The following is a 57,671-nucleotide window of genomic DNA, read 5'->3' on the forward strand; positions in this document are numbered from 1 at the left end:
TTTCAACACTGAAAATGGAACGAATGAGCAGACATATAGCCAGCCACAGCAGACATATAGCCAGCCACAGCAGACATATAGTCAGCCACAGCAGACATATAGCCAGCCACAGCAGGCATATGAACAGCCACAGCAGAATTATGACCAGCAGGCTTATAACCAGAATCAGCAGTATGCACAGCAGAACTATGGTTATGACCAGTCCCAGCAGGGATATGGAACTTATCAGCAGCCACAGCAGCAGGCATATGGAAGCTTCGACCAGACACAGTATGGTTACAACCAGCCGGCTTCATCCGGAAAAGGAATGGCAATTGCATCCATGGTACTGGGAATTGTATCCATCCCGGCAATCTGTTTCTGGATTGTAGGACTTCCTTGTGCAATTGTAGGATTAATCCTTGGCATTCTTTATAATAAGAAAAACGAGCATTCCCCAATGGCAACAGCAGGTATTGTCTGCAGTATTATTACCATTGCACTTCTGGTGCTGGTACTTATCCTGTACATCGTTGGTGCAGTATCATTAAGTTCTTTGGGATATAGCTATTATTATTAAAAAGGAATTGGTGAAGCAGAATGTATCCAGATAACAGGAATCCATATCCGTTGAATCAAAATCAGAATCCGCAGTATGGGAATCCATACCCGCCGAATCAGAACCAGAATCCGCAGTATGGGAATCCATACCCGCCGAATCAGAACCAGAATCCGCAGTATGGGAATCCGTACCCGCCAAATTACAATCAGCGTCCGGCAGATAACCGGAAAGGGGAGCCGGGAAAAGGTTTCGCAGTTGCATCCATGGTGTTGGGGCTGATTTCACTGGTATTATTTTGCACCGGAATCAATATTATAACTGCAATTCTGGCAATTGTTTTTGGAATTATACATCTGGTGAAACAAAAACAGAACCCTGGAATGGCAGTTGCAGGTATTGTAACAGCTGTAGTTGGTATACTTGCATTTGTAACGTACTGGCTTTTGATTATTCATGCAGCAGGCAGAACCAGTGGACCGGATGAATTCCTAAGACGTTATGAATATCAGTTTGATGGTGAAATGAATGCACCGGATGACTATCAGGATTTAGAGGATTATCTGCAGCATAATTTTGAGAATTTTTAAGAAGAACATAAGAAGCATTGAATGGAGAATCAAATCTGTTCAGTGCTTTTTACTTCATTTACCTGGAAATACCGGAAAGTAAAAGGAAAGCACTAACCGTTGAAAAAAATAGTGCTTGACGCACAGACACACAAGTGTAATAATACAATAGTACAATCAAGACGATAACTGAAAGGAGAAGTTATGGAGGAGATTATGAAGGTAAAGGGTCTCAATAAGACCTTTACATTATCCCAGAAACAACAAAAGATTGAGAAAACCAATGAGAAGAAGCGAATTGCAGTGCATGATTTATCATTTACTTCTTATCGGGGAGAGGTGTTTGGACTGCTTGGACCAAACGGAGCCGGAAAGACAACCACACTTCGTATGCTGGCAACACTGATTAAACCGGATTCCGGAGATGCTGTTTTAGATGGCAGCAGTATTGTTAATGCACCGGAAGAAGTACGTGGCAAGATCGGCTTTCTGACCAGTGAACTGAAATTAGAGGGCTTTTTTACACCAAATTATTTATATAATTTCTTTTCGGATTTATATGGAGTAGAGCCGGCTGTCCGGGATGAAAGAAAGAAGAGACTTTTTGACCGCTTCGGCATCACACAGTTTGCAGAAGTGAAAGTAAAGGATATGTCTACCGGTATGAAACAGAAGGTTTCTTTGGTTATTTCCTTAGTCCATGACCCGGAAATCATTATCTTTGATGAACCGACCAACGGCCTTGATGTTCTGACAGCCAAAGTAGTAACGGATTTCCTGTTAGAGCTTAAGAAAGAAGGAAAGAGCATCATCGTTTCTACCCACATTTTCAGCCTGATTGAGAAAATCTGTGACAGAGTCGGAATTATCATCAAGGGAGAAATGATTATCTGCGATACATTAGAGGCAGTGAAAAATGGCAAATCATTAGAAGACAGATTTTTTGAAATCTATGAAGAAACGGTAGGTGAAGCAGAATGAGAAACAATCTTATGACAATTATAAAGAAAGAACTTGCCCGCTTCTTCGGGGATAAGAGAATGGTATTTACGACTATTTTAATGCCAGGCTTACTGATTTATATCATGTACAGCTTCATGGGCAGCGGACTGACCTCTAGATTTGAAGCAGAAGAGGATTATACTTACCGTATTTATGCAGAAAATATGCCATCCTCGGTTTCAGCCATGATAAAAGGCAGTGACATCAATGTGGAATATTTAGACCGGGATGGTGTCAGCGAAGAGGATATGAAGCAGGCGGTAACCGATAAAGATGCGGAAATGCTGATGGTATTTCCGGAAAATTTTGAAGCAGATGTACTGGCATATGACAGCATGACTGCTACCACACCGGCTCCGCAGGTAGCCTTATATTATAATTCCGCAGATACCGAATCCACGGCATGTTATCAGATTATGGCTTCTGTATTAGATGGATATGAAGCTTCTATGGCAAATAAGTTCGATGTCAACAGCGGTGACGAAGAATATGACCTTGCCAGCAAGGAAGACAGCACCGGACAGATTTTCTCCATGATGCTTCCAATGCTGCTTATGATATTCCTTTTCTCAGGATGTATGGCAATTGCCCCGGAATCCATAGCAGGGGAAAAGGAGAGAGGAACTATTGCTACCTTATTGGTAACACCGATGAAACGTGGACAGCTTGCCATGGGTAAAATCATCAGCCTTGGTATTATCGGACTTTTAAGTGGAATTTCCAGTTTTGTGGGTACCATGTTATCCCTTCCAAAATTAATGGGAACAGAATCCAATGCAATGGATGCCAGCGTATACAGCGTCACCGATTATATCCTTTTATTGCTGGTGATTCTTACCACGGTACTGGTACTGGTTGGAGCATTAGCTGTAATTTCAGCATTTGCAAAGACAGTAAAGGAAGCCGGTTCTATGATTATGCCGCTGATGGTTGTGGTAATGGTAATTTCCATTACATCCATGCTTGGAAGCGGGGCACCGAAGGAATTTTACTGGTATCTGATTCCTTTCTATAACAGCGTGCAGGGCATGACCGGAATTTTTGATTTCTCCTACAGCGGAATCAATATTGTGGCATGTCTTGTCAGCAACCTTATTTATACCGGTATTTTATCAACGGTACTGGCGAAAATGTTTGGCAGTGAGAAAATTATGTATTCCTAGAAAAAAATACTAGACAAATAGCTTTTATAGGACTAAAATAATGAAAAAACATAGAACAATAGAAAGCTATAACATCAGGTTATAACATCTATTTGCGACAAATGAATGGAGGATGTTATTATGGAAAAGAAGGACTTAGACTGGTCTAATCTTGGATTCGGTTATGTAAAGACCGATAAGAGATATGTATCAAATTTCAAAAACGGAGCATGGGATGAGGGAGCTTTAACCGATGATGCAGATATTGTATTGAATGAATGCGCAGGTGTATTCCAGTATGCACAGACCGTATTTGAAGGATTGAAAGCATATACAACAGAGGATGGACATATCGTTACTTTCCGACCTGACTTAAATGCAAGCCGTCTTGCTGATTCAGCACGCAGACTGGAAATGCCGGTATTCCCGGAAGAGCGTTTTGTAGATGCAGTACAGAAGGTAGTAGAAGCAAATGCAGCATATGTTCCACCATATGGTTCCGGTGCAACACTTTACATCAGACCATACATGATGGGAACAAATCCTGTAATCGGTGTAAAACCAGCGGATGAATATCAGTTCCGTATGTTCTGTACACCGGTAGGACCATATTTCAAGGGCGGCGCAAAGCCAATTACCATCCGTGTCAGTGATTATGACCGTGCAGCACCTTGCGGAACCGGTAATATCAAAGCTGGTCTGAACTACGCAATGAGTCTTCACGCAATCGTAACTGCACATGCAGACGGATTTGATGAGAATATGTACTTAGATCCTAAGACAAGAACCAAGGTAGAAGAGACAGGTGGAGCAAACTTCATTTTTGTTACCAAGGATAATAAACTGGTTACACCGAAGTCAGATTCAATTCTGCCATCTATTACACGCCGTTCACTGGTATATGTTGCAGAACATTATCTTGGAATGGAAGTAGAACACAGAGAAGTATACTTCGATGAAGTAAAAGACTTTGCAGAGGCAGGACTTTGCGGAACAGCAGCAGTTATTTCCCCAATCGGAAAGATTGTTGACCATGGTAAAGAAATCTTAATCCCAAGTGGAATGGAAGAAATGGGACCTGTAACCAAGAAACTTTATGATACTCTGACCGGAATCCAGATGGGACGTATCGAAGCTCCAGAAGGATGGATTAAGAGAATCCTGTAAGAGACATATTGTAAATGAAACATAAGAAACACGCATTGCGGGTTTCCTACATAAACGAGAGGCGGTATCCGGAAGGATGCCGCCTCGTTTTGTGTTGCTCAGTATTTGTAAGAAGCTGCCAGAAATCTGTAAGAAGCTCCCGGTGGCAGCATCTGTAGATATAGAAAATTTGAAAATAGGAATTGACATTTAAAAATACAGGTTCTATACTTATTAAGAATATGAAAAGACGATGACGAAGAGAGTAGTTTTCCATGGAAAGTCAAAGAGAGCCGGGGCAGGTGGAAATCGGCATGAGTAAATGGAAAATGAAAATCACTTCCAAGTTGCAGTTCGAACAGGCAAAGCTGCGTTAGTAGAAACTGACGGATTTCCCCCGTTACGGGAACGTATATGCGAAGCAGTAAGCTTCAAGTATGTTGTAACAAGGTGGTTAGAAACGGCAGGCGCGCGTCCTTATTACAGGACGGCGTCTTTTTTACTTTACAGGAAATTGTTTCCCCGTAAAGTAAAAAACGCTCCGCAAGGATGCACACTGCGGCGTATAAGGTAGATGTCGCAAGCGACCGCCGCAGGCGCGAGAATGTGCCAAGGAACATTCTTTTTTACGCGGGTAGCGAGAAACTGAAATTTTAAGGAGGACTAACATGTACGAAAAAGTTTCCCCAAATCTGAATTTTGTGGACAGAGAAAAGCAGACTGTAGAATTCTGGAAAGAAAATGACATTTTTAAGAAAAGTATGGAGAACCGGAAAGAAGGCGAGACCTATACTTTCTATGATGGACCGCCAACTGCAAATGGTAAGCCACATATCGGTCACGTATTAACCCGTGTTATCAAGGATATGATTCCAAGATACCAGACCATGAAGGGCAAATATGTCCCACGTAAAGCCGGATGGGATACCCATGGACTTCCGGTAGAGCTGGAAGTAGAAAAGCTTTTAGGATTAAACGGAAAAGAGCAGATTGAAGAATATGGTATGGAGCCATTCATCAAGAAATGTAAAGAATCCGTATGGAAATACAAAGGAATGTGGGAAGATTTTTCAGGAACCGTCGGATTCTGGGCTGATATGGAAAACCCATATGTAACCTATGATGATAATTTCATTGAATCTGAGTGGTGGGCTCTTAAGAAAATCTGGGATAAGAAGCTGTTATACAAAGGTTTCAAGATTGTTCCTTACTGCCCGAGATGTGGAACTCCGCTTTCTTCCCAGGAAGTAGCACAGGGATATAAGACGGTAAAAGAACGTTCCGCAATCGTAAGATTCAAAGTAATCGGAGAAGATGCATATTTCCTGGCATGGACCACAACTCCATGGACACTTCCATCTAACGTTGCACTTTGTGTAAACCCGGACGAGACTTACTGTAAAGTAAAAGCGGCTGACGGATATACTTATTATATGGCAGAAGCACTGTTAGATAAGGTACTTGGCAAATTTGCGGATGAAGAAAATGGCGTAAAAGCATATGAAGTATTGGATACTTTCCCAGGAAAGTCATTAGAGTACAAGGAATATGAGCCATTATTTGACTGTGCAAAGGAAATCTGTGAGAAACAGCATAAGAAAGGCTACTATGTAACCTGTGATACTTATGTAACCATGACAGATGGTACCGGTATCGTTCACATCGCACCTGCATTTGGTGAAGACGATGCCCAGGTTGGACGTAGATACGAACTTCCATTTGTCCAGCTGGTAGACGGAAAAGGAGAACTTACCAAAGAGACTCCATATGCCGGTGTATTTGTAAAGAAAGCAGACCCAATGGTATTAAAAGACCTGGAAGAAAAAGGACTACTCTTTGATGCACCAAAATTTGAACATGAATATCCACACTGCTGGCGTTGTGATACTCCTCTGATTTACTATGCAAGAGAATCCTGGTTCATTAAGATGACCGCAGTAAAAGAGGATTTGATCCGCAATAACAATACCGTAAACTGGATTCCGGAATCTATCGGAAAAGGACGTTTCGGTGACTGGCTTGAAAATATTCAGGACTGGGGTATTTCCCGTAACCGTTACTGGGGAACTCCGCTTCCTGTATGGGAGTGTTCCTGTGGACATCAGGAGTGTATCGGAAGCCGTGCAGAATTAGCAGAGCGCAGTGGTAACCCGGATGATGCCAAAGTAGAATTACATCGTCCATACATTGATGCAGTAACCTTCAAGTGCCCGGATTGTGGCGGCGAAATGCATCGTGTACCGGAAGTAATTGACTGCTGGTTTGACTCAGGAGCAATGCCATTTGCACAGCATCATTATCCATTTGAAAATGAAGACCTCTTTAAACAGCAGTTCCCTGCACAGTTTATTTCCGAGGCAGTAGACCAGACCCGTGGATGGTTCTATTCCCTGATGGCAGAGTCTACCTTATTATTTAATAAAGCACCATATGAAAATGTTATCGTATTGGGACATGTACAGGATGAAAATGGACAGAAGATGAGTAAGTCCAAAGGAAATGCCGTTGACCCGTTTGATGCATTAGAGACTTACGGAGCAGATGCAATCCGCTGGTATTTCTACATCAATTCTGCACCATGGCTGCCAAACCGTTTCCATGGAAAGGCAGTACAGGAAGGACAGCGTAAATTCCTTGGAACACTTTGGAATACTTATGCATTCTTCGTGTTGTATGCAAATATTGATGAATTTGATGCAACCAAATATACACTGGATTATGAGAAACTTTCCGTTATGGATAAATGGCTTCTCTCCAAACTCAATACACTGATTAAGACTGTAGATAATAATCTGGGTAATTATCGTATTCCGGAAGCTGCAAGAGCACTGGATGAATTTGTAGATGAGATGAGTAACTGGTATGTAAGACGTTGTCGTGAGCGTTTCTGGGCAAAGGGCATGGAGCAGGATAAAATCAATGCATATATGACTCTTTATACTGCACTGGTAACTGTATGCAAGGTAGCAGCGCCGATGATTCCTTTCATGACAGAAGAAATTTACCAGAACCTGGTATGCAGCATCGACAAGAGTGCGCCGGAAAGCATCCATCTTTGCGACTATCCGGTGGCAAACGAGAGCTGGATAGACAGTGAATTAGAGAAAAATATGGACGAAGTATTGAAAATCGTTGTTATGGGCCGTGCCTGCAGAAATACTGCAAACATCAAGACCCGTCAGCCGATTGGAAATATGTTTGTAAAAGCACCATTTGAATTATCCGAATACTTTACAGAGATTATCGAAGATGAGCTGAATGTAAAGAAAGTGACATTTACAGAGGATGTCAGTGCATATACTAGCTATACCTTCAAACCACAGCTTCGTACCGTTGGACCGAAATTCGGTAAATATTTAGGTCAGATTCAGAAAGCGCTTGCAGAATTAGACGGCAACAAGGCAATGGCTGAGCTTAAGAGCACAGGTGCACTGAAACTTGACAGTATAAGCGACGAAGTTGTATTATATGAAGAGGATTTACTTATCACCATGACACAGCAGGAAGGTTATATGACAGAGGGTGATAATGAAGTGACCGTAGTTCTTGATACGAACCTTACTCCGGAACTTTTAGAGGAAGGAATGGTAAGAGAATTAATCAGCAAAATCCAGACAATGCGTAAGGAAGCAGGATTTGAAGTAATGGATAAAATTACTGTTTCATATAAGGCAGAACAGAAGGTAAAAGACATCTTCGCAAAATATGGAGATGAAATTGCAAAAGAAGTTTTAGCTGAGAGCGTTGTGGCTGATACGGTGAACGGATATCAGAAAGAATGGAACATTAATGGTGAAACAGTTGTGCTTGGCGTGGAAAAAAAATAAGCAGAATAAAGATAGGGGAGCGGAGCCGACAGGGGTCTGCTCCCTTTTTGCACAAAAAACACCGGAATCGAAACAAAAGGAGAACATTATGAAAAGCAAAATGTTTGAAAAGGAAACCTTCAAAAAAGAGGTAGTTGAGAACGTAAAACACCTCTATCGTAAGACAATGGATGAAGCAAGCGAGCAGGAAATTTTTCAGGCAGTATCCTACGTTGTAAAGGATGTAATTATTGACCAGTGGCTTGCAACCCAGCAGGAATTTGATAAAGCAGATCCAAAGATTGTATACTATATGTCCATGGAGTTCTTAATGGGTCGTGCATTAGGCAATAACCTGATTAACTTAACGGTATACAATGAAGTGAAAGAAGCTTTAGAGGAAATGGGAATCAACTTAAATGCAGTAGAAGACCAGGAGCCGGATCCGGCACTTGGAAATGGTGGACTGGGAAGACTTGCGGCATGCTTTATGGAATCTTTAGCAACTCTGGGCTATCCGGCATACGGTTGTGGAATCCGTTACCATTATGGAATGTTCCGTCAGAAAATAGAGAATGGTTATCAGGTAGAAGAGCCGGATAACTGGTTACAGAATGGATATCCATTTGAATTAAAACGTCCGGAATACAATTTCGAAGTAAAATTTGGTGGATATGTACGTGCAGAGGCACAGTCAGATGGAAGAACCAGATTCGTACAGGAAGGCTATCAGTCTGTAAAAGCAATTCCATACGATATGCCAATCGTAGGATATAACAATAATGTGGTAAACACTTTGATGATCTGGGATGCAGAGCCAATGGAATGTTTCGAACTGGATTCCTTTGATAAAGGTGATTATCATCGTGCAATCGAACAGCAGAACTTAGCAAAGAACTTAGTAGAGGTTCTTTATCCGAATGATAACCATATCGCAGGAAAAGAGCTTCGTTTAAAACAGCAGTACTTCTTTGTATCTGCCAGCTTGCAGCGTGCTATTGCAAGATTTAAGAAGAATCATCCAGACATCCATATGCTTCCTGAAAAAGCAGTATTCCAGATGAATGATACCCATCCAACCGTAGCAGTTGCAGAGTTAATGCGTATCTTACTGGATGAAGAAGGCTTAGAGTGGGAGGATGCATGGAATATTACAACAAAATGCTGTGCATATACCAACCATACCATCATGGCAGAAGCATTAGAGAAATGGCCAATCGAGATTTTCTCAAGACTGCTTCCTAGAATTTACCAGATTGTAGAAGAAATTAACCGTCGTTTTGTACTGGAAATCCAGCAGAAATATCCTGGAGACAACCATAAGATTGAGAAGATGGCAATTGTATATGATGGTCAGGTTAAAATGGCTCATCTGGCAATCTGTGCAGGATATTCTGTAAATGGTGTAGCGGCACTTCATACAGAAATCCTTAAGAAACAGGAATTAAAAGATTTCTACGAGATGTTCCCGGAGAAATTTAATAATAAGACCAATGGTATTACACAGCGTCGTTTCTTAATGCATGGTGATCCATTGCTTGCAGACTGGGTAACCAAATATGTTGGAAAAGACTGGATTACAGACCTTTCCCGCATCAAGAGATTAGAATTCTATGCAGATGATGAAAAGGTTCAGCAGGAATTTTTAAATATCAAATATAAGAACAAGCTGCGCCTTGCTTCTTATATTGAAGAGCACAATGGTATTGAAGTAAATCCACGTTCTATCTTTGATGTACAGGTAAAACGTCTGCATGAGTACAAACGCCAGCTCTTAAATATTCTTCATGTAATGTATCTTTACAATGAATTAAAAGAGCATCCGGATATGGAATTTATTCCAAGAACTTTCATTTTCGGAGCAAAAGCAGCAGCAGGCTACCGCAATGCAAAACTTACCATCAAATTAATCAACTCTGTTGCAGATGTCATCAACAATGATAAGTCTATCAACGGAAAGATTAAGGTTGTATTTATCGAAGACTACAAGGTATCCAATGCAGAGATTATTTTTGCAGCAGCAGATGTCAGCGAGCAGATTTCTACCGCAAGTAAGGAAGCTTCCGGAACCGGTAATATGAAGTTCATGCTGAATGGAGCGCTTACTATCGGAACCATGGATGGTGCAAACGTTGAGATGGCAGAAGAAGTCGGCAAAGAAAACATGTTTATCTTCGGTATGAGCTCTGACGAAGTGATTGCTCATGAGCAGAAACGCGATTATGACCCAATGCAGATTTTCAACAATGATCAGGATGTCCGTAAAGTTCTGATGCAGTTAATCAACGGATTTTATTCACCAAATGATCCGGAATTGTTCCGTGACCTTTACAACTCACTGCTGAATACACAGTGCACACAGTACGCAGATACTTACTTTATTCTGGCAGACTTCCGTTCTTATGTGGAAGCACAGAAGAAGATTAATGCTGCATATGCAGATGAAAAAGAATGGGCTAGAAAAGCAATCTTAAATATTGCAGCTTCCGGCAAATTCTCATCTGACCGTACGATTCAGGAATATGTGGATGATATCTGGCACCTGAACAAAATCACTGTTACAGTAGATGACAAAGCAGAATAAAATTAAGAAATAAGAGCATAAGCATAAAAACAGAAAGAGGCAGCAGCCCGGCAGGGCGGCTGTCTTTTTCTGTTCAAGCAAATCAATTCTGCTCTTCCACAAGACTGCTGTAGATTATGTTTTTGGGTTATGTCTGCCGGAAAAAATTTACTTGTATTCAAAGAACTTATTTGTTACAATCAACACAAAGCATATATTCTGATTTTCGAATGGCGAAAGCCAGTCTAAATTTCTAGTATCAATTCAATGAATTCTATGCTTTTAAATTCTAATTACAATTAATAAACGCATAGTGCATTGAAGAGGCGGAAGTTTAGGAAAATATGAGATATATGCAATCCTGCTTTTCACTGCATTATGGGAAAAGGAGGAAAAAATGAGAACTTTAGAAGAACTGAATCTGGTGGATGACTTTCTGGTAAACAGCCTGACCAGCCACAAAATTTATGGGGAACAGTCAGCGAGGTATATTTTGGAATGCATTCTGCACCGACAGATAGGAAAGCTTACGGTAGTGCCGCAGCGTTTCTTCTGTGGAGAATGCTTCCACCGAGAAACTGAAAAAGTTACATCGGATGGTAACTGCAGTCAAGCGGGATGGAGAGGTAGGTCTTGCATATATGAAGAGCTTTGAGAGAGAAGAAAGAATTCGGAAACAGGGCGAAGAGGAAGGTAGAAAAGAAGGTCTGGAAGAGGGCGAAATAGTAGGAAAAGCGAAAGAAGTTATAAAGCTTGGACGCAGATTCGGAAAGTCAGAGAAAGAAATTATTCTATTGCTGCAGGAGGAACTGCATATAGATAAAGATAAGACAACGGATTTTCTGGAAAAGTATGATAAGTAAGACGATTAGAAAGAATGTGAGAATTACAGCATGAGCAACAAATTGGCGAAGCATCAGAAACAAAAAGAACGATTAACCGGAAAGCAGAAGAAAGTTCTGTTCTGGAGTTGTTTTGCTGCTTTAAGCATAGCTTTTCTGGCGGTCTGGTTAAACGTATTTTTGACGTCGAAGGCACTTCACAGGCAAATGGAAGAGATGGTATTAGGAGAAGATTATGATAGAGAAGATGTTGTGATAACGGATAAAAAGAGTGAAGATGCTACGGCAGATAATGCCATTTCTCAAAATTATTTCTTCTATTATCATGATGGCAAAACGAATGAATATAATAAGCGGATGCAGGTGCCGGAAAGTGTATATGCAGAATATAAAGTGGGAGATACCATAACTGCATATACCACAGATCATATAAAATATTCTTATAATAAAGCGGGCATTCTTCCAGATAAAAAATTTAGGAACAATGAATTAATGAAAGTAGCCGGAGTGGTGCTTGGGGCTGCAATAGGTTTCCTGAGTTTGTGGGGCTTATTAAACAGAAAGATAAGTTAAAAACTATGATTTTAGGAGAAATTCAAGATGTTATATATTATGCGGCATGGAAAAACGGAATGGAATGCATTACATAAAATACAGGGAAGAACGGATATCCCATTAAATGAAGAAGGACGCCTGATGGCGGAAAAAGCATGGGAAGAGTATAAGGATTTGCACATAGATGTGTGTTATTGTTCTCCGTTGATAAGGGCTGTTGAGACAGCACAAATTGTGTTAAAAAACCGGGAAATTCCAATAATAAAAGATGAACGGCTGATGGAAATGAGTTTTGGTGATTATGAGGGAATCGAAAACAGCTTTGCTATTCCGGATTGCCCGATTAATATTTTGTTTCAAAAGCCGGGAGAATATCACGAATCGATAGGTGGAGCAGAAACCTGGGAGGAACTCTTTGCAAGAACCGGAGCATTTTTGAAGGAAGTGATAGACCCGCAGCTACAGGAAGGTAAGGATATCCTGATTGTGGGACATGGTGCGATGAATGCAAGCATTATCTGTCAGGTGAAAGGTATGCCGATTGAGGAGTTTTGGAGTGCGGGACTTGAACAGTGTAAAATTTTGGAAGTGTAAATTGGATAGATGTTGGAATATGATAAGTGAATGGAATGGAAAAACGGAATGACATGAGTAAATTGGAGTGGACAATAAAATTAATTATTATAGTGGCTGGTTCAGTCGTTGCGGCATATGGCATTACGCTGGCGCTGTATGCGGGATTTGGTGGTGCCACCCTTGCGGTATTATGGCAGGGAATTTCAAAAACATTTCATGTAAGCATCGGTATGGCATCCATGATAGTAGCCATAGTTATGATTGTATTTGCGTTTTTCTATGACAGGTCACAGATACATATCGGCACGATACTTTATCAGATTGTATATAGCCTTTGTGTAGATTTGTTTGCAAATGCACATGTGTACAGTATGCATATATGGGTAAATGCACTTATCATGTTATTAGGAATTGTGATTTTTGCCATAGGAACCGGATTTTATGCGGCAGCCTCCCTGGGGCGGGGTTCTTATGAGGCACTGACTTTTTCTCTTGCAGAGAAGAACAACTGGCAGGTAAAAATTGTACGAACGGTACTGGATGTCGTGATGGTTGTGACAGGTGTTATGCTGGGCGGAAAATTTGGCATATGCACCATAGTAACAATCCTCATTTCCGGACCGGTCATCCAGTTTACTGCGGCAAAAACGAAAAAGTTAATTTGTGTTGCTTGTGGCAACGACCGTTCTGATATCTAATAGAGGTATCAAAACAAAGGAGGCACATAGGACTGTCCCACTGTGCATCTTATAATTCAAGAATAACTCCTTTGCCGGCATATGGAGAATGCGAAGAATAAGAAACAGACAGAGTCGGAGAGGGCAGAAGCAGAGAGAGTGGAAGCAGAGGCTGAATTGGAGGAATAGACATGGCAGCTACAATTATTTATTTGGTAATTTCATTATTGGTTTCACTTATTTTTATCATACTTGGAATTATGCAGTATAGGTCTGAAAAACCAGTATCAATAAATACAGGAGAGAAACCACTTCGTAAAGATGAACTGACAAATGTTACGGAATGGAACCATAGACATGGCAGAAATTTTATTATTTTGGGTTGTGTGCTATTTATTACACAAGCTGTTTTTGGATATTTTATTAAAAAGCTGGATGGCGTTGTGGTTCAGGTGGTTATTTATATGATAGTTCTATTTTCTGAAATCGCATGGGTTGAGTTTGAACATAATATGATGAAAAAGAAAATGATAAAAAAGCATTGAAATAACAACTTATAATTTGCAAAAAAAATGAAGGTTCCTGAGGGGCTTTACCACGATAACCGGGAATTGACCGAGCTCTTTGAGTGAGGGATACTTCTTGTCCGAAGGGTAAGAAAGTGGAACTGAGAAGAATTAAAACAATCGGAAGTTATAAAGGAGAAACACTATGGGATTATTTGGTAAAAGCAAAAAAGAGCGAGAAAAAGAGTATATGAACAGATTAGATGTTCCATTATGTTTAAAAGAAGACTTTGAATTGATTATTGATGATGTATTTACAATTATGGGGGTTGGAACAGTTGCCACAGGAAACATATCAGCAGGAATGTGTAGAGAAGGAGAAAATGCGTGTGTTTATAAAACAAATGGAGGTGTATTAGAGACTATAATTACTACCATCGATATACATACAAAAGAACGAAAATCAAATGGTTGTGGATATAAAACAGAGCATGTTGGACTTGGGTTAAGAGGAGTTTCTAAGGAACAATTAGAAAAAGGAGATAGAGTGATTGTAAAGAATGCCAATATGTATGGAATGTAATTACAAATTCCAGTTTGATGGAGAAAAAATCATTCATGCCCTATGTTATATAGTTTTTGTATGTTTTCAGGAAGACTCCTTTATATAGTTCGTTTTGCCTTCCTGATAATGTTCTTACACATAGACGTGTAAGGAATGTTATTCCTTGATTTTTTTCATACGCCAAATTCATGAAGTCGATGAAGATAATCTTGATGTCAGGAGTGCCATTCAGTTCAATGATTCTATCGATATATTTTGCTCTCGTGATTGTTTTTATATAGGCACCCACTTTCAAAAACACAAATTTTTTTATTTTTTGAAAGTGGAAACTATGTAAAGGCAACCCGAAGGCTGCCCGGACATCAAAGCCTATAGAAACGCTCAGAGGCTGTTTTACAGTGGGGAAAAAGAAAAAATATCAAAAAATTGATGATTAATGGTGAGCTTGTGATAGAATGAAAAAAGAGAAAAGCAGAAAGGATGTAGTTGTGGAGAATATTTGTTATGATTAGAAAGTTGCTGAACGGAGATATCGATAGAGTTGCTGACATATGGTTAAAGACAAATCTGAAAACGCATTATTTTATTTCCAATCAATACTGGAAAAGTAATTATGAATTAGTGAAAGAAATGATGTCACAATCCGAAGTCTATGTGTTTGAAGTGGATAAGATGATACAAGGATTTGTAGGACTAAATAATGAATATATTGAAGGTATTTTTGTTTCTGAAGAAATGCAGTCATGTGGCATAGGTAAGCTTTTATTGAATTATATTAAGGATAAAAAAGATAGATTACAATTAAATGTATACCAGAAGAATGCCAGAGCAATTTCTTTTTACCAAAGAGAAGGGTTCATTATTCAATGTAAAGGTTTGGATGAAGCTACTGGTGAAAAAGAATACACTATGCTATGGAAACAAAAATAGAAATCAAAATTTGACGGAGTGACAATATATGAAGTATTTATATTTGCATGGACTCGGGCAAAAACCAGACAGTTGGAATAGAGTAATAAAAGAAACGAAAGTATCGAAAAGCAGTTGCAGTTTGAGTTTATCAGAGCTGTTAGAAAGGAAATCTGCTACATATAAGGAATTATATTCAGCATTCTCATCAGAATGCGACAAGGAGAACGAAGAAATTGTCTTATGTGGGCTTTCTCTAGGAGCTGTTTTGGCACTTAATTATGCGATAGACCACCCAGATAAAGTAAAGGCACTCGTATTAATTGCAGCACAATATAAAATGCCCCGAAAATTATTGAAAGTTCAGAATATATTGTTTCATCTTATGCCGAATTCGGCATTCAATAAAATGGGCTTCAAAAAAGCAGATGTTATTAAACTATGTGGTACGATGGCTGAATTAGATTTCAGTGACTCACTGCATAAGGTGTCTTGTCCGGTATTAATCGTTTGTGGAGAGAAGGACAATGCAAACAAAAAAACTTCAAAAGAACTTTGCCATTATCTGAACAATTCCTACTTCCATGAACTTATGAAAACAGGTCATGAAGCAAACATAGAAGCCCCGGAAGAGTTGTCGATTGTGTTGCAAAGATTTTATGATAGTATCAGTTAACTTCCTGTTTGTAAGGATTGCACCATTTGTTCTTATTGTATCTGTAAATGGAGTTGTATTCATATATAAAGAAGTTAAAATGGAAGCAGAACAGGAAAAGAAAATTAATAAAAAGATAGGAAAAACAAACTATGAAAATCGAACATATTGCATTATATGTAAATAATCTGGAAGAAGCAAGAAATTTTTTTGTGAAATATTTTGATGCAAAATCAAACGATGGATATCATAATTTTCAGACGGATTTCCGCTCTTATTTTCTTTCATTTGATGATGATACACGCATAGAGATTATGAATAAACCAGAAATGTCGGATTGTCCAAAAGAGCTTACTCGTACCGGATATGCGCACATTGCTTTTAGCGTAGGCAGCAAAGAAAAGGTTGATACTTTGACGGCAGAGTTAAAGGCAGATGGTTATGAAGTTGTCAGCGGTCCAAGAAAGACTGGAGATGGTTATTATGAAAGTTGTATTGTTGCATTCGAAGATAACCAAATTGAAATTACAGTCTGAAAAATAGGAGGCACAAATCGGAAATGGACGAGGTTTGGAGAGATAATCAAAAAGCAGGCAATGCAGGAAGAGAGGGAAAACCTTGAATCCTGCATTTTTTATACGCACTAAACCAGGAGTAGAGTGCAAAAATATCGAAATTCATATAGAATAAAGGTATCAAAATATCAGGGAGGAGAAGAAGTCCGGCAAACGGACGAGGATGAGTATGGATAAAGAAAAAACAGGCGAATATATCAGAAACCTTCGGAAAAAGAAAGGCTGGACACAAATGCAGCTTGCAGAACAGCTTCATATTTCAGACAAAGCAGTTTCGAAATGGGAGCGCGGAATCTCATTTCCAGATATTGAATTGATGGAGGAGCTGGCACAGGTATTTCAGGTGGATGTTGCTGATATTATCCGGGGAGAAGAGGCTGGCAGGGCAGAGCATACGGTAAATGAGCTGGTAAAAGATACTATAGATATTGCAAAGAGGGAGAAAAAAAGACAGATACGAAAGTATCGGTGGGTGTTGTGTATTCTGTTTGTGCTATTTGGAGTTTTAATCGGATACAGTGTAGAGAACATTCAGAAAAATTATATTTTAGAATATCATTTATGCATGAATGCAGTGGTTGAATCGAAGGGTGAGGTGATTTATGTAAGAGAGACAGATGCAAATGGAAAAAATTCCGGAAAGGTATATCGTCTGGCACAGGATGATGCAATCCCGGTAACATTACCGGATGGAAGTGCCGGAAGTTTTAAAGATATTAAAGAAGGACAACATATTCAAATCTGGTATTTGGGACACCGGGTATTATGGAAAAATGCATGGATACCGGGCGTAGAAGAAGTAGAGATTACAAAGGAGGTTAAAAAAGATGTATAGAATAAAAAAAGTAATTTGTTGTGTGATAGTATTGGCAATATTGGGGAGTATGCCAGTAAATGCAAAAGAAGTATTACAGAATGAAAATGAGGCATGGAGTCCTTTGCAGAGCTTGCAGAGAACACCATGGAGAAAGCCAACTCCCAGGCAGAGTCCTTGGAGCAGATTGGCCAGGGAATTGAACAGCTGTCCGGCGTAGTACAGGGCAATGCTGCATCCTCCGAAGAGAATACTGCGATCAGTATTAATCTGGCAGAGGGAGCAGCCAAGATGCAGGATGCTTGCAAAGCATCTTGCGGATATATGCGAAGGAAGAGAAAATGTACATAATCTTCATTACAGGTGGCTTGATAAAGACGGTATGCCGGTCTGGATTAACTGCCGTGGTATCGTGATCGTTGATCAGCAGGGAAAGGCAGAGTATCTGGTTGGGTGTCTGAATGAGACCGGCAACAGGAGAAGAGCCGATAATGTCACAGGACTGCTTGGCGGGCCGGAATTCCTTGCTTACCTGCGTGCACAAAAGGAACCCATTTCCAAGGGTTTTTTTATGCATATAGGAATTGATGATTTCGGAGCAATCAATAGTTCCAGAGGAGCGGATTATGGTATCTATATTTTAAAAAGTGTTGCCGACTGCATGGAGAGCTGTCTTTCTGATAATCAAAGGCTTTACCATCTGGTTGCGGATCAGTATGTGATCGTGGATCTGGAAGCTTCTTCCTCCGAAGACGCTGTGGTACTGAAAGAAAAGATCACAGATAAACTTTATAATTTCATAGTAGCCGGAAATTATGAAGCTATATTTTCTATTTCTATTGGTGTTATAGATGCAGCAACATTTTGTGAGGGAACCGAAGAATGCCGCAAAAAGTTTGAATTTGCCTTGAAACAGGCAAAAAGCATGGGTAAAAATGGATTCTATATTTTTGACCAGGATGACTATGAGGTCTTTTTACGAAAAGGAAGAATCATAGCAACACTTCGTAATGCTATTGTGAACCATTATGATGGCTTTGAAGTATACTACCAGCCGATCGAGGACTGTCAGTCCGAACAGATCATTGGAGCAGAGGCACTGATGCGTTTTTCCATGATAACGGAAGAAGGGCGGGAGTTTGTTTCACCAATGGAGTTTATCCCATTATTGGAAGAGACCGGATTGCTTATGTGTTGAAATGACAGAAAGCGGATTTATGGATATGACACCTTCGTTCTGTAAATTTCGTAAAACTCTGGACAAGAACGGGATTCCCTTTGTGATCGATGATTTTGGAACAGGATATTCGAATCTTCATTGTATCCGTGATATGAATCCAAGTTACGTGAAAATGGATAGGGATTTTACTGCCAAGGCGATGAACAGTGCGAGGGATTATGAATTATATAAAAATATCATCCCAATGGTACATAGTATTAACGTCAGGATATGCGCAGAAGGCATCGAGGAAAAAGAATGGCTCCTAAAAATGAAAGAAATGAAGGTTGATTATCTGCAGGGATATTATTTTGGAAGACCATGTGGAAAGAAACAGTTTCTGCAGCAATATGTCAGTGGCATCAATGTTAAATAAAGAGAGTAAGGCAGACTCAGATATGTGGGGCTGCCTTATTTTATGGCCTTATCAGAAGGATGAGTTCCTAACGGCTTGTCTGAGTCTCTCCAGGTCATCTGCATCAGGGTGAGACAATGCACAGTCAAAATTCTGGATCAATACATCAAGATTTGCCGGATGATCGGGAGCATCCTTCATTTTCAAGTAGCGTTCCCGGACAGACTGTGGCATTCTGCCCTGACACATATACTCTCCGACGATAACATTACTTGCATCAACGAACTGCTTAACCTGATTCAGGATTTTCCGGAAATAGATATCACTGCCACCAAAGCCAGCAGTTCCAAACAGAAAAATCTGTTTATTCTTTAGCTGTGATAATAGCTGTAATGTCTTGGTATCGGCATTCCCCTTGTCTGTCCAAAATCCGATATAGAGCAGTTCGGAAGAAGGAATCACTGTGTCGGACACACCGAAATACTCACATTCATCCTGAGGTAATGCCTCGTGGATCGCATCAGCCAGCACCTTGGTATTACCTGTTAAGCTGCTATAAACGATGGAATATTTTTTATTTTTCATATCATGTTGTCTCCTTTCATAGGATCATGAAATTATCATATCGCATTCCTATTTTAGTTCGGAAAGCATGATTTGTCGAATGAATTTTCCATAAACATTTTACAGAGCGAAAGGGATAGTTGCTTTTCCTGCCGCTTGTGATAAACTTGTTCATAAGTGAGGGAAAAATCATGGACAGAACTCCGATAAGGGAATAAAAGCCGGGCTGTCCCGGTATCATTTAATGAGGTAGAAAAGTTGACAGAAGAGAAATATACAATCCGAAAGTATAAAAGAATTTTATTTTATGTGGTGATATGTGTGCTGCTTGCGGCATTCCTTTTGGGACAATATATTTACCCAAGTGAAAGGGAAACGGTCACGGAGGAAAGCATTACTTATACCGGAACCTTTTACCGGGTGCTGGCAGACGGAACCAAAGAGGAAATCCCGGTTCCGGGCAAATGTGATGTGCCTGCCGGAGAGCCTCTGGTCATCCGGTCAGTGCTCCCACAGGATTATCATGAAAATACGATCGCCATCAGGTCCTCTCTGGAGAATGTGCGCATTTACATCGGTGGGGAACTGAGGGCGTTGTATGATACGGAGAATACCAGACCTTTTGGGAAAAATTCTGCCAGTGGGTATGTGTTCTGCGAGACATCCGGCGAGGATGCGGGGCAGGAAGTGCGGATTGAACTGCAGTCCTTTACCGACAAGTATTCCGGTGTCGTCAACACGGTATATTGTGGGGACAAATCAGATATCTGGGCATATATACTCCACTGCTATTTTATGGTAACTCTGATCGCCTGCACCATGCTGTTTGCCGGACTGGTCGTGCTGATCATCAGTCTGGTGCTTGATATTATATATAAGACGAGATTTGATCTGGAGTACCTGGGATGGTGCATGATTCTGGGAGCAGTGTGGATGCTGGGAGAATCGAAGCTGCGCCAGCTGTTCGTTTCCAATGCTTCTATTCTGTCGAATATGTGCTTCTTAGTTGTGATGCTCTGCCCGGTTCCGCTCATGTTCTATATTGACAGTGTGCAGCAGGGAAGGTACCGGAAGGCCTATCATGTGGCAGAGTGTATCACCTGTGTGAACTTTGTACTATGCACGTCCTTACAGCTACTGAATATCGCAGATTTTATCTCGACAATGTTCTTGTCCCACCTAGTGATTGCAGGAACGTTCCTGACAATATTTATCACCATTTGCCGGGATCTCATCAAGGGAACGGCGAAACATTACAAGCTTCCGCTGATCGGACTGGTAGTTGCCATGATTGCAGTCATGCTGGAGGTGACAGAGGTGTATCGAGTGGTGTCAATGTCAGGAATTTTTATCGCAACCGGACTGGTGGTCCTGCTGGTCGTTACGCTGATCCAGACAATGGACCGCATCCGCGAGCTGGAGCTGGCCAGGCAGAGAGAGGCCAGGGAAAGCCTGGATTATCTGACGGGTCTTCCTATGCGTCATAAGGGTGAAAAGCTGATCCTTGAGAAAATGCAGGAGCATGATGGCTGTCTGGGATTTGTCGATATGGATAATCTTAAGAAGATCAACGATGTCTATGGACATAAGGCGGGGGATTGTGCTCTCAGGCTGGTAGGAGCAATGCTCACAGAGTGCATGGAGAACGCAGTGGTCTGCCGGCTGGGAGGAGATGAATTCCTGTTCTATCTGCCGGAGGCATCAGAAGAAGAGATGAACATGCGGATGAGAAAGCTGTTTGAAAGCTTTGGTGCGGCAAAAAATCTCACGGCAGAGACTTCACCGGCATCCCTGTCCTGCGGTCTGTGCATGTGCAGACAGGGAGGAAACTTTGAAGAATATTATATAAGAGCGGACAAGACATTGTATTATGTCAAACAGAATGGTAAGAACAGTTACCGGTTTTATGAGGAGCTTGAGGAACAGCAGACGGATGCATAGGCCAGAAAAAATGACCTGGAGGTAATCGCCGGAGCATCATCCTTGCGTGAAGCCATCAAACGATTCTGGACCTTCCGTGTTCCATGGGGATGGACATACATGTGGTGAACATGGATGTGGAAACCATAGCTGTCATTAAGAAGAATAAAAAATACAACACGAAAGGATGTGTCAAGGTATTGCAAGAATTATCGTGATACATTCTTTTGTATTTGGATTGATTATTTTTCTTTCCCTGCTTGTCGGAAGTAATGGATGGAATGTATAATATTGTTAATGATCCAGAGATATTTATTTTGGAAACAGCTTAATCAATTTGGAGGTATAAAATATGTTAGAAGTAGGAAAAAAAGCACCGGACTTTGAATTGCCGGATCAGAATGGAGAAATGCATAAATTAAGTGATTATGCAGGAAAAAAAGTAATCCTATATTTTTATCCAAAAGATAATACACCAGGATGTACGAAGCAGGCATGTGGCTTTTCTGAGCGTTATCCACAGTTTACTGAGAAGGGAGCTGTTATTCTCGGAGTAAGCAAGGACTCTGTAGCGTCTCACAAGAGATTTGAAGAAAAATACGGACTGGCATTTACGCTATTAGCAGATCCGGAGCGTAAAGTTATTGAAGCATATGATGTCTGGAAAGAAAAGAAAAATTATGGAAAAGTATCTATGGGTGTAGTAAGAACTACATATCTTATTGATGAGCAGGGAATCATTATAAAGGCAAATGATAAAGTCAAGGCGGCAGATGATCCTGAAAATATGCTTAAGGAATTGGCATAATGAAGATTATTTTATCACCTGCAAAAAAGATGATTGTAGATACCGATAACTTAGCACCGGTTGAACTGCCTGTCTATATTGATAAGACAGCAGAAGTATTAAACTGGATGAAAAGCAAATCAAAAGAAGAACTGAAAGCTATCTGGAAATGTAATGACAAGATTGCAGAGCAGAACTTTAACAGATTGGAAAATATGGATCTTTATAACAGGCTTACTCCGGCTGTTTTAGCATATGAAGGGATTGCATTTCAATATATGGCACCATCTGTGTTTGAAAACCAGCAGTTTGAGTATTTGCAAAATCATTTAAGAATCTTGTCTGCGTTTTATGGCATTTTAAAACCAATGGATGGTGTGACTCCTTATCGTCTTGAAATGCAGGCAAAGGTTGGAATTGGAGATGCAAAAAATCTGTATGAGTACTGGGGAGAATTGTTATACCGCTTAGTAATCGATGACAGTAGGATTATCATTAATCTTGCATCAAAAGAATACTCAAAATGTATAGAAAAGTATCTGACACCACAGGACAGATATATTACGATTGTATTTTGTGAGTTATCCGGAGATAAATTGGTAACAAAAGGTACCTATGCCAAGATGGCTCGTGGTGAAATGGTCAGATTCATAGCGGAAAATAATATTGAAAATCCGGTGGAGATTCAGAAATTTGACAGACTCGGATATTCGTTTAGGTCTGATTTATCTTCAGATTCAGAATATGTATTTGAACGCAAAATAAAATAGTTATTCAGGTAAAAGATGCTCAGTTTGGCATCTTTTGTAATAATGAGAATTATTACTATTTTCTTATTGACAACAGGATGATAGTGATATATAATCCTTATTAAGAACTAATCCTAATAAGGAGGACAAATGACAAGTAGGAGAAATACCATTCAAAAAGATCTTGTAAGAAATACCGTATACGAAATGAGAAGACACGTTACGGCAAATGAAGTGTATGAATTTATAAAAGAAGCATATCCAACAATTGGAAAAGGAACTGTATATAGAAATCTTGATATATTGGTAGAGGAAGGTGCATTAAGAAAGGTTGAAGTTCCGGATGGACCGAACCGGTTTGATTTTACATTGAAAAATCATTACCATGTAAGATGTATAAAGTGCGGTGAAATTTTTGATGTGGATATGGATCAAATACCGGATTTGCTGGAAAGAATTCATAACACTCATGGAATTGAATTTGTGGATTATGATATTTCATTTAAAGGCATTTGCCCGAAATGCAGGGAGAAAAAGTAGTAAAGAAAATGGAGGTAAAATAGATGGCAGCAAACAAATATGCAGGAACACAGACAGAGAAGAATTTGCAGGAGGCATTTGCAGGGGAATCACAGGCAAGAAATAAGTATACCTATTTTGCTTCTGTAGCGAAAAAGGAAGGTTACGAGCAGATGTCAGCATTGTTTTTAAAGACTGCAGATAATGAGAAAGAACATGCAAAGATGTGGTTCAAGGAATTAGCAGGAATTGGTGATACAAAGGAAAACCTGGCGGCAGCGGCAGAAGGCGAAAATTATGAGTGGACAGATATGTATGAAGGCTTTGCTAAAACAGCTGAGGAAGAAGGATTCCCTGAGCTTGCAGCAAAATTCAGGGCAGTAGGTGAGATTGAGAAGCACCATGAGGAAAGATATCGTGCACTTCTTAAGAATATTGAAACTGCACAGGTATTTGAAAAGAGCGAAGTTAAGGTATGGGAATGCCGTAACTGCGGACATATTGTGGTAGGAACTAAGGCGCCTGAAGTATGTCCGGTATGTAATCATCCACAGAGCTATTTTGAAGTACATGAAGAGAATTATTAAGGAGATGAGATTATTACGAAGAAGAAAGTGATTAATTCAAAAAAAGCAGTAATGATAGGCTGTGGCTTTGTTGGTTCTGCATCGGTATTTGCTCTGATGCAGAGTGGCTTGTTTACAGAGATTGTCCTTATCGATGCAGATAAGAACAAGGCAGAAGGAGAAGCAATGGATATCAGTCATGGCATTCCATTTGCGAGTCCGATGAAAATATATGCCGGAGATTATGATGATGTGGCTGATGCTGCAATTGTTGTCATATCTGCCGGAGCGGGACAGAAACCGGGAGAGACAAGGCTTGATCTCGTAAATAAAAATGTAGCAATATTTAAGTCAATCATTCCTGAAATAGCAAAGAGAAATTTTGCAGGTATCATGCTTGTAGTTGCGAATCCGGTAGATATCCTGACTCAGGTAGCCATAAAGTTATCAGGACTTCCAGAAAACAGGGTTATTGGATCGGGTACTGTGTTAGATAGTGCCAGATTAAGATATAAGCTTGGTGAGCATTTATCTGTGGACAGCAGGAGTGTTCATGCATTTATAGTAGGTGAGCATGGAGACAGCGAAGTTGTAGCATGGTCATCAGCCAATGTATCTGGTGTTCCATTAAGTGAAATGTGTGAAATGCGTGGACATTACAAGCACAAGGAAAACACGGCAGAAATAGCTACAGCAGTCAAGAACAGTGCTTATGAGATTATAAACAAAAAGCACGCTACATATTATGGAATTGCAATGTCTGTAAAAAGAATCTGCGAAGTGATTATGAGAGATGAAAAATCAATACTTCCTGTATCACACATGATGCATGGAGTATATGATATTGACGGAGTATCGTTAAGTATGCCAGCTATTGTAGGTGCAGATGGTATTGAGTCTGATATACCTATTAATTTAAGTGGCGAGGAAGCGTTAAAGCTTAAGGAATCTGCAGATTCATTGAAAAAGATTATGGAGACAATTGAATTATAAATTTTACACATGGAAGGAGAAAAAGGCATGGAAGTAAGGTATTATATTTGTAAGCATTGTGGAAACATTGTTGAAAAGGTAAAGGATAAGGGTGTACCTGTAATTTGTTGCGGAGAACCTATGCAGGAATTAAAAGCCGGAGTGACAGATGCTGCTGTCGAGAAGCATGTACCTGTATATACGATAGAAGGCAGTCATGTTCATGTCGTGGTCGGAGAGACAAAACATCCAATGCTTGAAGAGCATTTTATTGAGTGGATTACATTAAATACAAACCAGGGAATATACAGAAAACAGTTAAATCCAGGGCAGGAGCCGGTAGCAGATTTTTGTCTTTGCGATGGTGAACAGGTAGAAGAAGTATATGCATATTGTAACCTGCATGGATTATGGAAATGCTAGAAGCATAAATGTATTATGATAGGATTATACCAATGAAAGAAGAACTAAGTATAGATATCATCGGACTTGCAGGAGCCTGTTCTTATGCTTTGGACTGTATAGAAGCAGAGTTGGTGAATATCAAAAACAAACATGGAAAAAGAGTGGCTTATATAAGTATATGCATGGCTGAATATTGGAAAATTCAAGGTGATGAATTACAAGATTTAGCCATGTGTGCTTTACTGCATGATAATGCTTTGACACAATATATTTCGGAAGAACTGAAAAAGGATTCCGTTATTAATTGTAAAAAAGATTTATCCGAGAAAAAGACAAATCTTCATTGTATTTATGGTGAAAAAAATATTACTAAAATTCCATTTAAAACAGATGTGTCAAATGTGATTTTGTATCATCATGAACATGCCGATGGAACTGGTCCTTTTCAAAAAAAGTGGAATGAAATTCCATTGTTTGCAAGGATTATTCATCTTGCAGATACCATTGATATTATAGGAAATAACACGGGATCTGGAAATAACAGTTGGAATTTTATATGTCAGTACCTTTTAAAAAATAGGGATGGATTATTCGATTCAGAATGTGTGAATGCCTTTTTTCATGCATTCACACATTCTGAATCTTTTATATGTTTAAGTGATAATTCTTTTGAAATGAAGCTATGGGAGATTATCCCAAGACAAAAACAGGTTTTTGATTGGAAAACGTGTAAAAATGTCGCAGATTTTTTTGCAAAGATTGTAGATTATAAATCTTCTTTTACAAGCAGACATTCTATAGGAGTGGCTGAAAAAGCAGCTTTTTTTGCTCAATATATCGGATATGATTCTATTAATGTGCAAAAAATTTATCTGGCTGGTGCACTGCATGATATTGGGAAGATGGCAGTAGGCAATGAAATTTTGGAAAAACCGGATAAGCTTACGGATGATGAATTTTCAAAAATGAAGAATCATGCTGGCTATACATACCTTATATTATCAGAGGTTAATGATTTTGAAGAAATACGAGACTGGGCAGCTTTCCATCATGAAAAATTAAATGGAAAAGGGTATCCTTTTGGAAAAACCGCAGCTGAATTAAATGAGCCGGAACGTATTATGGCATGTATTGATATTTATCAGGCATTAACCGAGGACAGACCATATAAGAAAGGTTTATCGCACGAAAAAACGTGTGAGATGCTCGATGACATGGCGAAGAAAGGTTTTGTTGATTCTGATATTTCCAGGAAAATTAGGAAATGTTTTGGTGGAATCTATTAATTATAAGAAGATATTTACACAGAAAGTTCAACATCAGGAATTTATACATAAACTTGATGAATTTATGGAACATCACAATGATGAGGTAGAAGATCAAGATGAACAGATTATGGGAATTTTAAAATATCTCACAGAGTGGTTAGTTAATCACATTCTGTATGTCGATGGTCAAATTCCAAAAGGCTGATATAGTAAGAAAGGTTGTTATTTTTTAGAGAGTAGCAGCCTTTTTTATTTTGAATATAAAATATGACACATACACTTGACAATATGCATACGTAGAAGAAACGCATCAAGTGCTTGCTAAGCGAAACTTTGTGCTGGCAGTAAGAGGAGGTATCTTTGGTGATAAACCAACTGCTTACTATGACTTTGGAGAGTAGAAAGCGACAAGATAGCTGTTTATTGGATGAAATAGGACATTTCTTCCCAAAAACAGTATGTTTATGGTATACTAGCTATTAGTAATGCGATTTCAACCGACATTACATATTATGGTGAGAAATTAATACAAAGGACTATTCTTTCACAGCTTATGATGCAGGTGCAGGGCAGTGATGCCCAGGTAAATGGTGAAGGTACCTATACGGACAGCAGAGACCATGGTAAACAGTTTTCAGTGGGCAGATTAGGTAACTTTGACAAGAGCGAGGAAACGAAAATGACGGAAAGTAAGATACTTCTGGTATTAGATAAAAAAGATTATGAGGATGGCATGCCAGTATTTGAAAGAAAGTGCGTCCGGGCAATCATAGAAAAGAATGGAAAAATTGCAGTCCAGCGCGGAAGGGCAGGGGACTGCAGAATATTAGGCGGCGGCATGGATGGTGAGGAAGATTTTGAAACGGCACTTTCCAGAGAAGTATTAGAAGAGGGCGGCTTGATATTATGCCCGGGAAGTATGCAGCTGTTGGGCGAGATAGAAGAAAAACGCCGTGATTTATTTGAAACAGATAAAATATATCACTGTCACACCTATTTCTTTGCCTGTGCAGTTAAGGAGAGAACAACAGAACCGCATATGACAGAAAGCGAGAAGGCAAAAGGCTATCATCTGGAATGGATGACACCGGAAGAGATTGTAAAAGCAAATGAGCCATTTTCGAAGGAACCGTGGATATATCGCGATACTGCATTTATTAAAATGTTGATGGAGGGAAATTTATGAACACAGGATATGAGGGAATCCTGCAATTTCGGGGAAAGTGGAGAGATTATCAGGAAAGAGTACTCTTACATGCACAGCAGTATTTGAAGGATGGAAAGATACATATTGTGGCAGCGCCGGGTTCCGGCAAGACTACACTTGGAATAGAACTGATTCGGAGGCTGGGAGCACCCTGCCTTATTTTTTCACCTAGCATTACCATCCGCCAGCAATGGCTGATGCGTATAAAGGAGGGCTTCTTAACCGAAGAGGCAGATCCACAGGAAATATTATCCAATAATTTGAAACAGATGAAACAGATGACTGCAACGACTTATCAGGCATTGTACAGTGCCATGAAGCGGGAGCAGGGCACACTGGAAGAGGACAGCGGGGAAGCGGCAGAGGAAGATGCAGCAGCCAGTGAAGCGGTGGATGGAGTAGATGCGGCAGACAGTAAAGTGGCAGCCGGCGGAGTGACAGAAGAAGCAGATGGAGAGAAGGAAACGGAGCAGGTTGACTACCGGGATTTCGATATTTTTAAGGCAGTAAAGGAAGCCGGTATTACAACAATTTGTCTGGATGAGGCACATCACCTTCGTAGTGAGTGGTGGAAGGCACTGGAGACTTTCTTAGACAAGCTGCCGGATGTGAAAATCATTGCATTGACAGCAACACCGCCATATGACAGCACACCGGCACAGTGGAAGCGTTATATCGATATGTGCGGACCGATTGATGAAGAAATCTTTACGCCGGAACTGGTAAAAGAAGGAAGCCTCTGTCCGCATCAGGACTACGTTTATTTTAACTGGCCGACAAGAGAAGAGGAAGCATATGTCAGGGAACATCAGAAGCGGATGCAGATGCAGGTGCAGAAAATGATGGCAGATGAGACATTGCGAAGAATCGTATCTTCCCATCAGGGGCTTATGCATCCGGAAGAATACAGTGAGCGGTTCTTAGATAAACCGGAGTATTTTACAGCACTGCTGGTATACTGCCAGGCAAAAGGGATTCCATTTTCCGGTTATTTAAGGAAGCTCATCGGAACAAAGGGAAAGCTGCCGGGAATGGATGCACACTGGATGGAAGTGTTACTGCAGGGTGTTCTTTATGAGGACAGAGAGTCCTATACCATGATGGAAGCAGAGCGGGAAAGCCTGCTGCAGGAATTAAAAGAGGCAGGAGCCATCTACCGGAACAAGGTTGCACTGCGGGATAATGAAGCCATAAAAAAGGTACTTATGAAAAGCCAGGGAAAGATGGAGAGCATCCATACCATTGTGCAGGCTGAGTATGAGGCACTGGGAAATGATTTACGCCTTCTGGTTCTCTGCGATTATATTAAGAAAGACAAATTGCCGGAGATTGGAAGTAAAGATACACTGGTAACAGAGCTTGGTGCAGTGCCGATTTTTGAATATTTAAGGCGACAGAACATGACTGGAATCCGGCTGGGTGTACTGAGCGGAACAGTGATAATCGTTCCAATGGCAGTGGAAGCAAAACTGCCGGAATTGCTGGCACAGTATGGCTGCAGCGGAACGTTAAATCCACTGGGAGATACCGGATACGGACAGCTTATGATAAAAGGAAAGAGTACCCACACCGTAGCTGTTGTGACGGAGTTATTCCGCCAGGGAGAGATTCATACACTGATTGGAACCAAGTCATTGCTGGGAGAAGGCTGGGATGCACCGTGCATCAATTCCCTGATACTGGCAACTTATGTAGGGTCTTTTATGCTGAGTAACCAGATGCGTGGAAGAGCAATCCGTACCGACAGAGAGCAGCCGGATAAGACCGGAAACATCTGGCATCTTGCCTGCATTTTTCCAAAAGAGCGGGGACAGCAGAGTAATACCGATGCAGAGGGCGATTATGAAATGTTGGAACGCCGGTTTGAATCATTTTTAGGAGTATCCTGCAGGGAAGATGTAATCGAAAGCGGAATCGGTCGGCTGGACATTCCAAAGATAACATCAAAATATGAGGTAGATAAAGCAAACCGCATGATGCTTGAGCGTGCAAAGGACAGAAATGCATTGAGGCAGCGATGGAACCAGTCCTTGCAGGAAGTGCGAAATCAGATGGAAATAGAACAGATAGATGAAATTGCAGCAAAAGAAATAGAAACCGGATATATCTTTATTAATGCGGTCTGTATAGAAATCATACAGGTAATACTTGCAATGCTCTTAATGAGTGGAAGAATGATGGCACAGAAGCTTGGTAATCATCCGGCTTTCCTGTTACTTGGAATTGCGCTGTTAGCCGCATTTGCCGGAATTGTCTATCAGGGGATACGTCTGTTTAAATTCAGCACCCCGGCAAGACGGATGAAACAGCTTAGCGAAGCAATGCTAGATGCATTGAGGGAATGCGGGGAATTAGAGGATGGTGCCCATTGCAGGACAGAAGTAGAATCCTTTAACGGACTTGTGGTAGGTACCTGGCTTAAAGGTGGAACCACCAGAGATAAGACAACCTATTCTGCCTGCATGGAAGAATTGTGGGGTGTTATTGATAATCCAAGATATCTTCTTATCCGGGAAAAAATCTTTGGCACATCAAGAGAGTGTTACAGTGTCCCGGAAATATTCGGAAGACAAAAGGAACGTGCCCTGATTTTTGAAAAACATATGAAAAGGGCTCTTGGACCATACCATGTGGTATATACAAGAACCCCGGAAGGACGAAAACTATTATTAAAAGAGAGGACACGCTCCTTTGTAAATCAAAACCAGAGCCTTTTGCAGGGAAAGAAAATTGCAAAAGGATATTAAGAATAATAAGAATTTTCAATTTTTGGATATTTTTTATTTACTCCAAAGAAAAAGAGGAGCAGTCCTGCAACCAGTAGTCCTGCACCAACAAAGAACCACAGGAAGAAGAACGGAACGGTATCTGCTTTATACATAAACCAGTCAGGAGAGAAGGTTCCCCAGAGGTTAAAGAGGATATGGAAAAGCATGGAAGGATAAATGCTGCGGCTTTTCTCGCAGATAAATCCAAGAACAATTCCTACCACAAAAGCATAAACACCCTGAATCATATTCATATGGAACACACCAAAGAGCAGTGCCTGCAAGAGGTTAGCAACCCAGAAAGGCATTGCTCTTTTGGCATATTTCAAAGTCAGTCCACGGAAAATCAGTTCTTCACAGACAGGTCCAATCAGAACGGAATAGAGAACCAGAATCAGGGAAGGCTCATCCAGTCCCACCGATTCTACCAGGTTACTGTAATATTCCAGCCAGTGCGGGTTAATGGCTGCAGTAAAAGATACAATGTAATTGGTAATATACTGTAATCCTACTGCAGTAATAAGAATGCCGAAGATAACCGGAATATTAAATGGTTTCCGTACATTTTCCGGTTCTGTCTGCCGGAACTTTTTATAATACCAGTAGGCAAATACCACAAGGGCAACAGTACCGTAGGCTGCACTGACACCGGCATTAAAATTGGCGGTGGAAATAATATTTAAAAATGCATCCATACAGTCATCGATAGAAGTTGCCCCTTTGGTATAAAAACCACCCAGCAGGGCAAGCCCTACTGCCGGAATGGAGATAAGCTGCTGCAGGCCAAATGCCAGCAGAGCCGGAAGAAAACAGAACATAATTCTGCCAAATCGCTTCATGAAAAAACCTCCTCAAGTATCATCACTTTTCTTGGCACATTATAACAATTATGAAGCGAATATGCAAACTACTGAGGTACCGCCTGTTTAAAAATACATGGAAAAATGTATTTTTAAATGCAGACAAATACTCTCCGGGTACTTGTGAAATAGGCGGAATCATGCTATACTAGGCGTTATGTTGATATATTTTATGATGCTGTATGAAATATAAATTCACATAATTATAATCAGAGGAGGAATAAATATGAAGAACATGAAGAAATTTGCAGCACTTTTATTAACTGCAGCAATGACAGTAGCAATGGTAGGATGTGGCTCATCTGTAGCTGCAAACACAGTAAATTCCAAGGATGACCTTCCGGGAAAGAAAATCGGTGTTCAGCTTGGAACAACCGGAGATGCCGATGCAACAGCATACGAGGACGAAGGAAGCACCGTAGAGCGTTACAACAAAGGTTCTGATGCAATCCAGGCATTAAAGACCGGTAAGATCGACTGTGTAATCATCGACAAGCAGCCTGCAGAGGCATTTGTTGAGAAGAATGATGACTTGAAAATCTTAGATGATACCTTTGATGCAGAGGAATATGCAATCTGTATCGCAAAAGATAACACAGATTTAACAGACGAATTCAACAAAGCAATCGAAGAGTTAAAAGCCGACGGAACAATCGATACTATCATCAGCAACTATATTGGTGATGAAACAGGAGAGCATCCATATGAGACTCCGGAGGGAACAGAATATCCAAACGGAAAACTTACCATGGCAACCAATGCACAGTTTGAGCCATACGAATATTATGATGGTGACAACGTAGTTGGTATCGATGCAGACATCGCAAAAGCAATCTGTGACAAGCTTGGCTATGATTTAGAGATTGAAGATATGGAATTTGATGCAATCATCGCAGCAGTATCTTCCGGTAAAGCAGATTTTGGTGCAGCAGGAATGACTGTAACAGAAGACCGTCTTAAGAACATTGACTTTACAGATACTTATGCAACAGCAAGCCAGGTTATTGTAGTAAGAAATAAATAATCGGTATAGGAGGAAAGACCTTGAGCGATTTTTTAAGCAGCTTTCAACAGGATTTTATAGAGAAAGACAGATATCTTTATCTGTTACGTGGCCTTGGCAATACACTGCTTATTGCAGTGCTTGCAGTACTTCTGGGTATTGTGGTTGGATTTTTAGTCGCAATTATCCGTTCCACCCATGATAAACATGGTGGATTAAATGTTTTGAATTTTATATGTAAAGTGTATCTTACCATATGGCGTGGAACCCCTACGATGGTACAGCTTTTGATTATGTACTATATTATTCTGGTTGCACTCGATAATAAGATTGCAGTGGCTGTAATCGCTTTTGGTTTGAATTCGGCTGCCTATGTGGCAGAGATTGTACGTTCCGGAATCATGTCTGTAGACGAAGGACAGTTTGAAGCTGGACGAAGCCTCGGACTGAATTATTCGCAGACCATGCGTCTGATTATTCTGCCACAGGCATTTAAGAATGTACTTCCGGCACTGGCAAATGAGTTTATTACCTTACTGAAAGAGACTTCCATCAGTGGATATATTGCAATCCCGGATCTGACAAAGGGTGGCGATATCATCCGTAGCCAGACCTATGACCCGTTCTTACCATTGTTCGGTGTTGCAATTATCTACCTGATAATCGTTATGATTTTAACGGCTGGTGTACATAAACTGGAAACGAGGTTGAGAACAAATGAGCGATAAGAAGGTATTGATTGAAGTAAAGGATTTGTGTAAATCCTTTGGAAATGTAAATGTATTAAATGGTATCTCCACAGAAATCGCCCAGGGAGAGGTGGTTGCCATCATCGGACCATCCGGTTGTGGTAAATCCACATTCTTACGTTCCTTAAATCTTTTAGAGGAGCCGACTTCCGGTGTGATTACTTTTGAAGGAACAGATATCACGGATAAATCCGTAGACATCAACAAGATGCGTCAGAAGATTGGAATGGTATTCCAGCAGTTCAATCTGTTCCCGAATTATACCGTAAAAGGAAATATCATGCTGGCACCGGTTCAGACCGGACTTATGAATAAGGAAGAGGCCTCTAAGCGTGCGGACGAGCTTTTGATGAGAGTTGGTCTTTCCGATAAAGCAGATACTTATCCGGCAATGCTTTCCGGTGGACAGAAACAGCGTATTGCAATTGCAAGAGCACTGGCAATGAATCCGGATGTCATGTTATTTGACGAGCCGACTTCCGCACTGGATCCGGAAATGGTAGGAGAAGTTCTTGAAATTATGAAAGAACTGGCACAGGACGGAATGACCATGGTAGTGGTAACGCACGAAATGGGATTTGCAAGAGAAGTGGCAAGCCGTGTCATGTTTATCAATGAAGGACAGATTCAGGAAGAGAATACACCGGCAGAATTCTTTGCCAATCCACAGAATCCGCGTCTTTGCGACTTCCTTTCCAAAGTATTGTAGGAAAAGAACAGATAAAATGGTAAAAATAGTTGATAAAAAGTTTTCATAAGCTATTGCAATCAGAAAAAAAATAGTCTATGATAAAACCGTTATATGACTGACGGATAAGTGGAAAAACCACATGAAGTATAACGAAAACGAGCCGACCGTCTGGGCGATGAACCTGGAGGACTGGCTCGTTTTTTTTTGTATGTTATTTTGAACACCAAAAGATATTGACAAAAAAATAACGGTCAGTATATACTAACTACAGTTAAACAAGACTAATTCAAACCAATGAATAAAAAGTCTGTTGACAGTAAATTTAGTAACCATTCAGTGTTCATACTGAATACATTTTTTTAGGAGGATATCGTAATGATTGAAATGAAAGAGTGGGATGGATTCGAAGGACGTCTCTGGAAAGAAGAAATCAATGTTCGTCAGTTCATTCAGGACAACTACACTCCATATGATGGAGATGAGAGCTTTTTAGCTGAGCCGACAGATGCAACCAACAAGCTATGGGATGCACTTCAGAAATTACAGAAAGAAGAGCGTGCCAAGGGCGGCGTTCTTGATATGGAGACAGAGGTTGTAACCGGAATTACAGCTTATGGTCCGGGATATATCGATGAAAGCTTAAAAGATTTAGAGCAGGTAGTTGGTCTTCAGACTGACAAACCATTAAAGAGAGCTTTCATGCCATATGGTGGAATCAAGATGGCTGTTCAGGCATGTGAGACCTACGGTTATGAAGTAAATGATAAATTAAAAGAAATTTTCACCAAGTATCATAAGACACACAATACAGCAGTATTTGATGCTTATACACCGGAAATGATGAAGGTTCGTCATGCTAAGATTTTAACAGGTCTTCCGGATACCTACGGTCGTGGACGTATTGTAGGTGATTACCGCCGTGTAGCATTATACGGACTGGATTACTTAATCGCTGAGAAGAAGAAGGACAAAGCCAACTGCGGATGCGGACAGATGACAGATGATGTCATCCGTTTAAGAGAAGAAATTGCAGAGCAGATTAAATGTCTGGAAGACATGAAGAAACTGGCTGAGATTTACGGATATGATATTTCAAGACCTGCAACCAATGCAAAAGAGGCTGTTCAGTGGTTATACTTCGGATACCTTGCAGCAATCAAGACACAGAACGGTGCAGCGATGTCAGTAGGACGTGTTTCTACTTTCCTTGATATTTATATTAAGAGAGATATGGATAAGGGAATTCTTACTGAGCAGCAGGCTCAGGAGCTGATTGACCATTTCACAATGAAACTTCGTATGGTTAAATTCGCACGTATTCCTTCTTATAACCAGTTATTCTCCGGTGACCCTGTATGGGCAACCCTTGATGTAGCAGGAACAGGTGTAGACGGACGTTCCATGGTAACCAGGACAGACTTCCGTTTCCTTCATACTTTAGAGAATATGGGACCGGCACCGGAACCAAATCTTACTGTATTCTATTCATCCAGACTGCCACAGACCTTCCGTGATTATGCAGCACGTATCTCGATTGAAACAAGCTCAATCCAGTATGAAAACGATGATGCAATGAAACCGGTATGGGGCGATGATTATGCAATCTGCTGCTGTGTATCTGCTACACAGACAGGTAAAGAGATGCAGTTCTTCGGCGCTCGTGCAAACCTTGCAAAATGTCTGCTTTACGCAATCAACGGTGGTGTTGATGAAAAATCAGGCGAGCAGGTAGGACCAAACTACGCACCAATTACAGCTGAATATCTTGACTATGATGAAGTAATGGCAAAATATGACAAGATGATGGACTGGTTAGTAGACATCTATGTAAATACACTGAACCTGATTCAGTATATGCATGATAAATATTACTATGAAGCAGCAGAGCTTTCTCTGATGGATACCGACTTAAAGAGAACTTTTGCAACCGGTATTGCAGGATTTTCACATGTTATCGATTCTCTTTCTGCAATCAAATATGCAAAAGTAAAAGTCGTACGTGATGAGAACGGACTTGCAAAAGACTTCGAAATCGAAGGAGACTTCCCGAAGTACGGAAATGATGATGACCGTGCAGATGAAATCGGAGTATGGCTGCTTAAGACTTTCATGGATAAATTAAAGAAACATCATACTTATCGTGATTCTGAGCCTACAACTTCTATCCTTACCATTACTTCTAACGTAGTATATGGTAAAGCAACCGGAGCTATGCCGGATGGACGTAAAGCCGGCGAACCACTTTCACCGGGAGCTAACCCATCTTACGGTGCAGAGCAGAACGGACTTTTAGCTTCCCTGAACTCTCTGACCAAGCTTCCATATGAGTGGGCATTAGATGGTATTTCCAATACACAGACCATCAATCCTGGCGCACTTGGAAACAACGAGCAGGAAAGAATCGATAATCTTGTAAATGTAATGGACGGATACTTTGACCAGGGTGCTCATCATCTGAATGTCAATGTATTTGGCAAAGAAAAGCTTATTGATGCAATGGAGCATCCGGAGAAAGAAGAGTATGCAAACTTCACAATCCGTGTATCCGGCTATGCAGTTAAGTTCATCGACCTGACAAAAGAGCAGCAGCTTGATGTTATTGCCCGTACCTGTCATGAGCGTATGTAATTTAAGACAGTAACCGAACTGCGGGGAGCATGCGATTTTTCCACAATTCAGGTAAAGCAGAATGTGCAGGCTTAATGAAAAAAGCCTGCACATTTTTATAGGTTGTTAAGCATCCGTAAGTATTTTGGTGTATAGGAGGCAATATGAGTGAAATAAAAGGACACATCCATTCTGTAGAAAGCTTTGGTTCGGCAGACGGACCGGGTGTAAGATATATTGTATTTTTGAAAGGCTGTAACATGAGATGTCAGTACTGCCATAACCCGGATACCTGGGCAAAAGATGGCGGAGAGCTGATGACACCGGAAGAAGTGTTAAAAAAGGCACTTCGCTACAAAACTTATTGGAAAGAAAAGGGCGGAATCACCGTAAGCGGTGGAGAGGCTCTTTTACAGATAGATTTCGTAACAGAACTGTTCCGGCTGGCAAAAGAAAAAGGGGTAAATACCTGTCTCGATACCTCTGGCAATCCATTTTCCTTGGAAGAACCATTTAAAAGTAAATTTGATGAGTTGATGAAATATACAGACCTCTTTATGTTAGACATTAAGCATATGGATGATGCAGCACACCGGAAACTCACCGGACAGACGAATCAGAATATTTTGGAAATGGCAGCTTATTTATCAGACCATGGCAAAGCAATGTGGATCCGCCATGTGTTGGTGCCGGGTATTACAACAGAAGAGGATGAGCTTCACCGCTTAAGAAGTTTTCTTGATACCCTTAAGACAGTAGAGCGGGTGGAAGTGCTGCCATATCATACCTTAGGCGTCTTTAAATGGAAGGAACTTGGAATTCCATACCAGTTAGAAGGCGTAGACCCGCCTACAAAGGAGCAGATAGACCGGGCAAAAGAGATTCTTGGGGCACTGTAAAATAGATAAGCAGCATTACAGGAAAATAAAAAAGTAATGCTGCTTTTTAGATTCTGACGATAATGCGGGTAAGGTATTCACTTCGTTTATCCGTCATGGTAGCGTTAATCAATTCTTCTTCATAGAATCTGCCATCGGATGAAGTAATCTGGTGCTGCTTCATGTAGCTGCGCAGCCTGTCATAAGCGAGTGAAATATCATCCCAGTCTCCCAGGTGATAGGCAGCGAGACATTTAGAAGCCGGAAGAATCCGGTAAGGCATTTTCTTGGGAGGGGTCTGCATGGCAAGGCATACCTCGTGATAAAGATTGTGGGCACCCCGGGCAAGGTCACGCTCCATCTGGATATAAAGCACTGTAAAACCGGTAGTTTCCTTGCTTTCATAATAGGAGTTCAGAAGCTCACTGACTTTTACGGAGATGGTCTTATCATCGGAAGAACTGACAGGGTGTGCTGCAATATAAAATCCTGGCAGAGAGACTTCTTCAATGATATCCGGATTTGTAGTCAGGCTGGTTTTAATTCGTTTCTGCTGTCTTTGAATCCACTTCTGCTTTTCTTTTAATGCACGAATCTGCTGTTCGATGACAGCGTTTTCTTTCGTAAGAAGTGTGGCATAATTTTCCGGGCTTCGGTGTTCCATGTATTCTTTAATTTCCGACAGAGGCATGCCAAGTTCCCGCAGCGTGATAATGGCATCTAACACATCCATCTGGCGGACGGTGTAGTAGCGGTAGTCATTGTCCCCTCTTGCTTCGGGTGAAAAAATGCCAAGCTGGTCGTAGTGAAACAGTGTATTCTTTGTAGTGCCCATCATCCGGGCAACTTCTCCGGTGGTCAGATATTCATTTCTACTCATTAAAAAAATCTCCTTGACTATATGGTTACCATATAGTTTATGATAGCAAATAGTGATTCATAAGACAAGGAGGTTATCATGTCGAATTCATTAAATCAGAACTTTAAAACATTATCCTTATTGAAATTTGCATTGCCATCTATGATTATGATGGTATTTATGTCATTGTATACAATCATAGATGGAATCTTTGTGTCAAGACTGGTAGGAGAAAGCGCTCTTTCTGCAGTCAATATTGTATGGCCGGTTATTTGTATTCTCATTGCAATCGGCGTTATGTTAGCAACCGGTGGAAGTGCAGTGGTAGCAAGAAAAATGGGTGAGGGAGATGAAAAGGGAGCATGTGAGAACTTTACTTTTCTTGCAGTGGTAGGAGTTGCTGTAAGTCTGGTGCTGCTGGTTATTGTATTACTTTTTCATAAACCGATTGTATATGCATTAGGAGCAGACGACTCTTTATTCGAAAATGGGAAAACATATCTTATTGATATGATGTATTTTGGACCGTGCTGTATTTTGCAGAGTTTATTTCAGTGCTTCTTTGTGACTGCAGGAAAACCTGCATATGGACTCGGACTGATTACTGCCGGAGGTGTAGCCAATGCAATCTTAGATTATGTCTTTATGGGGCCAATGCAGCTTGGCATTGCCGGAGCAGCTATTGCAACAGGCATCGGACAGATGATTCCTGCGGTAGTGGGAGTCATCTATTTCCTGGTGAAAAGAAAAGGACTTCATTTTACCCGCTTCCATTGGGATGGAAAAGCATTGTGGCAGTCCTGCACCAACGGTTCTTCCGAGATGGTAACGAACCTTTCCAATGCAGTAATTACATACCTTTTTAATATTATTCTGATGCGTATGGTTGGAGCAGACGGGGTAGCTGCAATTACCATTATTTTATACGGACAGTTTTTATTCAATGCGCTGTATCTTGGATTTTCCATGGGTGTGGCACCGGTTATCAGCTTCCAGTACGGAGCAAAGAACAGTGAAAAATTAAGTAACGTTTACCATATCAGTAACCGGTTTGTAAAAATATCCTCTGGCTTTATGGCGGTGGCATCGATTCTTCTGGCGAAGCCGATTACATCAGTATTTGTCTCAGAAAGCAGTCATACCTTTGCAATGACAGTTACGGGATTTGCATTGTTTGGCATCAACTATCTTTTCAGCGGCTATAACGTATTTACCTCTTCGCTGTTCACGGCACTTTCTGATGGAAAAACATCTGCACTGGTATCCTTCAGCAGAACCTTTGTCTGTATTCTGGCCTCTTTACTGATTCTGCCGCAAATTATCGGATTAAAGGGAGTCTGGCTGGCAGTTCCGGTGGCAGAATTTGTGACATCAGGACTTTCTTTTTACTGTCAGAGAAGAAATTTATCGAAATACGGAATTTAAGAAACTTTTTTTTCATCTGGAACGTCTAATCTATAAAGAGTATAATGAATGGTAAAGAATGAATGGATAATACCATTTTAAGATAGTAAAGAGAGGATACGAAAGATGGTTTTTAGCAGCATAGCATTTATCATGTATTTTATGCCGGTATTTTTTCTGGTTTATTATATCCTGCCGGCTTCTTATAAGAATGCCTGGCTTTTCCTTGCCAGCCTTGGTTTTTATTACTATGGTGTCAGGGGAAATCCGGGTTATCTTTTACTTATGATTATGTCTGTGGTGGTCAATTTCGTGGCTGGAAAATTGATTGCGGCACAGAAGACGAAGCGGGCGAGGAAAGCCTGGCTTGTGGTTGGAATCGTCTATGATTTAGGATGGCTCATTCTGTTTAAATATCTGGGCTTTCTTATAGAGAATCTGAATGCCCTTTTTGGTGCAATGCACGTTAAGGTACAACTGGAAACATGGAATCTGATTCTGCCAATTGGAATCAGCTTTTATACGTTCCAGATTATTTCCTATCTGGTGGACGTGTACCGGAGGGAAACAAAAGCGGAAAAATCGTTGATTTCTCTGGGAACGTATCTATGCATGTTCCCGCAGTTAATTGCAGGACCGATTGTCAATTACCATCTGATTCAGGAGCAGCTTCATAAGAGAAAACATTCCATGGTAAAGGTGGAATCCGGACTTAAGGTATTTGCACTGGGACTTGCTTATAAAGTATTGCTGGCAAACCGGGTGGGACATCTTTGGACAGAGGTGACAGCAATCGGTTATGAGAGCATTTCCACACCGCTGGCATGGATGAGCATTGTGGCATACAGCCTGCAGTTATATTTTGACTTCTATGGGTATTCCCTGATGGCAATCGGACTGGGGCGGATGATGGGCTTTGACTTTCCACAGAACTTTAACAATCCGTATATGGCAGTGTCCATGACGGATTTCTGGCGCCGCTGGCATATGACACTGGGTGGCTGGTTCCGGGAATATGTATACATTCCGCTGGGCGGCAACCGCGGTGGTTTTGCAAAGACCGTCCGCAATATGTTTGTGGTATGGCTTCTGACAGGGCTCTGGCATGGCGCAAGCTGGAACTTTGTACTGTGGGGACTTTTGCTTTTTGTCTTATTATTCGTGGAAAAAGCCGGACTTGGAAAAGTGCTGGAGCGGCATAAGGCGCTTGGCCATATTTATATGATACTCTGGATACCACTTTCCTGGCTGGTCTTTGTGATTACGGATTTAAGCCAGCTTGGCATTTATTTACAGAAATTATTCCCATTCTTTGGCAGTACCGGAACGGTATTGTTTCAGGGAGATTATCTGAAATATGGTAAGACCTATGGCATTTATCTGGTGCTTGGTATCCTGTTTGCAACAGGTGTTCAGGAGAAGCTCCTTAAGAAGAATAAGAACCGCCTCTGGGTGATTTTACTGCTGCTGGCATTATTCTGGGCGAGCGTATATTGTATGTATCTTGGAATGGATGATCCATTCTTATACTTCAGATTCTAGTGAGGAAATACGATGAAAAAATATAAATTTACTATACTTTTACTGCTGACATTTGTGATTGCATTCCCGGTGATTACCGTAAAGCTTGTAACTGCGGAGCAGGAGAAGAAGGCAAGGCAGGAAGAACTGGCACAGGTGACAGACACAGAAAAAGAGCCGGCGGAAGCAGTTGCCGGAACGGAAGAAAACAGCACAGATAAAGCCGGTACAGGACAAGAAGATATTGATAGTACAGAAAATACAGAAGATAAAACAGGTACCAAGGATAATGAAACGGTGGCAGATACGGAGCAGGAGGGAACCTTTACAACAGAGGATATCAGCTATTTTTCCGATGCTTTATTTATTGGAGATTCCAGAACAGTAGGATTATCGGAGTATGCAGACCTTGGGGATGCGGATGTATTTGCAACGATTGGCTTAAGTTCCTTTAAGCTGTTTGAAACAGAGGTGGATATGCCGGGCTATGGAAAAGAAACTTTGGATGAAGTGTTAAGCCGGAAAAATTACGGAAAGATTTATCTGATGCTAGGTATCAATGAACTGGGATATCCACATGCAAGCATAGAAAAGCAATATCGTGAAGTGGTAGAGAAAATACGGGAAATGCAGCCGGATGCCATTTTATTCTTAGAGGCGAGTCTTCATGTTTCCAAGGCAAAATCCGATTCGGACAGCCTTTATAACAATGCCAATATTGACTGGCTCAATGACGTGGTGGAGTCCTTATGTGACCAGAAGCAGACCTATTATATTGATGTGAATGAAATCTTTGATGATGGGGCAGGAAACCTCGATGCCCAGTATACCAGTGATGATGCCCATCCTCTAGGAAAATATTATGCCCAGTGGGCAGAATGGATTCTGACGAAAGCTATTGTAAAGGAAAAATAAGACCAAAACTCTTAGGAAAACGCAGTGGAAAACCGATGTATTATTTATAAAAGTGTATACAACAGTGAAAGAAATATCCGATAACCGGATAAGCGTTGCAGAAAGGCAAGGGAAGCGTATATGAATGGAATCAATACCAGTTTTGGGACACAGAGCTTATATCAGAATGACGGGACACAGGGAAGTGCAAAGTCAGATGATAAGAAGCAGGATAATAAGAATGACAGCAATGTAATAAAAGGTGCCGGTCTTAATCTGAATCAGACAGATCTGATTGGACAGAAGATGGCAAATGCCCAGAAAGAAGCATTAAAGAAGATTATGGATACATTTTCCGGTGAGCACGCAGTGGATGAAGAGATGGACGAGCGGCGTGCCCACATTAAGGAAATTGACAGCGAGATAAAAGATTATCAGAGTGAAATCCGCGACTTACAGAATAAGGAAGCTGAATTAAAGGGACGTTACCAGGTAGCGGATGGCAGCCAGGAAGAGGCAGACCTTGACCTTTTAAAGAAAGCCAGTACAGCAGAAGGAAGAAGCATGCTTTCCAAAGAAGAATTAGAGCATGTCTCAGAATTACAGAAAGGCGGAATGACAGACTATCAGAAAGAGTCCATGGACTACTATAAAATGGAGTCAGAATACAGAAGCAAGATAAAAGACCTTGGAAAGGAAAGAGCCGAGGATAACGGATACCTCCGGGCAGTACATACGGAACGGTTAAAGCATCATGATATGATAGACAGCCAGAAGGAAGCGGAAGAAATATTAGACAATGCATCCGATGAAGCAACATTAGGACTGATTGGGGAAGCAGTAGACCACATCGATGAGACCATCAAAGAAAATGAGAAAGATACGGATAAGAAGGATGCAGACAAGAAAGAGGATAAGAAGACTGATACAAAATTAGACAAGGAGACCCAGAGCAGCCTTTTAAAGAGTGAAGCAGAGAAAAAGGTTGCGGAGCATAAACTTGCCGAGGACGATATCAAAGGACTTGTCTATGATGAGCAGTTATAAACAAAATGGACAATTTGTGCTGTCAGATATACAAATTGTCGAAAAAGTATAACTTGACCATACAAAAAAAATCTATTGTATATGTCAAAAAAACGCATTGTTTCTTATACTAATAAATGTTAAAATACATAGAAGAAAAAAGAGGGAGGAAGTTAGCATGGCTTCATTCGTTGAAAACACACAGCACAAAGTAGAAAGAAAAGCTTTTGAGATAATGACCAATAGCATCGTAGGTAAGTTGACTAAGACAGATGATATCGCGAAAAGACAGGAAACATTCCTTGAACTTATTGATAAGGCAGAGACTTTCTGGGGAAATGGCGCAGACAAGGCAACATTGGATAAGGTCAGAGAGTATGTAAAGAATCCGGAGAACAGATGGGTGAAGTTTGTAAACCGTGTTCTGGATGAGACAAATCCAAATTATGCTAAGAAATTCCTTCTGAATTTAGGATATGAAGCATTTTTCCGTGGAACAAAGACAATCAGGGCAAACCGTGAGAAGTACAACTGTAATATTCCATGGCTGATTCTTTTTGACCCGACAGACGCATGTAATATGCATTGTGTAGGATGCTGGTCCGGCACATATGGCCACAAGAATAACATGTCCTATGAGGATATGGATAAGATTGTTACACAGGGTAAGGAACTTGGAACTTATCTTTACTTTATGACAGGTGGAGAACCGACTGTTCGTAAGAATGATATTTTAAAACTTGCTGAGAAGCATAATGATTGTATGTTCGGTCTTTTCTCCAACTCTACTCTGATTGATGAGGAGTTGTGTAAGAAGATTGTAGAACTTGGAAATATTACATTCCTTCTTTCCATTGAGGGAACACCTGAGACAAATGACGGACGTCGTGGTGACGGACATTATGCAGCCGTTATGAAGGCAATGGATCTGTTGAAACAATATGGTATCATATTCGGAACTTCTATCTGCTATACCAGAGCCAATGTTGAGGCTGTTACCGATGAGAAATTCTTACGTTTCATTGCTGATAAGGGCGCACGTTTCGGTTTCTACTTCCATTATATGCCGGTAGGACAGAACGCAGCTCCGGAGCTGATGCCGACATTGGAACAGCGGGAAGAAATTATTAAGAAGATTCGCTGGGTTCGTACTGGAGACAATGATATCGGATTTTTCCCAATGGACTTCCAGAATGACGGAGAATTTGTTGGCGGATGTATTGCCGGTGGACGTAACTACTTCCATATTAATGCACAGGGAGACGCAGAACCGTGCGTATTTATCCATTTCTCGGATTCGAATATCCATGATAAGTCAATCCTTGAGATGCTGCAGAGCCCATTGTTTAAGGCATATCATGAAGGACAGCCATTTAACAGAAACCACCTGCGTCCATGTCCGATGCTTGAGAATCCAAAGCTCTTAAGAGAAATGGTAAACAAGACTGGTGCGAAGGGAACAAACGCTGAGGCAGAAGAGACTGTTGAGCATCTCTGCTCTAAGTGTGACCACTATGCAGAAGAGTGGGGACCGGTTGCAGACCGTATCTGGGCAGAACAGAAACATAAGAAAGCACCTTATGAGAACTATACGGAAGAAAAGAGAGAACATCCGGAACTTGCAGCATTTGAGCATGCGGATGGTTCCGATGGATTAAGAGATGAGGATCTTCAGTAATTAAATTAGATGATAAAATAGGACTAAATCAAGAGAAACCTTATACAACAAGGGTTTGAATGATTTAAGTCCTATTTTTTTGAAAGTCCGCGAGAGATAAGTAAAGCATCTTGAAGTCTTATACCTGATACAGTAAAATAGATACATCCGGCAACAGGGAGGTCTCAAATGAAACAGGAATCCATTACAATCATATGATGAAATAGCTTTCTCTTAAGATAACCGCAGCATAATATTTGAAATAAACTCCGTTTCCTCATTATAAAACCGGGTAGAACCATGATAACGTTCGGCAGTGGTTTGGATAGAAAGAAGTCCAATACCGCTGCCGCTTTCTGTTGTAGACAGAAACTGCCCGTTCATCTTTTTTACAATTCCATTGAAGCTGTTTACCATTGTGATATATATGGTGCCCGGACTGTTAAGGTCAGAACTGAGGTGGATATATCTATTTTCCACCGGAACCTGACAGCAGGCATGGATGGCATTTTCCAAAAGATTGCCGAAAAGCAGGCTTAAGTCTACATCAGAAATAGAAATCTTCTGGGGAACAATAACCTTAAAATCCATTTTGATATGACAGGATTCTGCAAGGGAAGCATAGTAACTGATAACTGCATTCACAGCCATGTTTTGGCAGAAAAGATACTGCATGGAATGTCTGCCGGTTTCCATCTGGTAATCAGACATATAATTTTTTAATTCTTCATATTGCCCGGATTGGGCCAGCTCCTGCATAACTGCAATGGTATGTTTGAAATCATGCCGCTCCTGACGGGACTGATCGAGATAATTCTGAAGCTTGACATACTGGCTTGCCTGGGCGCGGTACATAATCGAAGTGGTATCTGCTTTGATTTTCTGTGCAGTTGTAACGGCAATGAGATAAAGCAGAATCTGGAAGGTTATAAAAAAGATAAAAAGAACCACCTCGATAACCATGGCAATTACAAATACCCGGCCTACACGGATATTGTTGTAGTCCTTAGGCAGCATAAAGATATTACAAAAAGTAATAATGGCAGGAATAATCCATGTAAGCCACCAGAATAAAGGCTGATTTACATTTTCGAAAATCCATTTCAGCTTATCTTTTATGACGATAAATAAGAACATAATAAGAAAGCTGATGGCGTATTGTAAGAGCAGTCCCGGAACAGAGCTGTCATCTACATTGGAAGAAGGGACGGTATAAGCAATGATATAATCGTTGGCAATGCAGCCAAAGGAAAGGGCTGCGGTGGCACATAAAAATAAATACCAGAGCTTTAGATTACTCAGGCGGACCGTAATAAAATATACAATAAGGCATACGGACAGGAGTGGGAAAAAGAACAGATTTGCATCATAATTCCCGGTGGATTCAACGCAGCCTAAAATCAGACAAATTGCAGTCATAACCGGAATCAGAACAGAAAAGAGTTTCCGCAGGGGAATTGATATCCAGTCAGCAACCGGAACGATGCAGATAAAAATACCCGGGAAAATAACTCCGTAATGGGCTGCGGCAATCAGAACAGTAAAAGGATTCATGACAGACCTCCGTGTAAAAGTGACTTTGTGCGTTGGGTAAATTGCCAGGTAATATAAGTCTGCTGAAGGGTATTAGACTGCTTTTTGTTCATGGAAAAGGATGCTCCATCATTCATCATGCAGACTGCTCCGTCCATGGAAGAAACATAGTCCAGATTTACCATAACACCACGGTTAATGGTCAAAAAACGTTCATCCTCCGAAAGCGTGCGGGTAACATCCCGAAACAGCATACGGCAGCGGATTTCTTCGCTGGTATGAATAATAAGATAGTTTGAATCTGAAATAATATATTGAATGTCCGAATAAAGAATCGGAAGCTTCGTCTTGTTGGTATTTACGGTCAGAAATAAATGGGAATCCAAAACAGGACGGACAGCCAGAAGGTCATCTAATAACGGATGGATGGCAGCTTTGGTAATCGGTTTTTGCAGATAGTCGAAAGCGTGGACATGCAAAGCTTCCACATGATATTCCGAGCTGGAGGTCAGAAAGACAATCGGTGTCTTCGGCGAAATTTTTCGAAAAGAAACCGCAAGGTCAATCCCGTTTGCTTCCTTAAGATAAATATCGAATAGCACAAAATCATAGGAATTCGAGGCGGCGGACAACAAAAAAGCATCCCCTTCGGTAAAGGTATCACAGCAGACCGTTATGTTATGGCTGCCGCACCAGTCCCGGATGAGCAGCTCTGTCATATGTATTTCTTCTATATTGTCATCAACAATCGCAAACCGCAATAAGATAGCCTCCTTTCGATTTCCTGGCTTTTCAGGCATTATTATAGCATACCTGTCGAAAAAATACGAATCTTTCATCCCACTAAAGTGCTTTTCATCCCACCCCGATTGACAAGCCTTCAAAAAGAATGGTATAAAGGAAATTGGTATACAAATTCATTTTGAAAAATATTTCGTAAGAGAAAAATAAATTTGGGAGGTAACTTATGAAATTAAAAAAGAAAACATGTGGAATCTTGGCAGTGTTACTGCTGCTGATGACTGTATTTACCGGAATGCAGGAAGTAATACCGGTACATGCAGAGGGACTGAAGGTATCCATAAACGGAACGGAACTAGAGGATGGCAGATACTATGAATTCGGAGGAAGCAGAGGGAGTGGAACCATGAGTGAATGTGACCCGGCGGCTCTTCCGGGAGCATATATCTATTATAGTGCAGGTATAATGGAAGTAAAAGGAAGTGTAAAAATATATTCGAACGGAGGAAGTTCAACAGAAATCTTAAAGATTGAAAATGGAACCCTGACATTGAAAGGGGATGGTAACTTTTATTTGACAAATTATAATGATACAGAAACATTGGTTACAGGAACTGCAGATGCAGTACTTAAGGCGGATGAATATACCGGAGATATTCAAGTTTCTGGAAGGGGTGGAAATGCTCTTATAAAGGGACTTTCTCTGGTGGATTTAAAAACCGCCGGGGAGATAACTTTAGATGCAGACGATGTTACTGGTGATGTATTTATCTCTGCCGGTTCAGTTAAGCTTGAGGCGGATCAGTTGGACATCTATTTATCAGGTGGAGCGGTGAAGTATCTGATAGAGGCAACGGATGAGCAGAACGGAGAAATCAGCCTGAAAAAGACTGGTTCCCTGAATTCGTTTGATCTGGTAAATGGAAATAATATAAATGTAACAGAGGCATTTTTTAAAGCAACAGATACTTTCCTGTCATCCAATGGAAACAGTAATTCGAACAGTTCGAGTGGCAGGATAGTTCTTGTGGGTGAAACAATAGCAGAAGGCAATCTTGAATTAGAAACAGTAAAAGATGTAACAATCCGCGCAAAGAAGACTGCGGTAAAAGGAAATCTCGCTGTCAATGCAGAAAATGGATATGGTGTTGAGATAACCAGTGAAGGGGGAGCGGTATCAACCGGAAGTACAGAGATTACGGCACCTTCATTAGTTGTTATGCTGCAGGCAAATGGAGATGCTGCCATAATCGAAGGAAATGCAAAGATAAATGCAAATAGAATATCCATGCAGAGTGCGAACAATGCAGCAATTGCAGGGGATGCAGACCTTCAGGCACGAAATTACATTACACTTCTGGGAGCAGAAGGGCATTCTGTAATAGGGGGAAGCAACATTTTAATGAATGCAGCAGGCGGTGAGCTTTCCATATCCAGAACCGGAAGTGCTGCTACCGGTACTCCGCCACTTCTGGGAGGAACATTGCAGACGCAGAATGATATCGTAAAATATAGCGATGGCGGGGAAAACTGGGTACAGATAATGGCAACCGGCGAGACATATGATGTAGATAACTGTGAACATCCGATTTTAGCAGGATATTCCGGCAGATGTATGGTCTGTGGAGAATATGACATAGAATATGCAGAGCTGATTGGAACGGATGGAACGACTAAGAGAATGCTGAATGGAGACTTCGGTGGAACCGGAGCATATAATGATTTCAGATACCTGGAAGATGGAGATACCATCAAATTTGTGAAAGATATTTATGGAAATGGAAGAACCGCAGCAATCGGAGACAGTAAAGCCGTAACCCTTGACCTGAACGGACATACATTGATTCTGGATACGATTTCCTCAGGGAACAATCTTACCATTGCAAATGGTAATTATAAGGGAAAGATTACCAATGGCGGTGTCGGACTTACAAAGGAACTGACCTTTAAAAATGCAAAAGCAGCACTGACTGATTTACAGTGGATGACGAACAGTGGAGTAAAGCTTGAGGGAAGTGAAGTTACAGTATCCGGAAATGACGGTTCTGGACGGTGCTGGTTAGAGAAGCTTACAATGGATGAAGATTCAAAGCTGGTATTAAAGAATGTGAGTCAGGGCATTTCGAATTATGCCAACGTTGCTCTGGAAGAAAGTCTCGGAACAATCCGGGGATTCCTGCCAAAAGATTATTCTATTGCAAATAGGAAGAGAAATCCGGCAGATGTTGATTACAGAAATACCATTGTGGATGCAGATGGTCAGATTGCCCAGAATGTGGAGCTTCGTTATCGTAAGATGACAGATGCAGATTTATCAGCAACATTGAATCCAACGACCTATACTTATGATGGAACAGCAAAGGAACCGGAAGTACTTGTGGTATATGACGGACAGACACTGACAAAGGATACGGATTATACCGTTGCTTATTCGGATAACAAAAATGCAGGAAGTGCAGAGGTAACAATAACAGGTATTGGAGTGTATCATGAAGCAGCACATCTGCAGTTTACGATAGGGAAGGCAGGTCAGGCGGCACCAACAGGACTGAAGGCTGTAAATACCAGTAAAACAGGTGCAAGTGATGGAGCCATTGAAAACCTGACTACTGCAATGGAATACAGCACAGATGAAATTCATTGGATCAAGGTTACAGATGGTACAAAGATAAGCCAGCTTGCAGCAGGTGACTATTTCGTACGGTATGCAGAGACAGGAAACTATCTGACTTCTGCATCTACAAAGGTGACAGTTGCCGTAAAGGAAGCCCCTTCCACTGGAAACGGTTCCAATCCAGGTGAAACCACAGGCAGTAATGGAACTACAGGCAGCACTGGAACGAACGGTTCCGGCACAGTAGCGGGAACTTCAAATAGAAGCAGCTCTGATGCAGCCGGTTCCAATACGGCAGCCCTGACGGGAACAACACAGAAGACTGCAACCATAAAAACTGGTGATGAAACACCGGTTGGAAGAATACTGCTTCTGATGTTTTCCGCAGCTGGATTGATGGTTGTGGCAGCTGCTGGCAGAAAGAAATATTGTTAATTGTTTAAGAAGGCACGCAGCGCATCCTTTTGTGCTTTATAATCACTGATTCCTAAATCATAAAGCTCCTGCATGATTTTCGGGTCAGTGGTAAAAGTGCCAATCTTAACCTGATGGGACGGTGCAAAGAGAAATGCCCGTCCTTCTTTTTGTAATTTTGCAGCAACTTCTACCGAGTGCCGGTAATTTAAGTGTCTGTTATCAATTGCAGTAATCGTATTTGGAAATTTCCGTAGCATCTTTTTGTAAAGAAAACGGTAACTCTCCGGCTGCTTGACATAGCCAAGTGGACGGCAGTAGATAATTACTACCTTGTCGCAGCCATCTGCAATGGCACGTTCAACCGGAATGGAATCTGCAACACCGCCATCATAGTAATAATTGCCGTGAAAAGAAATCGGTTTGCAGAAGCCCGGAAGGGCACAGGTTGCCATAATGCCGCGGTAGTCATCACGGCCTAAATCTTCTTTGGAAAAATATTCTGCCTTTCCGGTGGCAGCATTGGTTGCCGGAAAATGAAATTCACTTGGATTTGCTGCTAAGGCATCATAATCCAGCGGGTCGTTTCCTGTGGAATTGGTTAAGGTTCCGTAAATATATTGAAGTCCGAAGAGAGAACCGGTTTTAATCAGATTTTTGATACTGATGTAGCGGGGGTCTTTTACATGCTCTATATAGAAACGCAGATTACGACCACGTTGCCCGGCAAGGTAAGAAGCAGTATTTGCCGCACCGGCAGATACCCCCATACAATAATCAAATGTAACATTGTCGTCTAAGAAGGCATCCAGAATTCCAGCACTGTAAGCGCATTTCATACCGCCGCCTTCTACAATCAATCCAGACTTTTCCATGATATCACCTCTTGAGATATACTTCGTTAATTTTTTCACATATAGTTTAGCACATTGAAGAAGAAAGTCAAAATACACTTTTTATTGTATGTATATTCCGGAAAAATATATGAGTTTGCGGCATTCGGGCTGCTACCCATATGTCACTGCATTGTTAATATATGGGTAGCAGCACGAATGCCACAAATTGATATAATTTCCCCGGAATAATCCACACAGAATCTCCTTCCGGTCGTTGAAACCTTCCGCAAAAAACGTTATAATATGAGACAGTGATAAAAGGCGAAGAATAGAAACAGCGGAAGAGAGGAAACGGGAATGGCATTTGCCCATTTACATGTACATACAGAATACAGTCTGTTAGACGGTTCAAATAAAATAAAAGAATATGTGGAGAAAATCAAGGCACTTGGCATGACAGCAGGGGCGATTACCGACCATGGTGTTATGTATGGTGTCATTGATTTCTATAAGGCAGCCAGGGAGGCGGGAATTAACCCGGTTCTTGGCTGTGAAGTCTATGTGGCTCCCGGCTCGAGATTAGACCGCGAGATGGTACATGGAGAGGACAGATACTATCATCTTGTGCTTCTGGCAGAGAATAACACAGGCTATAGCAATCTGATGAAAATTGTATCCAAAGGCTTTGTGGAGGGATACTATTATAAGCCGCGTGTGGACATGGAAGTGTTAAAAAAATACCATGAGGGAATTATTGCCCTAAGTGCCTGTCTGGCAGGTGAAGTACAGCGTAATCTGGTACGTGGAATGTATGAAGAAGCAAAAGAAGTAGCTTACCGCTATGAACGCTGTTTTGGAAAAGGCAATTTCTTTTTAGAGCTGCAGGATCATGGAATTCCGGAGCAGAAGCTGGTAAACCAGCAGCTTCTTCGCATGAGTCAGGAGACCGGAATTGAGCTGGTGGCAACCAATGACGTGCATTACACCAATGCAGAGGATGCAGAGCCTCATGACATCCTGCTCTGCCTTCAGACCGGAAAAAAATTAGCGGACGAAGACAGAATGCGTTATGAAGGCGGACAGTATTATGTCAAATCCGAAGAGGAAATGAAATCACTTTTTCCATATGCACTGCAGGCACTGGAAAATACCCAGAAGATTGCAGACCGCTGTCATGTGGAAATTGAATTCGGACATACCAAGGTGCCGCATTTTGAGGTGCCGGAAGGCTATGATTCCTGGACTTATTTAAATAAATTGTGTCATGAAGGACTGGATAAGCGGTATGGAGCCGATGCACCAAAATATTTACAGAAATTAGATGACGAGCTTGCCGTTATTAAAAATATGGGATATGTGGACTATTTCCTGATTGTGTGGGACTTTATCCATTATGCGAGAGAGCATGATATTATGGTGGGACCGGGACGAGGCAGTGCCGCAGGAAGCCTTGTTTCTTACACCACCGGAATTACAGATATTGACCCGGTTCGTTACAATCTGATTTTTGAGCGTTTCTTAAATCCGGAACGTGTATCTATGCCCGATATTGATGTGGATTTCTGCTTTGAACGAAGACAGGAAGTTATTGATTATGTGGTAGAAAAATATGGCAAGGACTGTGTGACACAGATTGTAACCTTTGGTACGCTGGCAGCCCGTGGAGTAATCCGTGATGTGGGGCGTGTCATGGATTTGCCTTATAATTTTGTAGATACGATTGCCAAGGCAATTCCAAATGAACTGGGAATTACCATTGATAAGGCACTGATGATGAACCCGGAGCTCCGGGGCATGTATGAATCCGACGAGTCGGTAAAGAAACTTATCGATATGTCAAGAAGATTAGAAGGTCTGCCGAGGCATACGTCCATGCATGCAGCAGGCGTGGTAATCAGCCAGAAACCAATGGATGAATATGTTCCGTTGTCAAGAGCATCCGATGGCACCATAACCACACAGTTTACCATGACTACCATTGAAGAATTAGGACTTCTGAAAATGGATTTCTTAGGACTCCGGACACTGACTGTAATCCAGAATGCAGTCCGTCTTGCAGAAAAGAGCAGCGGTAAAAAAATTGATATGAATGCCATTGATTATAACGATAAGAAAGTGCTAGACTCTCTTGGAACCGGCAAAACCGATGGTGTCTTCCAGTTGGAAAGTGCCGGAATGAAGAACTTCATGAAGGAGTTAAAGCCACAGAGCTTAGAGGATGTTATCGCAGGCATTTCTCTTTACCGTCCGGGTCCAATGGACTTTATTCCGGCTTATATCAAGGGAAAAGACCACCCGGAAAGCATTACCTATGACTGCCCGGAATTGGAGCCGATTCTGGCACCGACCTATGGCTGTATCGTATATCAGGAACAGGTTATGCAGATTGTACGTGACCTCGCCGGTTATACATGGGGCAGATCTGACCTGGTGCGCCGTGCCATGTCTAAGAAAAAAGGCAAGGTAATGGAGCAGGAGCGGAAGAACTTTGTCTATGGTAATCCGGAAGAAAATGTTCCGGGCTGTATTGCAAGAGGAATCGATGAGAAAGTGGCAAACAAGATTTATGATAACATGATTGACTTTGCCAAATACGCATTTAATAAATCCCATGCGGCAGCTTATGCAGTGGTTGCATATCAGACCGCATATTTGAAATACTATTATCCGGTAGAGTTTATGGCAGCGTTAATGACATCAGTCTTAGACAATACTTCCAAAGTCTCAGAATATATCTACACCTGCCGCCAGATGGGAATCGCAATTCTGCCGCCGGATATCAATGAAGGCGAGGGTGGTTTCTCCGTATCCGGTCAGGCAATCCGCTATGGACTTTCTGCCATTAAGAGTATCGGAAGACCGGTGATTGATGCCATTGTGGAGGAGCGTAAAATCCGTGGGCCGTTTACCACGTTAAAGGATTTTATTACAAGACTTTCCGGAAGAGAAGTGAATAAACGGACCATAGAAAACTTTATCAAAGCGGGAGCCTTAGACGGACTGGAAGGAAACCGCCGTCAGAAGATGATGATATACGGTTCTCTTTTGGATGCACTGAATCAGGAAAAGAAGACCACAATGGCTGGTCAGATGACACTTTTTGATATTGCACCGGAAGAGGACAAGGCAGAGTACGAAATCAAGCTTCCGGATGTAGAAGAGTATGACAAAGAAGTGCTTCTTGGCTTTGAAAAGGAAGTTCTGGGCATATATATCAGCGGACATCCGCTGGAAGAATATATGGAGCGTTTAAAGAAGAATACCAATGCCGTTACCACAGACTTTATACTGGATGAAGAGACCGGAACCCTTAAGGTATCGGATGGCGCAAAGGTGTGTATCGGTGGAATGATTACCGATAAAGTCATCAAGTATACCAAGAATAATAAGGCAATGGCATTTATTACGTTAGAAGATCTGGTGGGAACAGTGGAAATCATCATTTTCCCGAAGGATTATGAGCGTTATGCAAAATATCTTGAAAATGATGCCAAAGTATTTGTGGAAGGCCGTGTAACTGCAGAAGAAGACCGCAACGGCAAGCTTATTTGTGAGAAAATCATTTCCTTTGATGAAGTGAAACGGGAGCTGTGGCTGCAGTTTCCAAGTAAGAGCGATTTCGAAGAAAAAGAAGGTGCTCTTTATGGAAAAATGATGGATGCCGATGGCTCAGAGCATGTCGTTATTTATCTTGCAGCAGAAAAACAGATGAAGCGTCTGCCGGAAAACAGAAATGTTGCAATTACAAAAGAGCTTTTAGAAGATCTTGGGAATTTCTTAGGTAAAGATAATGTAAAAGTTGTAGAAAAGTCGTTGTAGCCATTGCAAAACCACAGTTTAAGGATTAGAATAAAAATGATTGGATAAAGAACAAAGAGAAGTGTTTACATATAGGAGGTAACAGGGAATGTCAAAAGAAATTCAGACAATTGGTGTTTTAACCAGTGGCGGGGATGCTCCGGGCATGAACGCTGCTATCCGTGCGGTAGTAAGGGAAGCTATTGCAAAGGGAAAGAAAGTAAAAGGAATTAAGAGAGGTTATGCAGGTCTTTTGCAGGAAGAGATTATTGATATGGAAGCAAAAGATGTAGCAGACATTATCCAGAGAGGTGGAACAATTTTACAGACTGCACGTTGTCAGGAATTCGTAACACCGGAAGGACAGCAGAAGGGTGCTGAAATCTGCAGAAAACATGGCATTGATGGAATTATCGTAATCGGTGGAGACGGTTCCTTTAAGGGCGCACAGAAGCTGGCAGCACTTGGAATCAACACCATCGGATTACCGGGAACCATTGACCTTGATATTTCCTGTACCGATTATACCATCGGTTTTGATACCGCAGTAAATACTGCCATGGAAGCCATTGATAAGGTACGTGATACCTCAACCTCCCATGAGCGCTGCTCCATCATTGAAGTAATGGGCAGAGGCGCAGGCTACATTGCACTGTGGTGTGGTATTGCCAATGGAGCAGAGGATATCCTGCTTCCGGAGAAATATGATTATGACGAGCAGAAGCTTGTAAATAATATTATAGAGAACAGAAAACGTGGAAAGCAGCATCATATTATTGTAAATGCAGAAGGTATCGGTCATTCCGCAAGCATGGCAAAGAGAATTGAAGCAGCAACCGGAGTTGAAACCAGAGCGACCATCTTAGGACATATGCAGCGTGGTGGAAGCCCGACCTGTAAAGACCGTGTTTATGCATCTACCATGGGATGCATTGCCGTAGATTTGCTGTGCGAAGGCAAATCCAACCGTCTTGTAGCATATAAAAATGGTGAATTCGTAGATTATGATATTGACGAGGCACTGGCAATGACCAAATCCATTCCGGAATATCAGTATGAAATCTGTAGAAATCTTTCCAGATAGGATGTTATTATGATTACCAGTACAGCAAATCCGCAGGTAAAAAATTTAATTCAGTTAGTAAAAAAAGCCAAAGTTCGTAATGAACAGAGGCTTTTTGTTGTGGAAGGAATCCGTATGTTCCGGGAAATCCCGGAAGGCTGGCTTGATAGAATTTATGTTTCCGAGCATTTCATGGAAGAGGAATCCCATGTAAAAGTTCTGCAGGGGAAAAATTATGAAGTACTTGCCAATCATGTGTTTGAAAGTGTGTCCGATACCAAGACACCGCAGGGAATCCTTTGTCTTGTGAAAATGCCGGATTATACCTTAGAAGAAGTAATACCAAAGGAAAATGCCCATCTTCTGATTCTTGAAAGTATTCAGGATCCGGGCAATTTAGGCACGATGTTCCGAACCGGAGAGGGAGCGGGAATCAGCGGAATTATCATGAACCGCACCACTGTAGATGTTTTTAATCCAAAGACCATCCGCTCCACTATGGGCAGTATCTTTCGCGTACCATTTTTCGTGACGGAAAACCTGCAGGATATATTGATGCAGTTAAAGTCCCGGAAAATAAAGCTTTACAGTGCCCATCTGCAGGGCAGTGTTTCTTATGAGGAGCCGGATTATAAAGAACCCACAGGCTTTTTAATTGGAAATGAAGGAAATGGATTATCGGATGAGATTGCCAGAATGGCAGATACCTATATCCACATTCCAATGGCAGGAAAAGTAGAATCACTGAATGCAGCAATTGCGGCAACACTGCTGATGTATGAGGCAGCACGCCAGAGGAGGTAAGGGATGTTCCGGTTATGGGCAAAAGAATTTAAAGACAATCATATGTTAAAGGATACCACCATCTGTGATGACTCCGGGGATACCAGAACCCATAAGGTGTTCCGGGCATTAGATGAGGTGTGCTATACCTTTGATTTGGGAAAACCAATCTGGTTAGACCGCAATGTGGATGAATTTAAGCGGCATGCAAAGACCAGGTTTTATCAGGATAATTTTGTGGAAGAAATTGAATTTGATTTTTTGGAAATTCATGTGATTGAAGAGGATTAAGTAACTGTGTCAGGAGGAAAGAAAATGGAAGGGCAGATGCGCCGGGATACCATCATTAAGATGCTGGGGGAGAAGGGAAAACCTTTGTCCGGAACAGAATTGGCAAAAGAATTAGGAGTCAGCCGTCAGGTGATTGTACAGGATATTGCATTGCTTCGTGCAGTAAATAAGAATATTTTAAGCACCAACAAAGGCTATGTGCTTTATGACCCTTCGGAAGAGACACAGAAAGCAAGAAGAACCATTGCAGTAAGCCACAGTGATGAACAGACACAGGATGAGCTTTATACCATCGTGGATTTCGGTGGGAAAGTCTTAGACGTCGTAATCGAGCATGATATTTACGGACAGATAACGGTGGATCTGATTTTAAAAAGCCGTCAGGATGTGGACGAATTTATTGCAAAGGTTGCAAAGAGCAAGGCAAAGCCGCTTAAGACACTGACCGGAAATAAACACTTTCATACCGTAGAAGCAGATTCAGAACAATTACTTGACATCATAGAAGAAAAATTACGGGAAAAAGGCTACGCAAGATAACAGCTTGACTTTTTTTCTCGATATGGTAAACTACTCCTTGACTGACAAGACAACTGACAAGACAGCTAAAGTCAAGGAGGAAGAAAAATGGAAAAGATAAAAGCGTTCTTAAAACGCAAAAATATTATTATCTCAGCAAAAAGATATGGCATTGATGCCTTAGGTGCAAT

General features: G+C 41.2%; 54 protein-coding genes, 2 pseudogenes and 1 riboswitch (2 of these 57 only partly in view). Of the genes and pseudogenes, 49 read left to right on the top strand and 7 right to left on the bottom strand.

Features of this window, described 5'->3' with window-relative positions; all coding sequences use genetic code 11:
* The 14 genes from DWX96_RS14580 to DWX96_RS08910 all read left to right on the top strand — a co-directional run.
* Window positions 1-559 carry the 3' portion of a DUF4190 domain-containing protein gene (locus DWX96_RS14580; protein ID WP_242986260.1) on the top strand. The gene continues 14 nt to the left of window position 1, outside the view, so the window shows 559 of its 573 coding nt (coding positions 15-573); its start codon lies beyond the left edge, outside the window; the stop codon is at window positions 557-559.
* Between the two features lie 20 nt (window positions 560-579).
* Window positions 580-1,128, top strand: coding sequence for a DUF4190 domain-containing protein (locus tag DWX96_RS08855; protein WP_118057275.1), 549 nt, complete (start codon window positions 580-582; stop codon window positions 1,126-1,128).
* A gap of 183 nt (window positions 1,129-1,311) precedes the next feature.
* A complete protein-coding gene (locus DWX96_RS08860; RefSeq protein WP_117699085.1) occupies window positions 1,312-2,088 on the top strand; it encodes an ABC transporter ATP-binding protein in 777 nt (258 codons plus the stop codon).
* A complete protein-coding gene (locus tag DWX96_RS08865; RefSeq protein ID WP_117699084.1) occupies window positions 2,085-3,272 on the top strand; it encodes an ABC transporter permease in 1,188 nt (395 codons plus the stop codon). The genes DWX96_RS08860 and DWX96_RS08865 overlap by 4 nt, the downstream gene beginning before the upstream one ends.
* A 120-nt stretch (window positions 3,273-3,392) precedes the next feature.
* Window positions 3,393-4,418 carry a branched-chain amino acid aminotransferase gene (locus DWX96_RS08870; RefSeq protein WP_117699083.1) on the top strand — a complete coding sequence of 342 codons (1,026 nt, stop codon included), beginning with the start codon at window positions 3,393-3,395 and terminating at the stop codon, window positions 4,416-4,418.
* Between the two features lie 647 nt (window positions 4,419-5,065).
* A complete protein-coding gene (gene ileS, locus DWX96_RS08875; protein ID WP_118082995.1) occupies window positions 5,066-8,224 on the top strand; it encodes an isoleucine--tRNA ligase in 3,159 nt (1,052 codons plus the stop codon).
* Window positions 8,225-8,312: 88 nt separating this feature from the next.
* Window positions 8,313-10,787 carry a glycogen/starch/alpha-glucan phosphorylase gene (locus DWX96_RS08880; protein WP_118057277.1) on the top strand — a complete coding sequence of 825 codons (2,475 nt, stop codon included), beginning with the start codon at window positions 8,313-8,315 and terminating at the stop codon, window positions 10,785-10,787.
* Window positions 10,788-11,163: 376 nt separating this feature from the next.
* Window positions 11,164-11,421, top strand: coding sequence for a hypothetical protein (locus DWX96_RS14585; RefSeq protein WP_242988764.1), 258 nt, complete (start codon window positions 11,164-11,166; stop codon window positions 11,419-11,421).
* Window positions 11,408-11,629 (top strand): hypothetical protein, encoded by a 222-nt coding sequence (locus DWX96_RS14590; protein WP_242988765.1) that lies wholly within the window; start codon window positions 11,408-11,410, stop codon window positions 11,627-11,629. Before DWX96_RS14585 ends, DWX96_RS14590 begins: the two co-directional genes overlap by 14 nt.
* Before the next feature lie 30 nt (window positions 11,630-11,659).
* The gene (locus DWX96_RS08890) at window positions 11,660-12,181 is read left to right on the top strand and encodes a hypothetical protein (RefSeq protein WP_118057278.1); all 522 of its coding nucleotides are present in this window, start codon (window positions 11,660-11,662) and stop codon (window positions 12,179-12,181) included.
* Window positions 12,182-12,208: 27 nt separating this feature from the next.
* Window positions 12,209-12,757: a histidine phosphatase family protein gene (locus DWX96_RS08895; protein ID WP_118057279.1), complete on the top strand. Its 549-nt coding sequence runs from the start codon at window positions 12,209-12,211 to the stop codon at window positions 12,755-12,757.
* Window positions 12,758-12,792: 35 nt separating this feature from the next.
* Window positions 12,793-13,437: a YczE/YyaS/YitT family protein gene (locus tag DWX96_RS08900; protein ID WP_330416169.1), complete on the top strand. Its 645-nt coding sequence runs from the start codon at window positions 12,793-12,795 to the stop codon at window positions 13,435-13,437.
* 170 nt (window positions 13,438-13,607) lie between these two features.
* The gene (locus tag DWX96_RS08905) at window positions 13,608-13,961 is read left to right on the top strand and encodes a hypothetical protein (protein ID WP_022243417.1); all 354 of its coding nucleotides are present in this window, start codon (window positions 13,608-13,610) and stop codon (window positions 13,959-13,961) included.
* Between the two features lie 166 nt (window positions 13,962-14,127).
* Window positions 14,128-14,505, top strand: coding sequence for a hypothetical protein (locus DWX96_RS08910; RefSeq protein ID WP_118057280.1), 378 nt, complete (start codon window positions 14,128-14,130; stop codon window positions 14,503-14,505).
* A 117-nt stretch (window positions 14,506-14,622) separates the two neighbouring features.
* Here DWX96_RS08910 and DWX96_RS08915 read toward each other — a convergent pair.
* Window positions 14,623-14,800: pseudogene (locus tag DWX96_RS08915) on the bottom strand (ATPase); the annotation flags it as partial.
* Window positions 14,801-14,991: 191 nt separating this feature from the next.
* Between DWX96_RS08915 and DWX96_RS08920 the strand changes: the two are divergent.
* The 7 genes from DWX96_RS08920 to DWX96_RS14595 all read left to right on the top strand — a co-directional run bounded on the left by DWX96_RS08920 (window position 14,992) and on the right by DWX96_RS14595 (window position 19,035).
* A complete protein-coding gene (locus DWX96_RS08920; protein WP_118057281.1) occupies window positions 14,992-15,417 on the top strand; it encodes a GNAT family N-acetyltransferase in 426 nt (141 codons plus the stop codon).
* A gap of 28 nt (window positions 15,418-15,445) precedes the next feature.
* Window positions 15,446-16,072, top strand: coding sequence for an alpha/beta fold hydrolase (locus DWX96_RS08925; protein WP_118057282.1), 627 nt, complete (start codon window positions 15,446-15,448; stop codon window positions 16,070-16,072).
* 131 nt (window positions 16,073-16,203) lie between these two features.
* A complete protein-coding gene (locus tag DWX96_RS08935; RefSeq protein ID WP_117697957.1) occupies window positions 16,204-16,587 on the top strand; it encodes a VOC family protein in 384 nt (127 codons plus the stop codon).
* A 208-nt stretch (window positions 16,588-16,795) separates the two neighbouring features.
* A complete protein-coding gene (locus tag DWX96_RS08940) occupies window positions 16,796-17,461 on the top strand; it encodes a helix-turn-helix domain-containing protein (RefSeq protein WP_158561835.1) in 666 nt (221 codons plus the stop codon).
* 93 nt (window positions 17,462-17,554) lie between these two features.
* The gene (locus DWX96_RS08945) at window positions 17,555-17,791 is read left to right on the top strand and encodes a hypothetical protein (protein ID WP_242988766.1); all 237 of its coding nucleotides are present in this window, start codon (window positions 17,555-17,557) and stop codon (window positions 17,789-17,791) included.
* The gene (locus DWX96_RS08950) at window positions 17,739-18,638 is read left to right on the top strand and encodes an EAL domain-containing protein (RefSeq protein ID WP_242988767.1); all 900 of its coding nucleotides are present in this window, start codon (window positions 17,739-17,741) and stop codon (window positions 18,636-18,638) included. The genes DWX96_RS08945 and DWX96_RS08950 overlap by 53 nt, the downstream gene beginning before the upstream one ends.
* 19 nt (window positions 18,639-18,657) lie before the next feature.
* A complete protein-coding gene (locus DWX96_RS14595; protein ID WP_242988768.1) occupies window positions 18,658-19,035 on the top strand; it encodes an EAL domain-containing protein in 378 nt (125 codons plus the stop codon).
* Window positions 19,036-19,086: 51 nt separating this feature from the next.
* Here the strand turns inward: DWX96_RS14595 and bilS are convergent, their stop codons facing one another.
* Window positions 19,087-19,599: a flavodoxin family protein BilS gene (bilS, locus tag DWX96_RS08955; protein ID WP_117841715.1), complete on the bottom strand. Its 513-nt coding sequence runs from the start codon at window positions 19,597-19,599 to the stop codon at window positions 19,087-19,089.
* 237 nt (window positions 19,600-19,836) lie between these two features.
* On the opposite strand from bilS, the gene DWX96_RS08960 reads away from it, so the two are divergent.
* The 11 genes and pseudogenes from DWX96_RS08960 to DWX96_RS09015 all read left to right on the top strand — a co-directional run bounded on the left by DWX96_RS08960 (window position 19,837) and on the right by DWX96_RS09015 (window position 30,718).
* Window positions 19,837-21,519: a GGDEF domain-containing protein gene (locus DWX96_RS08960; protein ID WP_242988769.1), complete on the top strand. Its 1,683-nt coding sequence runs from the start codon at window positions 19,837-19,839 to the stop codon at window positions 21,517-21,519.
* Between the two features lie 331 nt (window positions 21,520-21,850).
* On the top strand, window positions 21,851-22,306 hold the full coding sequence (bcp, locus tag DWX96_RS08970; RefSeq protein ID WP_005604299.1) for a thioredoxin-dependent thiol peroxidase: 456 nt from the start codon (window positions 21,851-21,853) through the stop codon (window positions 22,304-22,306).
* Entirely contained in the window at window positions 22,306-23,055 is a 750-nt protein-coding gene (gene yaaA / locus DWX96_RS08975; protein WP_118057285.1) for a peroxide stress protein YaaA, read from the top strand. The genes bcp and yaaA overlap by 1 nt, the downstream gene beginning before the upstream one ends.
* Before the next feature lie 129 nt (window positions 23,056-23,184).
* Window positions 23,185-23,574, top strand: coding sequence for a Fur family transcriptional regulator (locus DWX96_RS08980; RefSeq protein WP_118057286.1), 390 nt, complete (start codon window positions 23,185-23,187; stop codon window positions 23,572-23,574).
* A 23-nt stretch (window positions 23,575-23,597) separates the two neighbouring features.
* Entirely contained in the window at window positions 23,598-24,140 is a 543-nt protein-coding gene (gene rbr, locus DWX96_RS08985) for a rubrerythrin (RefSeq protein ID WP_117947600.1), read from the top strand.
* A gap of 27 nt (window positions 24,141-24,167) precedes the next feature.
* A complete protein-coding gene (locus tag DWX96_RS08990) occupies window positions 24,168-25,112 on the top strand; it encodes an L-lactate dehydrogenase (protein WP_117841718.1) in 945 nt (314 codons plus the stop codon).
* A gap of 27 nt (window positions 25,113-25,139) precedes the next feature.
* Window positions 25,140-25,514: a desulfoferrodoxin family protein gene (locus tag DWX96_RS08995; RefSeq protein ID WP_023920586.1), complete on the top strand. Its 375-nt coding sequence runs from the start codon at window positions 25,140-25,142 to the stop codon at window positions 25,512-25,514.
* A gap of 8 nt (window positions 25,515-25,522) precedes the next feature.
* Complete coding sequence (locus tag DWX96_RS09000) at window positions 25,523-26,782, top strand: HD domain-containing phosphohydrolase (RefSeq protein WP_197420830.1); 1,260 nt, start codon at window positions 25,523-25,525, stop codon at window positions 26,780-26,782.
* Window positions 26,769-26,969: pseudogene (locus DWX96_RS09005) on the top strand (bacteriohemerythrin); the annotation flags it as partial. The gene DWX96_RS09000 and the pseudogene DWX96_RS09005, both read left to right, overlap by 14 nt.
* Window positions 26,970-27,317: 348 nt before the next feature.
* A complete protein-coding gene (locus tag DWX96_RS09010; protein ID WP_118057288.1) occupies window positions 27,318-27,950 on the top strand; it encodes an NUDIX domain-containing protein in 633 nt (210 codons plus the stop codon).
* Window positions 27,947-30,718 carry a DEAD/DEAH box helicase family protein gene (locus DWX96_RS09015; protein WP_118057289.1) on the top strand — a complete coding sequence of 924 codons (2,772 nt, stop codon included), beginning with the start codon at window positions 27,947-27,949 and terminating at the stop codon, window positions 30,716-30,718. The genes DWX96_RS09010 and DWX96_RS09015 overlap by 4 nt, the downstream gene beginning before the upstream one ends.
* On the opposite strand, the gene DWX96_RS09020 is transcribed toward DWX96_RS09015, so the two are convergent.
* Window positions 30,715-31,578, bottom strand: coding sequence for a type II CAAX endopeptidase family protein (locus tag DWX96_RS09020; protein WP_117947554.1), 864 nt, complete (start codon window positions 31,576-31,578; stop codon window positions 30,715-30,717). The genes DWX96_RS09015 and DWX96_RS09020 overlap by 4 nt on opposite strands.
* Window positions 31,579-31,825: 247 nt before the next feature.
* On the opposite strand from DWX96_RS09020, the gene DWX96_RS09025 reads away from it, so the two are divergent.
* The 5 genes from DWX96_RS09025 to pflA all read left to right on the top strand — a co-directional run bounded on the left by DWX96_RS09025 (window position 31,826) and on the right by pflA (window position 37,548).
* A complete protein-coding gene (locus tag DWX96_RS09025) occupies window positions 31,826-32,623 on the top strand; it encodes a transporter substrate-binding domain-containing protein (protein WP_117841721.1) in 798 nt (265 codons plus the stop codon).
* A gap of 20 nt (window positions 32,624-32,643) precedes the next feature.
* Window positions 32,644-33,330: an amino acid ABC transporter permease gene (locus tag DWX96_RS09030; protein WP_022242707.1), complete on the top strand. Its 687-nt coding sequence runs from the start codon at window positions 32,644-32,646 to the stop codon at window positions 33,328-33,330.
* Window positions 33,320-34,060: an amino acid ABC transporter ATP-binding protein gene (locus tag DWX96_RS09035; RefSeq protein WP_022242706.1), complete on the top strand. Its 741-nt coding sequence runs from the start codon at window positions 33,320-33,322 to the stop codon at window positions 34,058-34,060. Before DWX96_RS09030 ends, DWX96_RS09035 begins: the two co-directional genes overlap by 11 nt.
* Window positions 34,061-34,143: 83 nt before the next feature.
* Window positions 34,144-34,223: riboswitch (ZMP/ZTP riboswitch) on the top strand.
* 194 nt (window positions 34,224-34,417) lie between these two features.
* Window positions 34,418-36,670, top strand: coding sequence for a formate C-acetyltransferase (pflB, locus tag DWX96_RS09040; RefSeq protein WP_117697969.1), 2,253 nt, complete (start codon window positions 34,418-34,420; stop codon window positions 36,668-36,670).
* A 143-nt stretch (window positions 36,671-36,813) separates the two neighbouring features.
* A complete protein-coding gene (gene pflA / locus DWX96_RS09045; protein WP_117841722.1) occupies window positions 36,814-37,548 on the top strand; it encodes a pyruvate formate-lyase-activating protein in 735 nt (244 codons plus the stop codon).
* 46 nt (window positions 37,549-37,594) lie between these two features.
* On the opposite strand, the gene DWX96_RS09050 is transcribed toward pflA, so the two are convergent.
* Complete coding sequence (locus tag DWX96_RS09050) at window positions 37,595-38,407, bottom strand: MerR family transcriptional regulator (protein ID WP_117697971.1); 813 nt, start codon at window positions 38,405-38,407, stop codon at window positions 37,595-37,597.
* 78 nt (window positions 38,408-38,485) lie between these two features.
* On the opposite strand from DWX96_RS09050, the gene DWX96_RS09055 reads away from it, so the two are divergent.
* From DWX96_RS09055 to DWX96_RS09075, 5 genes are all read left to right on the top strand, one after another.
* Window positions 38,486-39,811 carry an MATE family efflux transporter gene (locus DWX96_RS09055; RefSeq protein ID WP_022242703.1) on the top strand — a complete coding sequence of 442 codons (1,326 nt, stop codon included), beginning with the start codon at window positions 38,486-38,488 and terminating at the stop codon, window positions 39,809-39,811.
* 105 nt (window positions 39,812-39,916) lie between these two features.
* Window positions 39,917-41,332, top strand: a complete 1,416-nt coding sequence (locus DWX96_RS09060) for an MBOAT family O-acyltransferase (RefSeq protein WP_117697972.1) — start codon at window positions 39,917-39,919, stop codon at window positions 41,330-41,332.
* Between the two features lie 12 nt (window positions 41,333-41,344).
* Window positions 41,345-42,226: a GDSL-type esterase/lipase family protein gene (locus tag DWX96_RS09065; protein ID WP_117947551.1), complete on the top strand. Its 882-nt coding sequence runs from the start codon at window positions 41,345-41,347 to the stop codon at window positions 42,224-42,226.
* A 120-nt stretch (window positions 42,227-42,346) separates the two neighbouring features.
* Window positions 42,347-43,252, top strand: coding sequence for a hypothetical protein (locus DWX96_RS09070; protein WP_117697975.1), 906 nt, complete (start codon window positions 42,347-42,349; stop codon window positions 43,250-43,252).
* 157 nt (window positions 43,253-43,409) lie between these two features.
* Window positions 43,410-44,909 carry a radical SAM protein gene (locus DWX96_RS09075; protein WP_022242699.1) on the top strand — a complete coding sequence of 500 codons (1,500 nt, stop codon included), beginning with the start codon at window positions 43,410-43,412 and terminating at the stop codon, window positions 44,907-44,909.
* Window positions 44,910-45,122: 213 nt separating this feature from the next.
* On the opposite strand, the gene DWX96_RS09080 is transcribed toward DWX96_RS09075, so the two are convergent.
* Together DWX96_RS09080 and DWX96_RS09085 are read right to left on the bottom strand one after the other, a co-directional pair.
* Window positions 45,123-46,442 carry an ATP-binding protein gene (locus DWX96_RS09080; protein ID WP_118057290.1) on the bottom strand — a complete coding sequence of 440 codons (1,320 nt, stop codon included), beginning with the start codon at window positions 46,440-46,442 and terminating at the stop codon, window positions 45,123-45,125.
* Window positions 46,439-47,182 (bottom strand): LytR/AlgR family response regulator transcription factor, encoded by a 744-nt coding sequence (locus tag DWX96_RS09085; RefSeq protein ID WP_158561836.1) that lies wholly within the window; start codon window positions 47,180-47,182, stop codon window positions 46,439-46,441. The genes DWX96_RS09080 and DWX96_RS09085 overlap by 4 nt, the downstream gene beginning before the upstream one ends.
* Window positions 47,183-47,388: 206 nt before the next feature.
* On the opposite strand from DWX96_RS09085, the gene DWX96_RS09090 reads away from it, so the two are divergent.
* Window positions 47,389-50,211 (top strand): hypothetical protein, encoded by a 2,823-nt coding sequence (locus DWX96_RS09090; protein WP_118057292.1) that lies wholly within the window; start codon window positions 47,389-47,391, stop codon window positions 50,209-50,211.
* On the opposite strand, the gene DWX96_RS09095 is transcribed toward DWX96_RS09090, so the two are convergent.
* Window positions 50,208-51,065: a patatin-like phospholipase family protein gene (locus DWX96_RS09095; protein WP_022242317.1), complete on the bottom strand. Its 858-nt coding sequence runs from the start codon at window positions 51,063-51,065 to the stop codon at window positions 50,208-50,210. The two genes, DWX96_RS09090 and DWX96_RS09095, sit on opposite strands and share 4 nt — an antisense overlap.
* A 318-nt stretch (window positions 51,066-51,383) precedes the next feature.
* On the opposite strand from DWX96_RS09095, the gene DWX96_RS09100 reads away from it, so the two are divergent.
* From DWX96_RS09100 to DWX96_RS09125, 6 genes are all read left to right on the top strand, one after another.
* Window positions 51,384-54,845 carry a DNA polymerase III subunit alpha gene (locus tag DWX96_RS09100; protein WP_118057293.1) on the top strand — a complete coding sequence of 1,154 codons (3,462 nt, stop codon included), beginning with the start codon at window positions 51,384-51,386 and terminating at the stop codon, window positions 54,843-54,845.
* A gap of 88 nt (window positions 54,846-54,933) precedes the next feature.
* Complete coding sequence (gene pfkA / locus DWX96_RS09105; RefSeq protein ID WP_117841732.1) at window positions 54,934-55,908, top strand: 6-phosphofructokinase; 975 nt, start codon at window positions 54,934-54,936, stop codon at window positions 55,906-55,908.
* Between the two features lie 9 nt (window positions 55,909-55,917).
* Window positions 55,918-56,691, top strand: coding sequence for a TrmH family RNA methyltransferase (locus DWX96_RS09110; protein WP_117841733.1), 774 nt, complete (start codon window positions 55,918-55,920; stop codon window positions 56,689-56,691).
* Window positions 56,692-56,694: 3 nt separating this feature from the next.
* Window positions 56,695-56,961 (top strand): hypothetical protein, encoded by a 267-nt coding sequence (locus DWX96_RS09115; protein WP_022242313.1) that lies wholly within the window; start codon window positions 56,695-56,697, stop codon window positions 56,959-56,961.
* A gap of 24 nt (window positions 56,962-56,985) precedes the next feature.
* Complete coding sequence (locus tag DWX96_RS09120) at window positions 56,986-57,501, top strand: transcription repressor NadR (protein WP_022242312.1); 516 nt, start codon at window positions 56,986-56,988, stop codon at window positions 57,499-57,501.
* 87 nt (window positions 57,502-57,588) lie between these two features.
* A protein-coding gene (locus DWX96_RS09125) for a PTS transporter subunit IIC (protein ID WP_118057294.1) crosses the window boundary here: on the top strand, window positions 57,589-57,671 show its beginning. The gene runs 979 nt beyond the window's last position; only the first 83 of its 1,062 coding nucleotides appear in the window; the start codon lies at window positions 57,589-57,591; its stop codon lies off the right edge, out of view.

This window comes from Roseburia sp. AF22-2LB (assembly GCF_003461125.1).
In the GTDB taxonomy this organism is placed as follows: Bacteria; Bacillota; Clostridia; order Lachnospirales; family Lachnospiraceae; genus Roseburia_C; species Roseburia_C amylophila.

Bases quoted from the DNA above. Each gene is read 5' to 3' on its own strand.
- DWX96_RS08855 (WP_118057275.1), top strand. From the start codon at position 580: ATGTATCCAGATAACAGGAATCCATATCCGTTGAATCAAAATCAGAAT.
- DWX96_RS08860 (WP_117699085.1), top strand. From the start codon at position 1,312: ATGGAGGAGATTATGAAGGTAAAGGGTCTCAATAAGACCTTTACATTA.
- DWX96_RS08865 (WP_117699084.1), top strand. From the start codon at position 2,085: ATGAGAAACAATCTTATGACAATTATAAAGAAAGAACTTGCCCGCTTC.
- DWX96_RS08870 (WP_117699083.1), top strand. From the start codon at position 3,393: ATGGAAAAGAAGGACTTAGACTGGTCTAATCTTGGATTCGGTTATGTA.
- ileS (WP_118082995.1), top strand. From the start codon at position 5,066: ATGTACGAAAAAGTTTCCCCAAATCTGAATTTTGTGGACAGAGAAAAG.
- DWX96_RS08880 (WP_118057277.1), top strand. From the start codon at position 8,313: ATGAAAAGCAAAATGTTTGAAAAGGAAACCTTCAAAAAAGAGGTAGTT.
- DWX96_RS14585 (WP_242988764.1), top strand. From the start codon at position 11,164: ATGAGAACTTTAGAAGAACTGAATCTGGTGGATGACTTTCTGGTAAAC.
- DWX96_RS14590 (WP_242988765.1), top strand. From the start codon at position 11,408: ATGAAGAGCTTTGAGAGAGAAGAAAGAATTCGGAAACAGGGCGAAGAG.
- DWX96_RS08890 (WP_118057278.1), top strand. From the start codon at position 11,660: ATGAGCAACAAATTGGCGAAGCATCAGAAACAAAAAGAACGATTAACC.
- DWX96_RS08895 (WP_118057279.1), top strand. From the start codon at position 12,209: ATGTTATATATTATGCGGCATGGAAAAACGGAATGGAATGCATTACAT.
- DWX96_RS08900 (WP_330416169.1), top strand. From the start codon at position 12,793: ATGGAAAAACGGAATGACATGAGTAAATTGGAGTGGACAATAAAATTA.
- DWX96_RS08905 (WP_022243417.1), top strand. From the start codon at position 13,608: ATGGCAGCTACAATTATTTATTTGGTAATTTCATTATTGGTTTCACTT.
- DWX96_RS08910 (WP_118057280.1), top strand. From the start codon at position 14,128: ATGGGATTATTTGGTAAAAGCAAAAAAGAGCGAGAAAAAGAGTATATG.
- DWX96_RS08920 (WP_118057281.1), top strand. From the start codon at position 14,992: ATGATTAGAAAGTTGCTGAACGGAGATATCGATAGAGTTGCTGACATA.
- DWX96_RS08925 (WP_118057282.1), top strand. From the start codon at position 15,446: ATGAAGTATTTATATTTGCATGGACTCGGGCAAAAACCAGACAGTTGG.
- DWX96_RS08935 (WP_117697957.1), top strand. From the start codon at position 16,204: ATGAAAATCGAACATATTGCATTATATGTAAATAATCTGGAAGAAGCA.
- DWX96_RS08940 (WP_158561835.1), top strand. From the start codon at position 16,796: ATGGATAAAGAAAAAACAGGCGAATATATCAGAAACCTTCGGAAAAAG.
- DWX96_RS08945 (WP_242988766.1), top strand. From the start codon at position 17,555: ATGGAGTCCTTTGCAGAGCTTGCAGAGAACACCATGGAGAAAGCCAAC.
- DWX96_RS08950 (WP_242988767.1), top strand. From the start codon at position 17,739: ATGCTTGCAAAGCATCTTGCGGATATATGCGAAGGAAGAGAAAATGTA.
- DWX96_RS14595 (WP_242988768.1), top strand. From the start codon at position 18,658: ATGGATATGACACCTTCGTTCTGTAAATTTCGTAAAACTCTGGACAAG.
- bilS (WP_117841715.1), bottom strand. From the start codon at position 19,599: ATGAAAAATAAAAAATATTCCATCGTTTATAGCAGCTTAACAGGTAAT.
- bcp (WP_005604299.1), top strand. From the start codon at position 21,851: ATGTTAGAAGTAGGAAAAAAAGCACCGGACTTTGAATTGCCGGATCAG.
- yaaA (WP_118057285.1), top strand. From the start codon at position 22,306: ATGAAGATTATTTTATCACCTGCAAAAAAGATGATTGTAGATACCGAT.
- DWX96_RS08980 (WP_118057286.1), top strand. From the start codon at position 23,185: ATGACAAGTAGGAGAAATACCATTCAAAAAGATCTTGTAAGAAATACC.
- rbr (WP_117947600.1), top strand. From the start codon at position 23,598: ATGGCAGCAAACAAATATGCAGGAACACAGACAGAGAAGAATTTGCAG.
- DWX96_RS08995 (WP_023920586.1), top strand. From the start codon at position 25,140: ATGGAAGTAAGGTATTATATTTGTAAGCATTGTGGAAACATTGTTGAA.
- DWX96_RS09000 (WP_197420830.1), top strand. From the start codon at position 25,523: ATGTATTATGATAGGATTATACCAATGAAAGAAGAACTAAGTATAGAT.
- DWX96_RS09010 (WP_118057288.1), top strand. From the start codon at position 27,318: ATGATGCAGGTGCAGGGCAGTGATGCCCAGGTAAATGGTGAAGGTACC.
- DWX96_RS09015 (WP_118057289.1), top strand. From the start codon at position 27,947: ATGAACACAGGATATGAGGGAATCCTGCAATTTCGGGGAAAGTGGAGA.
- DWX96_RS09020 (WP_117947554.1), bottom strand. From the start codon at position 31,578: ATGAAGCGATTTGGCAGAATTATGTTCTGTTTTCTTCCGGCTCTGCTG.
- DWX96_RS09025 (WP_117841721.1), top strand. From the start codon at position 31,826: ATGAAGAACATGAAGAAATTTGCAGCACTTTTATTAACTGCAGCAATG.
- DWX96_RS09035 (WP_022242706.1), top strand. From the start codon at position 33,320: ATGAGCGATAAGAAGGTATTGATTGAAGTAAAGGATTTGTGTAAATCC.
- pflB (WP_117697969.1), top strand. From the start codon at position 34,418: ATGATTGAAATGAAAGAGTGGGATGGATTCGAAGGACGTCTCTGGAAA.
- pflA (WP_117841722.1), top strand. From the start codon at position 36,814: ATGAGTGAAATAAAAGGACACATCCATTCTGTAGAAAGCTTTGGTTCG.
- DWX96_RS09050 (WP_117697971.1), bottom strand. From the start codon at position 38,407: ATGAGTAGAAATGAATATCTGACCACCGGAGAAGTTGCCCGGATGATG.
- DWX96_RS09055 (WP_022242703.1), top strand. From the start codon at position 38,486: ATGTCGAATTCATTAAATCAGAACTTTAAAACATTATCCTTATTGAAA.
- DWX96_RS09060 (WP_117697972.1), top strand. From the start codon at position 39,917: ATGGTTTTTAGCAGCATAGCATTTATCATGTATTTTATGCCGGTATTT.
- DWX96_RS09065 (WP_117947551.1), top strand. From the start codon at position 41,345: ATGAAAAAATATAAATTTACTATACTTTTACTGCTGACATTTGTGATT.
- DWX96_RS09070 (WP_117697975.1), top strand. From the start codon at position 42,347: ATGAATGGAATCAATACCAGTTTTGGGACACAGAGCTTATATCAGAAT.
- DWX96_RS09075 (WP_022242699.1), top strand. From the start codon at position 43,410: ATGGCTTCATTCGTTGAAAACACACAGCACAAAGTAGAAAGAAAAGCT.
- DWX96_RS09080 (WP_118057290.1), bottom strand. From the start codon at position 46,442: ATGAATCCTTTTACTGTTCTGATTGCCGCAGCCCATTACGGAGTTATT.
- DWX96_RS09090 (WP_118057292.1), top strand. From the start codon at position 47,389: ATGAAATTAAAAAAGAAAACATGTGGAATCTTGGCAGTGTTACTGCTG.
- DWX96_RS09095 (WP_022242317.1), bottom strand. From the start codon at position 51,065: ATGGAAAAGTCTGGATTGATTGTAGAAGGCGGCGGTATGAAATGCGCT.
- DWX96_RS09100 (WP_118057293.1), top strand. From the start codon at position 51,384: ATGGCATTTGCCCATTTACATGTACATACAGAATACAGTCTGTTAGAC.
- pfkA (WP_117841732.1), top strand. From the start codon at position 54,934: ATGTCAAAAGAAATTCAGACAATTGGTGTTTTAACCAGTGGCGGGGAT.
- DWX96_RS09110 (WP_117841733.1), top strand. From the start codon at position 55,918: ATGATTACCAGTACAGCAAATCCGCAGGTAAAAAATTTAATTCAGTTA.
- DWX96_RS09115 (WP_022242313.1), top strand. From the start codon at position 56,695: ATGTTCCGGTTATGGGCAAAAGAATTTAAAGACAATCATATGTTAAAG.
- DWX96_RS09120 (WP_022242312.1), top strand. From the start codon at position 56,986: ATGGAAGGGCAGATGCGCCGGGATACCATCATTAAGATGCTGGGGGAG.